This window comes from Pseudoalteromonas sp. 2CM39R, from assembly GCF_023161845.1.
Genome location: NZ_JALNTM010000012.1, coordinates 77,961 through 135,631 on the forward strand (window position 1 = coordinate 77,961; position 57,671 = coordinate 135,631).

60 protein-coding genes (2 of these 60 cut by a window edge) are annotated in these 57,671 nt (G+C 40.8%); 10 read left to right on the forward strand and 50 right to left on the reverse strand.

From position 1 onward, the window contains the following. Positions 1-2,378 carry the 3' portion of a TonB-dependent receptor gene (locus tag MTF66_RS24055; protein ID WP_010387964.1) on the forward strand. The gene continues 217 nt to the left of window position 1, outside the view, so the window shows 2,378 of its 2,595 coding nt (coding positions 218-2,595); the start codon falls outside the window, past its left edge; it ends in the stop codon at positions 2,376-2,378. 63 nt (positions 2,379-2,441) lie between these two features. On the opposite strand, the gene MTF66_RS24060 is transcribed toward MTF66_RS24055, so the two are convergent. Continuing rightward, positions 2,442-3,047, reverse strand: coding sequence for a peroxiredoxin (locus MTF66_RS24060; protein ID WP_008109095.1), 606 nt, complete (start codon positions 3,045-3,047; stop codon positions 2,442-2,444). A gap of 233 nt (positions 3,048-3,280) precedes the next feature. Continuing rightward, the gene (gene fadR / locus MTF66_RS24065; RefSeq protein WP_008109093.1) at positions 3,281-3,994 is read right to left on the reverse strand and encodes a fatty acid metabolism transcriptional regulator FadR; all 714 of its coding nucleotides are present in this window, start codon (positions 3,992-3,994) and stop codon (positions 3,281-3,283) included. 389 nt (positions 3,995-4,383) lie between these two features. On the opposite strand from fadR, the gene dsbB reads away from it, so the two are divergent. Both dsbB and MTF66_RS24075 read left to right on the forward strand, forming a co-directional pair. After that, entirely contained in the window at positions 4,384-4,902 is a 519-nt protein-coding gene (dsbB, locus tag MTF66_RS24070) for a disulfide bond formation protein DsbB (protein ID WP_010387961.1), read from the forward strand. Between the two features lies 1 nt (position 4,903). Beyond that, the gene (locus MTF66_RS24075) at positions 4,904-5,206 is read left to right on the forward strand and encodes a hypothetical protein (protein WP_010387958.1); all 303 of its coding nucleotides are present in this window, start codon (positions 4,904-4,906) and stop codon (positions 5,204-5,206) included. Positions 5,207-5,218: 12 nt separating this feature from the next. Here the strand turns inward: MTF66_RS24075 and MTF66_RS24080 are convergent, their stop codons facing one another. Further along, positions 5,219-5,512, reverse strand: a complete 294-nt coding sequence (locus MTF66_RS24080) for a ComEA family DNA-binding protein (RefSeq protein ID WP_055013029.1) — start codon at positions 5,510-5,512, stop codon at positions 5,219-5,221. A 296-nt stretch (positions 5,513-5,808) separates the two neighbouring features. Here MTF66_RS24080 and MTF66_RS24085 point away from each other — a divergent pair, with 296 nt between their 5' ends. Further along, complete coding sequence (locus MTF66_RS24085) at positions 5,809-6,108, forward strand: YebG family protein (RefSeq protein WP_010387955.1); 300 nt, start codon at positions 5,809-5,811, stop codon at positions 6,106-6,108. 215 nt (positions 6,109-6,323) lie between these two features. Here MTF66_RS24085 and putP read toward each other — a convergent pair whose 3' ends face one another. Then, a complete protein-coding gene (gene putP / locus MTF66_RS24090; RefSeq protein WP_054201697.1) occupies positions 6,324-7,835 on the reverse strand; it encodes a sodium/proline symporter PutP in 1,512 nt (503 codons plus the stop codon). Positions 7,836-8,180: 345 nt separating this feature from the next. On the opposite strand from putP, the gene MTF66_RS24095 reads away from it, so the two are divergent. Further along, a complete protein-coding gene (locus MTF66_RS24095) occupies positions 8,181-9,404 on the forward strand; it encodes an EAL and HDOD domain-containing protein (protein ID WP_010387954.1) in 1,224 nt (407 codons plus the stop codon). 56 nt (positions 9,405-9,460) lie between these two features. Here MTF66_RS24095 and MTF66_RS24100 read toward each other — a convergent pair whose 3' ends face one another. From MTF66_RS24100 to ccmA, 10 genes are read right to left on the reverse strand one after another with little or no spacing between them, the layout of a single operon-like run. Then, positions 9,461-10,192 carry a VacJ family lipoprotein gene (locus MTF66_RS24100; RefSeq protein ID WP_054201699.1) on the reverse strand — a complete coding sequence of 244 codons (732 nt, stop codon included), beginning with the start codon at positions 10,190-10,192 and terminating at the stop codon, positions 9,461-9,463. Between the two features lie 9 nt (positions 10,193-10,201). After that, the gene (ccmI, locus tag MTF66_RS24105) at positions 10,202-11,458 is read right to left on the reverse strand and encodes a c-type cytochrome biogenesis protein CcmI (RefSeq protein ID WP_010387952.1); all 1,257 of its coding nucleotides are present in this window, start codon (positions 11,456-11,458) and stop codon (positions 10,202-10,204) included. Then, positions 11,459-11,920: a cytochrome c-type biogenesis protein gene (locus MTF66_RS24110; RefSeq protein WP_055013033.1), complete on the reverse strand. Its 462-nt coding sequence runs from the start codon at positions 11,918-11,920 to the stop codon at positions 11,459-11,461. After that, on the reverse strand, positions 11,917-12,489 hold the full coding sequence (locus tag MTF66_RS24115; RefSeq protein WP_036933069.1) for a DsbE family thiol:disulfide interchange protein: 573 nt from the start codon (positions 12,487-12,489) through the stop codon (positions 11,917-11,919). Before MTF66_RS24115 ends, MTF66_RS24110 begins: the two co-directional genes overlap by 4 nt. After that, positions 12,486-14,447 carry a heme lyase CcmF/NrfE family subunit gene (locus MTF66_RS24120; protein WP_138570492.1) on the reverse strand — a complete coding sequence of 654 codons (1,962 nt, stop codon included), beginning with the start codon at positions 14,445-14,447 and terminating at the stop codon, positions 12,486-12,488. The genes MTF66_RS24115 and MTF66_RS24120 overlap by 4 nt, the downstream gene beginning before the upstream one ends. Position 14,448: 1 nt before the next feature. Continuing rightward, complete coding sequence (ccmE, locus tag MTF66_RS24125) at positions 14,449-14,928, reverse strand: cytochrome c maturation protein CcmE (RefSeq protein WP_075169670.1); 480 nt, start codon at positions 14,926-14,928, stop codon at positions 14,449-14,451. Further along, entirely contained in the window at positions 14,925-15,128 is a 204-nt protein-coding gene (gene ccmD / locus MTF66_RS24130) for a heme exporter protein CcmD (protein ID WP_055013035.1), read from the reverse strand. The genes ccmE and ccmD overlap by 4 nt, the downstream gene beginning before the upstream one ends. Before the next feature lie 2 nt (positions 15,129-15,130). Further along, the gene (locus MTF66_RS24135) at positions 15,131-15,868 is read right to left on the reverse strand and encodes a heme ABC transporter permease (RefSeq protein ID WP_036985043.1); all 738 of its coding nucleotides are present in this window, start codon (positions 15,866-15,868) and stop codon (positions 15,131-15,133) included. 1 nt (position 15,869) lies between these two features. After that, positions 15,870-16,556: a heme exporter protein CcmB gene (ccmB, locus tag MTF66_RS24140; RefSeq protein ID WP_054201703.1), complete on the reverse strand. Its 687-nt coding sequence runs from the start codon at positions 16,554-16,556 to the stop codon at positions 15,870-15,872. Then, positions 16,556-17,176: a cytochrome c biogenesis heme-transporting ATPase CcmA gene (gene ccmA / locus MTF66_RS24145; protein WP_075169671.1), complete on the reverse strand. Its 621-nt coding sequence runs from the start codon at positions 17,174-17,176 to the stop codon at positions 16,556-16,558. The genes ccmB and ccmA overlap by 1 nt, the downstream gene beginning before the upstream one ends. 113 nt (positions 17,177-17,289) lie before the next feature. On the opposite strand from ccmA, the gene MTF66_RS24150 reads away from it, so the two are divergent. Together MTF66_RS24150 and MTF66_RS24155 are read left to right on the forward strand one after the other, a co-directional pair. Next, the gene (locus MTF66_RS24150) at positions 17,290-19,455 is read left to right on the forward strand and encodes a flagellar hook-length control protein FliK (RefSeq protein ID WP_138622144.1); all 2,166 of its coding nucleotides are present in this window, start codon (positions 17,290-17,292) and stop codon (positions 19,453-19,455) included. A 2-nt stretch (positions 19,456-19,457) separates the two neighbouring features. Further along, on the forward strand, positions 19,458-19,766 hold the full coding sequence (locus tag MTF66_RS24155) for an EscU/YscU/HrcU family type III secretion system export apparatus switch protein (protein ID WP_054201705.1): 309 nt from the start codon (positions 19,458-19,460) through the stop codon (positions 19,764-19,766). A gap of 27 nt (positions 19,767-19,793) precedes the next feature. On the opposite strand, the gene MTF66_RS24160 is transcribed toward MTF66_RS24155, so the two are convergent. From MTF66_RS24160 to MTF66_RS24310, 31 genes are all read right to left on the reverse strand, one after another. Beyond that, positions 19,794-20,195 carry a DUF2802 domain-containing protein gene (locus MTF66_RS24160; protein WP_054201706.1) on the reverse strand — a complete coding sequence of 134 codons (402 nt, stop codon included), beginning with the start codon at positions 20,193-20,195 and terminating at the stop codon, positions 19,794-19,796. A gap of 18 nt (positions 20,196-20,213) precedes the next feature. Continuing rightward, a complete protein-coding gene (locus MTF66_RS24165) occupies positions 20,214-20,711 on the reverse strand; it encodes a chemotaxis protein CheW (RefSeq protein WP_008112225.1) in 498 nt (165 codons plus the stop codon). A 21-nt stretch (positions 20,712-20,732) separates the two neighbouring features. Further along, a complete protein-coding gene (locus MTF66_RS24170) occupies positions 20,733-21,467 on the reverse strand; it encodes a CheW domain-containing protein (RefSeq protein WP_109874284.1) in 735 nt (244 codons plus the stop codon). Positions 21,468-21,470: 3 nt separating this feature from the next. After that, on the reverse strand, positions 21,471-22,241 hold the full coding sequence (locus tag MTF66_RS24175; protein WP_055013038.1) for a ParA family protein: 771 nt from the start codon (positions 22,239-22,241) through the stop codon (positions 21,471-21,473). Positions 22,242-22,253: 12 nt separating this feature from the next. After that, complete coding sequence (locus tag MTF66_RS24180) at positions 22,254-23,213, reverse strand: flagellar motor protein MotB (protein WP_248528953.1); 960 nt, start codon at positions 23,211-23,213, stop codon at positions 22,254-22,256. A 5-nt stretch (positions 23,214-23,218) separates the two neighbouring features. Beyond that, positions 23,219-23,983, reverse strand: coding sequence for a flagellar motor protein (locus tag MTF66_RS24185; protein WP_248528955.1), 765 nt, complete (start codon positions 23,981-23,983; stop codon positions 23,219-23,221). Next, positions 23,976-25,112 (reverse strand): chemotaxis response regulator protein-glutamate methylesterase, encoded by a 1,137-nt coding sequence (locus MTF66_RS24190; RefSeq protein WP_138622148.1) that lies wholly within the window; start codon positions 25,110-25,112, stop codon positions 23,976-23,978. Before MTF66_RS24190 ends, MTF66_RS24185 begins: the two co-directional genes overlap by 8 nt. A 53-nt stretch (positions 25,113-25,165) precedes the next feature. Continuing rightward, positions 25,166-27,391, reverse strand: a complete 2,226-nt coding sequence (locus MTF66_RS24195; RefSeq protein WP_248528957.1) for a chemotaxis protein CheA — start codon at positions 27,389-27,391, stop codon at positions 25,166-25,168. 14 nt (positions 27,392-27,405) lie between these two features. After that, positions 27,406-28,179 (reverse strand): protein phosphatase CheZ, encoded by a 774-nt coding sequence (locus MTF66_RS24200; protein WP_054201713.1) that lies wholly within the window; start codon positions 28,177-28,179, stop codon positions 27,406-27,408. 16 nt (positions 28,180-28,195) lie between these two features. Further along, positions 28,196-28,579, reverse strand: coding sequence for a chemotaxis response regulator CheY (gene cheY, locus MTF66_RS24205; protein ID WP_008112210.1), 384 nt, complete (start codon positions 28,577-28,579; stop codon positions 28,196-28,198). A gap of 40 nt (positions 28,580-28,619) precedes the next feature. Continuing rightward, positions 28,620-29,330, reverse strand: a complete 711-nt coding sequence (locus MTF66_RS24210) for an RNA polymerase sigma factor FliA (RefSeq protein WP_054201714.1) — start codon at positions 29,328-29,330, stop codon at positions 28,620-28,622. A 26-nt stretch (positions 29,331-29,356) separates the two neighbouring features. Next, positions 29,357-30,217, reverse strand: coding sequence for a MinD/ParA family protein (locus MTF66_RS24215; protein ID WP_054201715.1), 861 nt, complete (start codon positions 30,215-30,217; stop codon positions 29,357-29,359). Further along, complete coding sequence (gene flhF / locus MTF66_RS24220; RefSeq protein WP_248528959.1) at positions 30,210-31,697, reverse strand: flagellar biosynthesis protein FlhF; 1,488 nt, start codon at positions 31,695-31,697, stop codon at positions 30,210-30,212. Before flhF ends, MTF66_RS24215 begins: the two co-directional genes overlap by 8 nt. Positions 31,698-31,718: 21 nt before the next feature. Beyond that, a complete protein-coding gene (gene flhA, locus MTF66_RS24225; RefSeq protein ID WP_010387925.1) occupies positions 31,719-33,827 on the reverse strand; it encodes a flagellar biosynthesis protein FlhA in 2,109 nt (702 codons plus the stop codon). A 71-nt stretch (positions 33,828-33,898) separates the two neighbouring features. Continuing rightward, on the reverse strand, positions 33,899-35,029 hold the full coding sequence (gene flhB / locus MTF66_RS24230) for a flagellar biosynthesis protein FlhB (RefSeq protein ID WP_010387924.1): 1,131 nt from the start codon (positions 35,027-35,029) through the stop codon (positions 33,899-33,901). A 9-nt stretch (positions 35,030-35,038) separates the two neighbouring features. Further along, positions 35,039-35,818 (reverse strand): flagellar biosynthetic protein FliR, encoded by a 780-nt coding sequence (gene fliR / locus MTF66_RS24235; protein WP_010387923.1) that lies wholly within the window; start codon positions 35,816-35,818, stop codon positions 35,039-35,041. Between the two features lie 2 nt (positions 35,819-35,820). Next, positions 35,821-36,090 carry a flagellar biosynthetic protein FliQ gene (locus MTF66_RS24240; RefSeq protein WP_010387922.1) on the reverse strand — a complete coding sequence of 90 codons (270 nt, stop codon included), beginning with the start codon at positions 36,088-36,090 and terminating at the stop codon, positions 35,821-35,823. A gap of 41 nt (positions 36,091-36,131) precedes the next feature. Continuing rightward, positions 36,132-36,872: a flagellar type III secretion system pore protein FliP gene (gene fliP / locus MTF66_RS24245; RefSeq protein WP_010387920.1), complete on the reverse strand. Its 741-nt coding sequence runs from the start codon at positions 36,870-36,872 to the stop codon at positions 36,132-36,134. 4 nt (positions 36,873-36,876) lie between these two features. Further along, a complete protein-coding gene (fliO, locus tag MTF66_RS24250; RefSeq protein ID WP_010387917.1) occupies positions 36,877-37,260 on the reverse strand; it encodes a flagellar biosynthetic protein FliO in 384 nt (127 codons plus the stop codon). Continuing rightward, positions 37,257-37,658: a flagellar motor switch protein FliN gene (fliN, locus tag MTF66_RS24255; RefSeq protein WP_010387913.1), complete on the reverse strand. Its 402-nt coding sequence runs from the start codon at positions 37,656-37,658 to the stop codon at positions 37,257-37,259. Before fliN ends, fliO begins: the two co-directional genes overlap by 4 nt. A 20-nt stretch (positions 37,659-37,678) precedes the next feature. Continuing rightward, a complete protein-coding gene (gene fliM / locus MTF66_RS24260; RefSeq protein WP_010387912.1) occupies positions 37,679-38,770 on the reverse strand; it encodes a flagellar motor switch protein FliM in 1,092 nt (363 codons plus the stop codon). Between the two features lie 9 nt (positions 38,771-38,779). After that, entirely contained in the window at positions 38,780-39,307 is a 528-nt protein-coding gene (fliL, locus tag MTF66_RS24265; RefSeq protein ID WP_010387911.1) for a flagellar basal body-associated protein FliL, read from the reverse strand. Between the two features lie 57 nt (positions 39,308-39,364). Then, entirely contained in the window at positions 39,365-41,176 is a 1,812-nt protein-coding gene (locus MTF66_RS24270; protein WP_138622152.1) for a flagellar hook-length control protein FliK, read from the reverse strand. Positions 41,177-41,263: 87 nt separating this feature from the next. Beyond that, a complete protein-coding gene (gene fliJ, locus MTF66_RS24275) occupies positions 41,264-41,710 on the reverse strand; it encodes a flagellar export protein FliJ (RefSeq protein WP_010387909.1) in 447 nt (148 codons plus the stop codon). Next, positions 41,710-43,044 carry a flagellar protein export ATPase FliI gene (gene fliI, locus MTF66_RS24280; protein ID WP_054201721.1) on the reverse strand — a complete coding sequence of 445 codons (1,335 nt, stop codon included), beginning with the start codon at positions 43,042-43,044 and terminating at the stop codon, positions 41,710-41,712. The genes fliJ and fliI overlap by 1 nt, the downstream gene beginning before the upstream one ends. A gap of 17 nt (positions 43,045-43,061) precedes the next feature. After that, positions 43,062-43,865: a flagellar assembly protein FliH gene (fliH, locus tag MTF66_RS24285; RefSeq protein WP_055013207.1), complete on the reverse strand. Its 804-nt coding sequence runs from the start codon at positions 43,863-43,865 to the stop codon at positions 43,062-43,064. 3 nt (positions 43,866-43,868) lie between these two features. Further along, positions 43,869-44,909, reverse strand: a complete 1,041-nt coding sequence (fliG, locus tag MTF66_RS24290) for a flagellar motor switch protein FliG (protein WP_010387902.1) — start codon at positions 44,907-44,909, stop codon at positions 43,869-43,871. After that, complete coding sequence (fliF, locus tag MTF66_RS24295) at positions 44,902-46,617, reverse strand: flagellar basal-body MS-ring/collar protein FliF (protein ID WP_248528961.1); 1,716 nt, start codon at positions 46,615-46,617, stop codon at positions 44,902-44,904. The genes fliG and fliF overlap by 8 nt, the downstream gene beginning before the upstream one ends. A gap of 20 nt (positions 46,618-46,637) precedes the next feature. Further along, the gene (gene fliE / locus MTF66_RS24300) at positions 46,638-46,970 is read right to left on the reverse strand and encodes a flagellar hook-basal body complex protein FliE (RefSeq protein WP_010387900.1); all 333 of its coding nucleotides are present in this window, start codon (positions 46,968-46,970) and stop codon (positions 46,638-46,640) included. Between the two features lie 156 nt (positions 46,971-47,126). Beyond that, positions 47,127-48,551 carry a sigma-54 dependent transcriptional regulator gene (locus MTF66_RS24305; protein ID WP_138622156.1) on the reverse strand — a complete coding sequence of 475 codons (1,425 nt, stop codon included), beginning with the start codon at positions 48,549-48,551 and terminating at the stop codon, positions 47,127-47,129. Then, positions 48,544-49,659 (reverse strand): PAS domain-containing sensor histidine kinase, encoded by a 1,116-nt coding sequence (locus MTF66_RS24310; protein ID WP_138622158.1) that lies wholly within the window; start codon positions 49,657-49,659, stop codon positions 48,544-48,546. The genes MTF66_RS24305 and MTF66_RS24310 overlap by 8 nt, the downstream gene beginning before the upstream one ends. 129 nt (positions 49,660-49,788) lie before the next feature. Between MTF66_RS24310 and MTF66_RS24315 the strand changes: the two genes are divergently transcribed. After that, positions 49,789-50,376, forward strand: a complete 588-nt coding sequence (locus tag MTF66_RS24315; protein ID WP_109874275.1) for a DNA-3-methyladenine glycosylase I — start codon at positions 49,789-49,791, stop codon at positions 50,374-50,376. Positions 50,377-50,490: 114 nt separating this feature from the next. Here MTF66_RS24315 and MTF66_RS24320 read toward each other — a convergent pair whose 3' ends face one another. Continuing rightward, complete coding sequence (locus tag MTF66_RS24320; protein WP_138622160.1) at positions 50,491-51,927, reverse strand: sigma-54-dependent Fis family transcriptional regulator; 1,437 nt, start codon at positions 51,925-51,927, stop codon at positions 50,491-50,493. A 365-nt stretch (positions 51,928-52,292) separates the two neighbouring features. On the opposite strand from MTF66_RS24320, the gene fliS reads away from it, so the two are divergent. Together fliS and MTF66_RS24330 are read left to right on the forward strand one after the other, a co-directional pair. Continuing rightward, the gene (gene fliS / locus MTF66_RS24325; protein WP_008112168.1) at positions 52,293-52,688 is read left to right on the forward strand and encodes a flagellar export chaperone FliS; all 396 of its coding nucleotides are present in this window, start codon (positions 52,293-52,295) and stop codon (positions 52,686-52,688) included. Then, positions 52,688-53,011, forward strand: a complete 324-nt coding sequence (locus MTF66_RS24330) for a hypothetical protein (protein ID WP_024602019.1) — start codon at positions 52,688-52,690, stop codon at positions 53,009-53,011. Before fliS ends, MTF66_RS24330 begins: the two co-directional genes overlap by 1 nt. A gap of 186 nt (positions 53,012-53,197) precedes the next feature. Here the strand turns inward: MTF66_RS24330 and fliD are convergent, their stop codons facing one another. The 4 genes from fliD to MTF66_RS24350 all read right to left on the reverse strand — a co-directional run. After that, a complete protein-coding gene (gene fliD / locus MTF66_RS24335) occupies positions 53,198-54,622 on the reverse strand; it encodes a flagellar filament capping protein FliD (protein WP_138622162.1) in 1,425 nt (474 codons plus the stop codon). Positions 54,623-54,649: 27 nt separating this feature from the next. Next, complete coding sequence (locus MTF66_RS24340; RefSeq protein ID WP_054201727.1) at positions 54,650-55,036, reverse strand: flagellar protein FlaG; 387 nt, start codon at positions 55,034-55,036, stop codon at positions 54,650-54,652. A gap of 99 nt (positions 55,037-55,135) precedes the next feature. Beyond that, positions 55,136-56,617 (reverse strand): flagellin, encoded by a 1,482-nt coding sequence (locus MTF66_RS24345; RefSeq protein ID WP_138622164.1) that lies wholly within the window; start codon positions 56,615-56,617, stop codon positions 55,136-55,138. 217 nt (positions 56,618-56,834) lie between these two features. Then, positions 56,835-57,671 carry the 3' portion of a flagellin gene (locus MTF66_RS24350; RefSeq protein ID WP_138622166.1) on the reverse strand. 615 nt of this gene lie beyond the right edge of the window, so 837 of the gene's 1,452 nt are visible here — the last part of the coding sequence; the start codon falls outside the window, past its right edge; its stop codon occupies positions 56,835-56,837.

Sequence of the window (57,671 nt, forward strand, 5' to 3'; positions counted from 1 at the left end):
ACCTACAACAGCTGCTTGAAAGAATGCCTGTTGCAGGTAATGGTACCTTTTCAACCCGTGGTAATAACCAAGACTCGACCGCTAATGGTTCAGCTGCCGTCAGTCTTCGTGGTTTAGGGGCTGATGCTACCTTGGTACTTATTAATGGTCGTCGTGTTGCTATAAGCGCATTTGCAGAAGGGATCACCAACTCATTTGTTGATATAAACAGTATTCCTGTTTCAGCAATCGAACGTATTGATATTTTAAAAGATGGCGCATCAGCAATCTATGGCTCTGATGCTGTAGCAGGTGTTGTAAACGTTATCTTGAAAAAAGACATCGACGGTATTGAAGTTAATTTAGGTTACGGCGGCACAGATGGTCCTAACTATGAAGAAACCACGGCTAGCATTGTTTGGGGTACAACAAGTGCAAAAAGTAGTGCATCCGTTATTATTGATTACTTTAAAAACACTTCTTTATCATCAGATGAAATGGGCCGCTTAGGTACCGCTAATCAGTCTCCATATGGCGGTGAAGATTTCCGTTCTTCACGTGGTTTCCCTGGCTACTTCTATGTTGATGGCGTTAAAACAATCGACCCTGCATGTCCTGCAGAAAACGCAACATCAAGCGGTAGTTGTTTATTTGACTATGGTCCATTCGGCTATATTGCCCCTGCATCAGAACGTGTGGGCGCAATCTCACAATTTGAATACCGTTTTGACAATGGCATCACCGGCTTTTTAGAAATGGCTGTACAGCATAACAGCTCAGTTGCAGCGGGTGCACCAACGCCACTCGATGAAGATGCAGGTTTAACTGTACCAGGGAATCATCCAAATAACCCGTTCGGTCAAGATATTGAAATTGGTCGTTACAGAACAGTGGATGCAGGTGCGCGTCAATGGGATATCGAATCAGATACATTACGTTTTGTTGCTGGTTTAAAAGGTGAAATTAACGACTGGAGTTGGGAAACAGCGGTACAAAAAGGTCGTAGCAAGTCATTACAAACAGGCGATCGCTCACAAGGTTGGGTTCGCACCGACTTCTTACAACAAGAAATTGACGCTGGCAACTACAACCCATTTGGCGGCACTTACAATGATCCGGCTGTAATTGACAGGATTACTACAAGCTTGGTTCGCCAAGGTGAGTCTCATATGACGTCGTTCGATGCTAACATCTCAGGTGAAGCATTTAACTTTGGTGATGATGTTGTCATGATGGCAGCCGGTATTGAATACCGCGAAGAAGACGTAACTGATACGCCAGATGATCAATTTCAACGTGGATTAATCTTTGGTACCGAGTCAGTTTCAGCTGCCGCAGAGCGTGACCAATACGCTGCCTATGTAGAGTTTTCAATTCCACTTGCTGAGAACTTAGAACTACAACTTGCAGGTCGTTACGATGATTACAGTGACTTTGGTACCACCACAAATCCTAAAGTCGCTTTACGCTGGGCACCTACTGATGAAATCACAGTTCGTGGTTCTTGGGCGCAAGGCTTTAGAGCACCTTCACTGGCACAAGTAGGTTTAGGGCCATCTCAGGAGAGTCAGTTTTTTATTGATAACTACCGCTGTGATGCAACAGGTAAAGATTGTGATGCGCTAGATTACAACATTGAATTTGCCGGTAACCCAGATTTAGAAGCTGAAGAGTCTGAATCTTGGAATGTCGGGTTTATTTGGGCACCCACAACTGACTTTGGTTTAAGTGTTGATGTGTGGAGTATCACCCAAGATAATAAGATTGATGAGCAAGAGTTTGGTCCAATTTACAACTCAGAGTGTAATAACCAAAATAGTACAGTATGTGTTCGCTTACCACCATCAGGTACAGACAGCCTAGGAACTATTCAAAAGATTTTCAGTACTTTTGAAAACGTTTCATCACAAGAAGTTTCTGGCGTAGATATTTCAGCAAACTACAACCATTCACTGGATGATTTAGGCTTACTGAAATTCAATTTAGAGTGGGCTTACCAAGATAAATTTGAAAAAGACGGCCGCGATTACACCGGTGAATATGGTTACCCAGAGCACCGTTGGATTTTCTCAACAAACTGGGAAATTGGCCAATTCAACACGAACATGAACATTAGTTATGTGGGTGAGTTTGAAGATACGCCAGATATCGATTTCGATGGCAACTTAGACTTCGATAGTAATACATCACGTACTGTTGATTCTCAAGTATTGGTTGATTTACAAACCTCATATCGTATTACTGAGTCAGCTAAAGTATCGTTAGGTGTTAATAACTTATTTGATGAAGAGCCACCATTTGCAATTGGTGATGGTGATTCAGATCTGTATGGTTACGCATCGGGTGTACATAACCCTCGAGGTCGTTACATTTATACTAAAGTGAGCTTTTCGTTTTAATTAAAAAGCAATAAAAAAACCGCCAATATGGCGGTTTTTTTTATCTTAAACTAAAGGGCTAAATTATAGCTCGCCTTCGTTTTCAGATAAGAATTTAGCTACGCCTTCAGGGCTTGCGTCCATTCCTTTTTTACCTTCAGTCCAACCAGCAGGACATACTTCGCCGTGCTCGCTGTGGAATGCTAGTGCATCAACCATACGGATCATTTCGTCGATGTTACGACCAAGTGGTAAATCGTTCACTACTTGGTGACGTACGTTACCTTCTTCGTCGATTAAGAAAGAACCACGAAATGCAACGCCGGCTTCTGGGTGCTCAACGTCGTATGCTTTACAGATTTCGTGCTTAACGTCTGCAACTAGTGCGTATTGAACTTTACCAATACCGCCGTCTGCTACAGCCGTGTTACGCCATGCGTTGTGTGAGAACTGTGAATCGATTGAAACACCAATTACTTCTACACCACGTTTTTGGAATTCTGCATAACGCTTATCAAAAGCAATAAGCTCAGAAGGACATACAAAAGTGAAATCTAGTGGGTAGAAAAAGATTACTGCTTTTTTACCTTTGATTTTTTCGTGAAGGTTATAGCTATCTACAATCTCACCGTTACCTAGAACAGCTGCAGCGGTAAAGTCTGGTGCTTGGCGGCCTACTAATACACCCATTTTATTCTCCAAATATTTTGAGTTTATTGTCAATTGCTTACGCAATACTGATAGTAATATGGGCACTAATTCTTAAATTACAATAGCACCATATCTAATTAATCATTATTCTATGGCTATCAAAAATAAATTAACAATCGTATTTATAGATAGCGCCGTTCTAAAATAGCGAACGCTTGATAAATGCACGAATTATTGTTCATAAAAAAGCCTGCTTAAAGCAGGCTTTTTTACTAATCCATAATGTCGCTAGGCATATCACCGCGAATATGTTGCCATATTTCACCGGTTTGATGACCATACTTGCGCATCATGAATATCGCACCATCGTGCTCTTTATTCTCAGCAAGCTTAGTTAAATCTTTATAGAATTGACGTGCAAGCTCACGGGTACGAGGATCTGAAAAGTAATGACAACCAATCTTAGAATAAAAGCCTTTAAAACCATTAAGGATCAGCACATATATGCGGTTGTTACCAGCAACAGCTAACTCATGGTGCACTTTATAGTCATAATCAGCAAATGCTTGTGCGCTGTCTTCTAGTTCATCACTTTGCGATAAAATTTCAATAACACGCTCTGGTGCAAGCTTTATTGCTGCACGAGTGTAAATTGCGCTGATGTTAGTGCGAGCTGAAAGTAACTGATCTGTTAGCTCTGGCATTTTATCTTCGTCTAAACGTGCCAGTGTTTCAAGGATATTTAGTCCTGACGTTTCCCAAAAATTATTTACGCGAGTGGGTTTACCATGTTGGATTGTTAACCAACCGTCTCTGGCTAATCGTTGTAATACTTCACGCAATGTGGTTCTAGTAACACCAATTAACTCTGAGAGTTCACGCTCAGCTGGCAGAATTGAACCTGGAGGGAAATCACCATTCCAGATTGACTCTACTATGTATTCCTCAGCAAATCCTGCTGGGCTTTTCGCTTTAAAAATTCTCATTCAATTCCTACTCGAATTAATTCACATTACATCGCTACATACGATTAACTGACTGATTGTACCAGACAAGTCACAACTAACAAGTAAAGTAAGTTAAATTACCTAGGTATGTGATTAAAAGGGTAACTTTACTGGTAGAAATTAAACACAATATGAATGCCCACCTATTATTCATACGAGACACTTTAACTATTATTCTATAGATCTTTCCTATTCATGAATCAGATTAACTTGATGGCTCTGAGTAGGTCTATTAGGGGAAGTCATGCAGCACAGGATCTCTAACTTTGAGGGACGACAAGCTTTCATAGCCCTCGTTTTTTCCTTTTACTTGCCCCGCTGTTTATCCTAAGTCATAATCTAAGCCCTTATTTAAATACGGATTTGTTATGAACTGGCTTGCTAATCTAAGTACTCAGCGTACACCTTGGTTATTATTCAGTGGGATTGTTTTTCTACTTGAAGTTACTGCACTTTTCTTTCAATACAACATGGGGTTAGCGCCATGTATTATGTGTATTTACCAACGCACCGCAGTATTAGGTCTACTTTTTGCGGGTATTATTGGAGCTAGTAAACCAAACAATCTCGCAGTACGTATTGTTGCCTATACAACATGGGGGATTTCAAGTGTATGGGGGCTACTAATAGCTCGTGAGCATATTGAAATGCAAACAACCACAGACCCATTTGCATTTAGCTGTGAATTTGAGCCAAATTTTCCAGAATTTATGCCGTTACATCACTGGATACCACAATTTTTTGAAGCGACAGGTGATTGCGGAAATATAGATTGGCAATTTGCCAGCCTAAGTATGCCAGCATGGATGGAAATTATTTTTGTACTCTTTACCGCCACACTGTTTATATTAGTGGCCAGTCGATTAATTACTAAAAAGTCACTTTAATATGTTTACTTTTTTTTCAAGCCAAGTTGATGAGCTTAAACATTTAAAAGTTCGTCAACGACAAACTGTTATAGCTATCTCTTTAAGCATGCTATCACCCAGTGACAGAGTCTTTATACGCATACTAAAGCTGATGCTATTAAGCCCATTCTTTTTAATATTTACTCTTTTCGAAGGTTGGTTACTGGTGCCCTTTTTGATTGTAGCTGGGTTGAGCTATCCGCTATTAACAGCACCAGTAGATATTAACTTTGCTAAAAAGCACCTTGGTGCTGCCTTAAAACAGTTTGATCAGGGCGCATAGCGCCCTTTTTAGTTAAAACGTCACCTTACCATCAAGTTTGGCTAGCATTTTTTTACCCACCCCTTTTACTTTGGCTAGATCTTCAAGTGATGCGAAATCACCATTAGCTTCTCTATAGTCGATAATTGCCTGTGCCTTTTTCTTACCGACACCTGGTAACTTAATTAACTGTTTTAAATCAGCAGTATTAATATTAACCATGGCTGATTGCATCTGCTCTGATAGCATATCGCTTTGCGCAAAGGTGGTACCCATAGGTAATAAACATAAAGCAGCTGCTAACGAGATTATTTTAATTAATTTCATACTATTTCCTTTTGTGTTCCTACATGAACATTCGTTGATTATTTACACCCAGCACTTTTAAGTAAGTTGTGGTTACTAAGTACTAACGGTAACAATCACTCCTTGCGACTCCTTTACTGCAACGCGTTATAAAGTGACTTAATAAATAAAGTAGAGTTGGCCTTTATTGTCAATTAAGCTGCAGATAAACTAAGGCTAAAGCTTGCAAAATAACGCGCAAGCTTGTACTGTACATAAAAACAGTAATCTAATGATTTAAAATAATCATATTGCCACGTAAGTAAGCAGGAGAAATCATGGCTGTTGTTGTTAAATATGTTGTAGAACGAAACGGAGTCGAGCGCATGACGTTTACTACTAAAAAAGAAGCTGATGCCTATGACAAAATGCTCGATATCGCCGAGTCACTAGAACTAATGCTTGAAAAAGTAGATGTGCCTCTAAGTGAACAACAAGTTGAGTCGCTTGCACTTGAGATTGCGAAAAGTAAAGACGACTTTATGGCGGTACTTAAGGGGACTAAAGAAGTACCTGCAAAAGCTAAAAAAACAAAGTCAGATAACGTTGCTGATATAAAAGATAAAGCAGCGAGCTAATCTAAAAAACAGTAATGCAGCTTATAAGCCGACTACTAATTTATGAAACTGAATTCGTGATTCGTATTCAGTTTTTTTATGTCTTTAAGTAATGATAACGAGAAGCGAGTAAGTCATCACAATTTGCTATTGTTAAAAGTCAGTCAATAAAAAATGCCAACCAGTTAAACTGGTTGGCATTTTTTTAAAACCAAAACTTTACGTTAGCTAATCAATTACAATGACGATTCAACTTCATCAAACAGATCAGTAATTTCCTTTTTCGGCTCAGCAGTTACAAGGCTTCCTACTACAATAGCAATACTTGCTAAAATAAAGCCAGGGACGATTTCATATATCACGCTGCTCAAGCTATCACCATTAATAGTAATAGGCGCATAAATCCATACAAGCACAGTTAGAGCACCAACAACCATACCGCTAATAGCCCCTTTTAGGTTCATACGCTTCCAGTAAAGACTAAACAATACCAATGGACCAAATGCAGCACCAAAACCTGCCCATGCATTACTTACTAAATCTAGTATTGAACTATTGCGGTCATACGCTAAGTAAATTGCAAATAACGCAACCAGTATCACGCTAATACGGCCTACTAATACCAGCTCAGTTTGCGAAGCATTACGATTTAAGTAAATCTTATAAAAGTCCTCTGTTAAAGAACTTGAACACACCAACAATTGCGATGAGATAGTACTCATAATCGCAGCTAAAATAGCCGCCAGTAGGAAACCTGCAATTAACGGGTGGAAAATTAATTCAGCCAATACTAAGAAAATTGTTTCTTTATCGGCAATCGGCATTTGATTTTCAATCATGAATGCAGCACCAAATAGGCCAGTAAATACCGCACCAATAGCAGATAACGTCATCCAAGACATACCAATACGACGCATGGTTGGCATTTCTTTTACTGAACGAATAGACATGAAACGAACAATAATATGCGGCTGACCAAAGTAACCTAAACCCCATGCCATTGCAGAAATAATAGCAATAGTGGAACCACCAGCAAACCAGTCAAGCATACTTAAAGAATGAATTTCGCTTGCTTTAGGCGAGCTTAGTAACTGCTGATAATTTGCATTTGCTAAGGTATCCATAAATGGTTGGTCAAGCATCATATAAGTGGCAATTGGCACTGCTAACAACGACACAAACATAATACAGCCTTGCACAAAGTCTGTAAGGCTAACCGCTAAAAACCCACCAAATAAGGTATATACCACTACCACACCAGTGGTGATGTATAGGCCCATTTCGTAACTCATTTGAAATGAGTTTTCAAATAACTTACCACCGGCAACAACACCCGATGAAGTGTATAAGGTAAAGAAAACTATAATTACTATTGCAGAGATAACACGTAGGATATTTTTGTTGTCATCAAAACGGTTTGCAAAGAAATCGGGGATAGTAATGGAGTCATTGGCTTTTTCAGTATAGACACGCAGTCTTGGGGCGACTAAAAAGTAGTTTGCCCACGCACCTAATACTAAACCAATTGCAATCCAAACCTTACTCAACCCAAATAAATACATTGCGCCGGGTAAGCCCATTAATAACCAACCACTCATATCTGATGCACCAGCCGATAAGGCAGCTACACTGGGGGCTAAATTACGACCACCTAGCATATACCCTGAAATATCACTGGTAGATTGCTTATATGCGTATAGTCCTATTCCTAGCATTACAATAAAGTACAATGCCAGTGAAATAATCATTCCTGTTTCCAAATTCGCCTCCACTTAAAAAAGTAATAACAGGCTTGTAATCCAAATAATGACTCTTGAAATCTTATAATTAAGACAGTATTGGAATAAAAGCTTTCTACCCAACTATAACACGGTAATTGCTAATAACTCCAACCCGCTAATTTAAGTAGATAAAAAACCATCTATTCGCTCGCTTTTAAAACAAATAGAATAAAAAACAATGAGTTTAGATTAATAAAAATCACCTAAGTCATGATATTTTATTAATAATAATTCATTTTACCGATGCTATTTTGAATGTTTTCCAATATATTATTACAATGTTAATCAATTTCTACTGTTTCGGAATCTTATATGTATTTTTACGCTGCTCGCCAACCTATTTTAGATCGCAATAAGGAACTAATTGGCTACGAGCTTTTATTTCGTGATGGAGTAGATAATGTATTTCCGAACATTGACGGCGACGAAGCAACGTCTCGCCTAATTGAAGGCAGCCAGTTTAATTTTGGTCTTGAAGATTTAACCGATAATAAACCCGCTTATATTAACTTTACTTTAGACACCTTATTAAAAGGCTACCCCACGCTATTAAACAAAAACGGGGTTGTGATTGAAATACTAGAGACCGTTCAGCCAGGAAAACGTCTGCTAGCAATAGTTAAAGACCTAAAAGAGAAAGGGTACACACTCGCCCTAGATGACTATGCGCATCAACCGGTATGGCGTCACTTTTATCCGTTTATTGATATCATTAAAGTTGACTTTTTAACGTGCGATATGGAAACCGTTAAAACGATCATTGAAGACTTAAAACCTTACCCACATATCAAGTTACTCGCAGAAAAAGTTGAAACTTACGAGCTTTACAACCAAGCTTTTGAGTTGGGCTTTGAGTACTTTCAAGGCTTTTTCTTTTCAAAACCCGAGATGGTGCAAAGTAAAGCCTTACCGCCATCTGGCATGGCACTGGCTGAACTGCTTTATGAAACATCCAGTGTAGAAATGGATCTTAAGAAGATCACCGATGTATTTGAGCGTGATGTTAACTTATCTTACAAGCTCTTGCGCTATTCCAACTCAGCGGCATTTACCCGCCGCTCTGAAATAAACACTATAAAACAAGCACTAATTGTACTAGGGGCTGCTGAAATAAAAAAACTGCTCTCTTTATTGTTTGCAGCACAAGTATCTGCAGATAAGCCATTGGAACTTATTAGACTGTCGTTAACACGGGCGCGTTTTTGTGAGTTGTTAGCTATTTCACATGGCAAACTTAAAGATACAGGTATGGCGTTCTTAACCGGCATGATGTCGCTTATGGATGCGATATTAGATGAAGAAATGGACAGCGTAATGCTTAAATTACCTTTGTCTAATGAGATAAAAACAGCGCTGTTAAAAAATGAAGGACTACTTGCTGAATACTTAAACTTAGTCACTCTGTATGAGCATGGTGATTGGCAAGCTGCGAACGATAAAGCCCAGCAATTAAACTTAGGCGATGAAGTGCCTGATGCATATCACGAAGCACTCAACTGGGTTAGCGAGCAAATGCGAGTGATGATTGATAGCTAAAATATCTTTAATACCCATAAACAAAACGCCAGCATCTGCTGGCGTTTTTATCTTTATTAAAGGCTTTCTAAGAAATCCTCATCAAAATCTTCAGGCTCTTCTTTTATTGGCGGGTTACCATCAAATAGCTCGTATAATTGACGCTGAAAATAAATGTCTTTAATAAACAAGTAGGGGTCTAACGAATCATTTAATAACCCTTCTTGAGCCATTAATGACGCACGCGCTTCAACTGCTTTTAGTGCAAACACTAAAATAGTTTGTGGTGTAGTCAGTGCTATTTCAGGCAGTACAACATTATCAACTACATCACCAGTTAAGTTGCGCGCGGTAGATGGCCCCATTGCTGGGATCATTAAATAAGCACCATCACCCACACCCCACACACCTAGCGTTTGGCCAAAGTCCTCGCTAGTTACTTCAAGCCCAAGTGAGCTGGCTACATCAAATATGCCAAATACACCCACCGTTGAATTCACTAAAAAACGTGCAAAATTAATTCCAGCACTACTTGGTTTTCCTTGCAGGCCGGCATTTATAATATCAACGGGTGCAGTAATATTATCGGTAAAGTGCACAATACTACGACGAACAGGCTGCGGTGTAACAGTGATATAACCCACTGCTGCTGGCCTTAAAATATAGGTATCGAGTACGTCCATATTAAAGTCATAAATGGGTCTATTTACACTTTGTAAGGGATCGCGCTCATCATATTTACTCTCGGGCACTTGAGCACAGCCCGATAAGGTGAGTAAACATAATAAAAGTAAGCCTTGTTTTAACATCTCAAATCCTTAAGGTATTAATGTATCAATGTTCAGTTGCACTTGTCGCACATCTTTACGAAGCAGTACTTCAGAGTGGCCTTCAAGCTCACCAGTACTTGGCATCACTGAATCATCATTAGAAATACGCGCAGAAATAACAATTTCATTAGCACTGGATAAATTTAGCCCTGCCATCATGGCGTTCTCGTCGCTCAGCTCAACGGTGATTGGAAAGCTATAGTCAGTCAGTTTAACAACGGCTAAAGGCATTGGTGAACCTTCAGAAGCTTTAGCAAACACAAACAAAATACCGTTACTGGGCTGTTTATCTTCGAGTTGCTCGTCAACCTTAACCGTGACCTGAATTCCTTGAACAACTTGCAGCTCGTGATTATTCAGCTCGCTTTTCTGAGCTATTTGACCATCGATTTCACTAATCCGCTCAGAAATCATAGCATAACGCGTATCTGACTCGTCCATACTGGCAAGAAGTACCTCAAATGCAGCTTTTGCCTGTACCCAATCTTTTCTCTCAAAGGCAATCAGCGCAAGTAGCGAAATCGCATCGAGATTATTTGGCTGCGCTTGTAGCACTTTAGAAAGCATACCCGCTGCGCGAGTCATATTCTCATCACTGCCCTCAAGTAGTAATACCTGCGAGTAACTCACCAAGGCTTGCATATTATCAGGGTTCATTGACAATGCTTTATCAAATGACTGTTTTGCCATGTCAAACTCATTAAGCATAATAGCGACACGCCCTAACAGCATCCAAGCTACTTCATCATCACCGCTTTGACTTAACTTTGTACGCAGTGCCAATGCAAACGCTTGAAGTTCATTTTTAGATAACGGCTCACCTTTTTGCATTACGGCACGTTGACCATAATCGGCTAAGTTGTCCATTGCATCATGCCACGCCGAAATTTGTTGTTGGCTGCCTGTCATCGCATAAAATATACCTGCTAATGCAATTAAAAACGCTGCCCCTGTTAAAGCAAATATACGGTTATCACCACGACTGTTTAGTGACTTTTCTGGCGATAATTCATTAAGCAAACGACGTTTCAGCTCAATAATAGCCTCGTTATGGTTTTGCGAGTCTATACGTTGATTGTCTAAATCAGCCTGCAGTTCAACTAAACGCTGCTCATAAATGCTGATAAGCTGTGCATTAGCGTTGTGAGTAATAGTTACTACGCGCTCTTTTTTTAAAAAAGGCACAATAATAAACAGCAATGCAATGAGTGTGAGTAAAGCAAAAGACGCCCACATTAAAATCATTTAACTTTGCTCCTGACGTTTATTTTGTTTAATCAACTTATTGAGCATCACTTCATCAGCGTCACTCCATGTTTGTTTTACCGACGCTTTACGTTGGCGAATAACAATAAAACCAAAGCCTATTATTACAATGAGTACTGGTAACACCCACAGAATTAACGTAGCCGGCGTTACTGGTGGATCGTAATGAACAAAGTAGCCATAGCGGTCAATCATATAGTCAATGACTTCATCTTTGCTTTTACCATCTTTTACTAACGCCAATACACGCTCACGCAAGTCTTTTGCAACTACGGCATCTGAATCAGCAATGTTTTGATTTTGACATTTAGGGCAGCGTAATTCTTTCGTTAGCTCTTCAAAACGAATCGCTTGTTCATTGCTATCAAACTGATAACGATCTTGCTGAGCAAACGCTGCTAAACTAATAAATAAGCTAAGGGTTAATAAAAACAATCTCATGGCTGCAGCTCCTGCATAAGAGGCGCAAACTTAGCGCGCCAAACTCGAGGGTTTATATCACCGGTGTGGTGTAACAAAATAGTGCCATTTTTATCAACTAAAAATGTTTCTGGTGCTCCAGACACACCCAAGTCTAACGCCAAAGAGCGCTCTAAATCTAAAATATTAAACTGATACGGATCACCGGCGCGCGCAAGCATATTACTCACATCGTCACGCAGTGCTTGCATATCAAACGGGCCATCAAAATCGGCATCGTAACTTTGAACATAATACAAGCCAATAATTTTAATGCCTTGTTCGCGAAGCTTAGTTAAATAATCAAGCTCAGCTAAACACGTTGGGCACCATGTGCCCCACACGTTTAATAAATACACGTCACCTTTTAACTGCTCATCAGTCCAACGTTTATTATCTTGCATTAAATCAGGCAAGTTAAATGTTGGTACGGTTTGACCAATGCGCCCTGTTTGTATTTCCCGAGGGTTAGCAAACAACCCTTGGTATAAAAACACACAAATAAAGATAAAAATTAATAAAGGGACTATTGCCATCAATTTGCGATTCATAACGCCCCCTCTAATTCATCTTTGCGAGGTGAAGCGCGATAACGCTTATCAAATAAAATCACAAACCCAGCAAGTGAAATCAAAACACCACCGATCCACATCCAACGCACAAACGGCTTGTGATAAATACGTAATGACCATGCCCCTTCACTTAATTGCTCTCCAAGGGCGAGGTATAAATCGCGAGTAAACCCAGCATCTATTGCGGCTTCAGTCATAAACTGCATACCAATGTCGTATCGGCGTTTTTCTGCATAAAGACGCGCAATTGTTGTGTCTTCTTTTAGTACTGTTACCACACCCGCATGACCGCTATAGTTTGCACCACGAATTGTCTTCACGCCTTCAAAACGGTATTGATACTGATTTAGCTGTACGCTATCACCAGGCTTCATTGATACATCACGCTCAACTGAATACGCCGAAGTAAGCGTAATACCGGCAATAACAAAGGCCAAACCAACATGGCCAAGCACCATAGCCCAATAACTTAAACCTAAGCGTTTGATGCCGAGCTTAAGTGAGCCATGAACAGCAGCCTTGGTGTAAAGGTCGATAAAGGTAGCAATAAATATCCATACACCTAACGTAGTTGCTAATAGAGTGAGCGGCGTAACTACTTCATAACTGCTAAACAGCCACGCACAGGTAATAACGACACTGGCTAGTGCGCCAACAAATATTTTGTTTTGTAAAAACGCCCATTTATTTTGCTTCCAGCGCAAAAATGGCCCTATGCCCATTAAAATCGCAAATGGCACCAGTAGAATGGCAAACATTTTATTAAAGAAAGGTTCGCCAATAGAAATACTGCCTAAGCCCATTTCTTTGTGCACCATAGGTAATAAAGTACCCAATAGTACAATTAAGGTAGCAACCACTAGGAAAATATTATTTAGCCAAAGTGCCACTTCACGAGAGACAAACTTATAACGCCCCTCACTTTTAACCTGTGAAACACGCAAGCCGTAAAGCGCTAGGCCGCCGCCAACAACAATAGCTAAGAAGGCAAGGATAAACAGCCCTCGATCCGGATCGGTTGCAAAGGCGTGCACCGAGACAATAATCCCTGAGCGAACAATAAAAGTCCCCAGTAAGCTTAATGAAAAAGCAGCAATTGCTAATAATACGGTCCATGATTTAAATACACCGCGCTTTTCAGTCACACTTAAAGAGTGTAATAAAGCAGTTGCCACTAACCATGGCATAAGTGATGCGTTTTCAACTGGATCCCAGAACCACCAGCCACCCCAGCCAAGCTCTGCATAAGCCCACCAACTGCCTATAGTAATACCTAATGTTAAGAAGCCCCATGCTGTCATTGTCCATGGGCGTGACCACTTAGCCCAGGTATTATCGAGTTTACCAGTTAACAGCGCGGCAATAGCAAAAGAAAAAGCCACAGAAAGACCTACATAACCCATGTAAAGTAATGGTGGATGAATGATCATCCCTGGGTCTTGTAATAATGGGTTTAAATCTCGCCCTTCAACAGGAAAATAGGGCAATAAACGCTCAAACGGACTTGAGAGCAGTAAGGTGTACATCATAAAGCCGACACCTAAAAAGCCAAGCACACCCAAAACGCGAGCACGAAGTATCCAAGGTAGTGACTTAGAACGCATAGCGACAACGGCTGTCCACCCTGCTTGCATTAATAACCACAGTAAAATAGCACCTTCATGTCCGCCCCACGTAGAGGTGATTTTATAATACCAAGGCAAAGTGCTACTTGAATGATAAGCAACGTAAGATACGGTAAAGTCGTCGGTTAAGCTGGCATAGATAAGTGCAGCGAACGACAACGCAACAAATGCAAATTGACCAATCGCTAATGATGGCGCCGCACGCATCAAACGAAGGTTTCCTGTGTGTGCTCCCCAAAGTGGAAAAATACACAACAGCACACTGAGCACCATGGCCAATGTTAAAGAAAAATAACCAAGTTCAGGGATCATATTAACTCCCACTATCTAAGTTATATTTTGGCTTTTCGTGCTTAATGCCTTTTACAGCTTCAGCAACTTCCGCCGGCATATATTCTTCATCATGCTTGGCCAACACTTCAAATGCTTCAATCACGTTAGGCTCTACTAACACACCTTGCGCAACAATCCCTTGTCCTTCACGAAACAAATCAGGCAAAATACCTTGGTAACGTACCGTTACCAATGGCCCCGTATCAATCAGCTTAAAGCTTACTTTTAAGCTTTGTTCATTTCTGATCACAGTGCCTGGCACAACCATGCCGCCAATTCTCAGCTTTTGGCCTACAAACGGCTTTTCTTTATTAGGACCTTTACCATCAATTAATTCGCTGGGGGTGTAAAACAAATTAATATTTTCTTGTAAGGCGTACAACACTAAACCAATTGATCCGCCAATACCAAAGAGTACGGCGATAATAACCAAAAGGCGCTTTTTACGTCTTGGGTTCACGAGGTTTGCTCCTGCTTAGAATTTTTAATTCGAGTTTCACGCGCTATTTGCTGCTCAATCGACGCTAAAATTTGTTTTTTATCGCGTAGTGAGCTGAATAGAATACCTAATAAAATCAATGCGCATGTTCCAAAAGAAAGCCATACATAAAAGCCATAGCCTCCCATTGCAATAAAATCTGAAAACGAGTCAAACTGCATAATTACCCCTTAGTTAACAACTGTCGCACCCATGGGCGGTGCTTTTCACGGTGTAAAATTTCATTTTTAAGACGAATTAAAGTCACAGTACCAACAAACGCGGCAAAGGCTAAAATATTAATCATTAACGGCCAAAACATACTTGGGTCAACCGCATCGCGGTTAAACTTAGTGATGCTCGCCCCTTGATGCAGGGTATTCCACCATTCCACCGAAAAGTGGATGATAGGCAAGTTGATCACTCCAACAATAGCTAAAATAGACGCGGCGCGACCGGCTGACTTTTTATCTTCAAAGGCATGGTACAAAGACAACACCCCTAAGTATAAAAATAATAAAATAAGTTCAGAAGTCAGCCGAGCATCCCATACCCACCACGCGCCCCACATTGGTTTACCCCATGCAGCACCAGTAATTAAAGCAATTGCTGTCATACACGCACCAACAGGCGCGATTGCAATCACCGCAAGCTCGGCATTACGTAACTGCCATACCAAGGCAACAATGGCAGCAATCGCCATTGATGAATATGCTCCCATAGATAAAATAGCGGAGGGCACGTGAATAAAAATAATACGGTAACTGTCTTTTTGTTGGTAATCAGCAGGGGCAAAACCTAATCCCCAAACCCAACCAACAATCATACTAACGACCGTAACTACTGCAAAATATGGCAGTAGAGTATTGCATAATTGATATGCTCGCTCTGCTTTCGCATACGGATGTAACCACTTCCACATATTAACTTACACTCACTTTTAATGCTGATGATATGGCAATTGGCGCACTAATAATCGCAACGACTAACATGGCACCTAGGATTGCAAGCTGACCACTGTAATCCAGCGACATAGTACTGGTATCAATAGCGGAAGTTGCAAAAATTAAAACCGGGATATACAAAGGCAAAACGAGTAAACTCATTAAAATACCGCCTTTTTGTAATCCCACCGTTAGGCCTGCTCCTATCGCGCCAATAAAGCTCAATAAAGGAGTTCCTAATAATAGCGTTAATAACGTGGCCATTAAGGCCGTTGTTTCTAAATTTAGTAGTAAAGCAAATAAAGGCGTCATTAGCACTAGCGGTAAACCGGTGATCACCCAATGAGCCGCAACTTTACCTAATACGGTTAATGATAAAGGGTAAGAGGAAGCAATGAGTTGTTCTAAAGAGCCATCGTTATAGTCATCTCTAAATAGCTTATCGAGCCCAAGCATGGTTGATAATAAAGCCGCAACCCAAATAATGCCCGGTGCCATTCTTGATAACAACCCAGGTTCTGGCCCTATCGCTAGTGGAAATAACGAGATAACAATTAAAAAAAACAAGATGGGATTGACTATTTCAGCTCGCTGACGAAAAGCGAGCTTAACGTCTTTGCTAAATACCGCGACAAATAACTGCCAATATGAATGCTGTCTTGTCATTAGTGGCGGTACTCCAAAGTCAAGGTCTGTAAGTCACTAAAGTGGGTGGTTAGGTCTTGGTGTGTTGTTAACAAAATAGCGCCCCCCTTTGATAAGTGCTCGGTAAAGCGTTGCTGCAAAAAGGCAACCCCACTTTTATCGAGCGCTGTAAAAGGTTCATCTAAAATCCATAACTTGGCTTCAGATAACCACAAACGAACTAAAGCTACCCGCCTTTGCTGGCCTGCCGATAATGTTCTTACGGGCACATCTTCCAGCCCTACCAAACCTAACTTACTTAACAAAGGATATAAATCAGGTGTATTTACATAACCATTAATAGCCAACCAATGTGCTACATTTTCAAGTGCACTAAGTTGTACATTAACTCCGGTTTTATGGCCTATAAATAATAAGTCTCTGGCGTATTCGTCATAATATTTTTTGATAGATTGATTACGGTATAAAATATCACCTTCGTCAGGCAGCGAAAAACCGGCAATAATGCGCAATAATGATGTTTTACCAGCCCCATTAGGACCAGCTAACTGCATGATTTGACCGCTTTTAAGGCTAAAATTAAGTTCATCAAACAAACAACGCTCTTGCTTGATACAAGTAACGGACTTAATGTGTAACAAGATGACGATTCTCTCTGCCAAAAATTAGCGGTAAGTCTACCATAATGATAGGGTAATACGAATATTGCTTTAGAATCGATTTACTTAAAATACAGAAAACTTGATATAAAATAATGAATACACCAACGCACATTACAGTGACTAACCCACAGGTTAGTAATCAAACAACCGATTCGGGTAAAACTGCGTTACCAATACTGCCGCCTGAAGTACTAGCAGCAAAAAACATTCAGTTTTCTAAAGATTCAGTGACGCTTGATGTATTTATGAATAAGCATTGGCAAACAATTCGGCTCACTGTTAATGATGCACCGACAAATATTGAAAAAATAGCAAGTGCTAACATACAGCTAAGTGCAGATGGTAAAAGCTTAACTATTATTCCTAACAACAGTACCTTATCAATTAAACAACCAGAACAGTTACAGCGGTTTTTAAACTTTATAAACACTCAAAGTGATATTCAAAATAACCCGCTATCGATACAAGTTACTTTAAAGCCAACGCCAAAACTGGTGATTGAAAAATTTAATGCCAGCATCGCCATTAATAAACAAGTAGCGCAATTACTGGCCGAAGAACCCTTATTAAAAGGCATAATTGAGACAGATGGCAAAGGTACACGGCTAAATATCATTAATCGTTTTGCTGACATTGTACATTCTCAACCTTTAAGCCAGGCAAAACTAACACAATTAGTTGCTAACAATTTAGGTCATGCTCAGCTTCATGCAATGCCCAAGTTTGCGGTGCTAACTCCAAATACCGCAAAAAGCTCGTTAAATATTAGCTTAAGCCATCAACAGTTATCTGAACTACCCACAGCTCCGACTAAGGTAACTATTAGCAGTCAAGCAGATAAACTATTAATTAAAACCGCTTATCAAAATATAACCGTGGAGCTTAAAAACTCATTTAGCAAACCATTTAATGAGATGCTGTCACAGCAACCGCAAGTTGCTATCGATTCGCAAAAAATTAAGCCTCATCCACTTAGTACCGTTAATAGTCCAATTCAATCATGGCTAAAAAGCAGTTTTGCTGATTTTAAAACGCGTATTTTAGATGCAGTAAAACATTTTGAAAGCAAGCCATTTACCACTGTATTAAACGCATCTCAAAAACCAAATATTGTTGTTAATGAACAGCAACAATTGCTCGCGCCAACGCAAAAAATAGACATTACGCAATTAAAAAGCCCTTTAGGAACTGCCCCCCCTTTAGTGCAACTAACCCAGCAGCTAAAAACCAGTATCTCTTTATGGCAACAGCGGACGTTATCAACATCCGTAGACTTGCACCCTGTTGTTACCCAATCAGCACAAACAGCTAATCGATCCTTAGCAGCCGTTAATCATTTACAACCGCTGGAAAAGCTATTATTAGCAACCGTTTTAAAGCAAACCGCAACCGCTCCAATAGAGCAAAAAGAAGCAAGCAAACACGTTCTAAGCAGCCAACTAAACACTATCGTAACTAAGGCGGCAGATCAGGGTACTGACTTAAACCGCTTGGTTAATCAAGCTTTTAACCGTATGTTGTCAGAAAGTAATTTACACCCGACCACCATACAACGTGAAATACTCAGCACTATAAAGCCGACGCAACTAACCAGTGACACTTTGCAGAGCTCGTTTAATCGAGGTGTAGAACAACTTTCATTAAGCATTTTAGCTGCACCGATTATTAACCAAAACCCAACTGCCGTTAGCATTAATAATCAAAGCGGTTTAGAGGCCCTACTTCAGGTTTTATTACCAAGCTTCAAGACCGGTAATAATACCAATAAGTTATTAGAACAGTTACAGCAACCACAAGTGCAAGCATTAGCAGGTGAATTAACACAAATTAAAAACACCTTAAGCCAAGTGCAAGCTCCCGTTTTGAGCCAGCAGCCTGACACTAACTCCTTAGTGCAGTTTTTATTGCCTATGAAACTGCCACCAGAGGCGGCACAAACAGAAATATCGTTAGGACAATATAAAAAGCCAAACAATGACAAATTAGCGGATAAAAACGTGTGGTTTGTAAGATTAAATTTTGATTATGCTGAACTAGGTAAGCTGCAAATAACCGCAGAGTTGATGGACAAAGCATTAGATTGTCAGTTATTAGCGTCCACTCAAGCTGTGAGCGCGTTGGCTCATCCACACCTTGATAATTTACGCTCAAAACTAGCAAAACAGGGCTTACAAGTCGGCGATCTTAATTTGAAACGCGCAGATGACAACCATCAAGCATTTTACCAATCCCATGCCATTATAAATATTAAGGTTTAGCCATGACGGATTCATTTAAAAACAATTCAGCAATTGGACTGCTCTACGAAACGGGTAATTCACCCACCGTAAGCGCTAAAGGGTTTGGAGAATTGGCGGATGAAATTATTGCCCTAGCTAAAGATAAAGGTATTTTAATCCATCAGGATGAAGCACTTGCAAATACACTTTCGAAATTAGAGCTTGGCGAAGAGATCCCTAAAGAGCTTTACTTTGTTATTGCTGAACTGATTGCTTTTTCATATGTGGTAAGAGGGAAATTCCCGCCCGGATGGCAGGACTTTCAAGGAAAGCTCAATATAAAAGCATGAGCCAATATGATAAAAACAAAAAAGGCGCTAAGCGCCTTTTTGTTTGTGTAAAGAAAATAACAGTTCTGCTTCGGCGCGGGGTAATTCACACTCGCGAATAACCTCATCTAAATCAGCACCTAGCTCAACCATTTTTACTGCTCGAGAGTATATTTTAGCATCAGGGTCATCGTATTTTTGAGCTGCTTGTTGCTGTATCAGCTCTTGGTTTTGTTGTTCTACCTCAAGCACTCGTTTACCAATACTCATTAACCCAGTTCGTAACTCAGAGACTTCGCTACGTAAAATATTAATCTGCTCTGATGAATCTTTAAATTGCTGTAATTGTGCGCCAAGCTCATTCGCATAACGCTTTTTAAACATCACAATTAACAGCAGCGAGAATAGCCCAAATGCCAAACCCGCAATTGCAATACCAAGTAATAACATAATTTTATGTAGAGAAGCTTATATATCGCTTAACTCATCCCATTCGTCATCACTAAGTAGCTTGTTTAAATCAACTAGAATAAGCAGCTCATTATCGCGGTTGCATACACCTTGAATAAATTTGGCACTTTCTTCAGTACCTACGTTTGGCGCACTGTCAATTTCAGAGCTACGTAAGTACACAACCTCAGAAACGCTATCGGCTAAAATACCAATCACTTGCTCTTCAGCTTCAATAATCAAAATACGTGAATTGTCGGTCGCTTCAATATCAGGTAAACCAAAGCGAGAGCGAGTATCAATAACGGTAACAACATTACCACGTAAGTTAATAATACCAATTACATAAGAAGGCGCACCTGGAACAGGAGCAATTTCGGTGTAACGCAGTATTTCTTGCACTTGCATTACATTCACGCCATAGGTTTCATCTTCTAACTTAAATGTAACCCACTGCAAAATTTCATCATTATTATCTGCATTTTTTTTAGCTGACAGTAATTTATCTTCACTCATGCTCTTACCTCGTAATGGTCATTACTTGTGACGGCTATCTAAGCCTTTCTCTAATAGTGCATTTAAATTATTAACATCTATTAAAGCACACATTTTTTCTTTAATTACTCCAGCAAGCCATGGGCGCTTACTGTTATTTGTACGCCATTTTACATCTTCTTTACTCAATGTAATGTTATTTATTAGTTTTTCTGCTAATAAACCCCACTTGCTATCACCTAAAGTGATTAGATATTGATAATTTAAAGATGCCTCTAACTGCTCATCATACTTTTCAGGCATAACCCAGCGCGCGGTATCAACAACATTGAGCTTTTCTTCTCGATTGATCATGACACCTTTAAACCACTTAGGTTTACCAAATAAATGATTCACTTCTCCAAGCTCATGTATACCGCCTAACGCTTTTAATGGCACGGCTAAAGTGAGCCCAGCCACTTCAAAAAATAATGCCTGAAATTCACCATCAAAGTATTCAGCTTCATTACCGAGTGCTATATCATTTTCAGTTTCAAGCTGCTGCGCTTGGTGAGATTCTATTTCTACATTTGTTACCTGCTCATTGAGCTTTTCAACTTCAACAACCGGCTCAACTACAGGCTCAACCTGCAGTGATTGCTCTTTTTGCTCTTCATAAGCTACCTGCTCAAGCAATTTAGCAACAGGCTCAAGGTCTTTCGCTGGTGCGTCATCAGATAATAACGCCCCTAAATACTGAGTGACTACTTTTTCATTAGCAAATAATTGCTTACTCATTTATTAACCTTGTTTTATTAAATATTCAAGCAATGCTTTATAAGCATAGACTCCACGCGCATTAGGGCAAAAATCAATAGGCACTTTTTGCGCTAAACTCGCATCTCTAAATTTAGTATCAACAGGAATAACACCTGGCCATACTTTTTCTTTATACGTATCTTGTAATGTTTTATAGGCCTCAAGTGACGCTTTGGTACGCTTATCATACATAGTTGGAATTATAGTATATTCATAGCTTTTCGCTTGCGAGGTTTGCATTAACTCCATAGTCCGCATCATTCTATCAAGCCCCTTGAGCGCTAAGAACTCAGTTTGTACTGGCACCAACACTCTTTCACAAGCAGCTAGGGCATTGACCATAAGCACCCCTAGAACGGGCGGACAATCTAGAATTGCGTAATCGTAATACTCGCTAATTTTAGCCAATGTTTTTTTTAAAATCAGGCCCATCCCCGTTTTATTACCCATGCTACGGTCAAGTGTAGCAATCGCCATGGTGGCAGGTAAAATGTCAAGGTTTTCTATGGTTGAGGGACATAATGCTTGCAATATTTCTTCGCTTTTCATGCTCGATCCGCGAGTGAAAATATCGTAAACACTAACCTCTAAATCTTCTGAATCAATACCAAAGTAATAAGTTAATGATGCATGAGGATCGGTGTCAATCAGTAAAACTCGCTTACCTTGAAGCGCAAGGATCCCAGCAAGGCTAACCGCTGTAGTGGTTTTGCCTACCCCTCCTTTTTGATTGGCTACTGTCCAGATTTTCACATTACATCCTAATTACTGTTCATTACGCGTGGTAACACGAATGCCACCATGCTCTAAGCGAATTATTTTTATTGTATCGTCTTGAGTAGGCAGCTCAACTTCAGTTGGTTTAGCTGCTTCAGAAACTTGCTGCTCAGTAGCCTCATTCGATGACTCTGAAACCAAGCCGTATTTAGAAAGCGCAATCACCACTTTGCGGTTTTCAGCGCGCCCAGCTTCGGTATCATTATCTGCAAAAGGTGAATATTGGCCATATCCCTCAATTGCCATGCGCGCAGATTGAATACCTAAGCGCTCTAATTCAACTAATATTGATGTTGCACGTGCCACCGACAACTCCCAATTAGAGCGAAATATTTCATTGCGAATGGTTTCGTTATCTGTGTATCCTCGCACTCTTATATAGTTATCGACAGGTGCAATTATTGCTTCAATCTTTTTTACGACTTCTTTGGCTTGATTATGCGCAACGGCACTACCACTGGCAAACAACAGCCCTGAATTAAGCTCAATAACCAACCAATCTTGACTGAGCTCTAAACTTGCCTCGCCACTTCGTATTTCATCAATAAGTGACGATTGTAGCTTAATTAATAACCTATCGAGTGGCTTGCCTAAGTGACGTTGGCTGATATTACTATTGTCACTTTGACCATCGAGCAATATCGGTCCTTGTTCTTGTTTTTGAATACTTTCGCCATATAAAACCTCAGCCTCTGGAGTCACACTTTCAAGCAACAAAGCGTCGCCGTTAACCCCTTTACCTTGCTGAGAAAATTGTTTCGCTGACTTATCAAAAACATGCTCCAGGGAATCAGATAGTACTTGTATATTGTCTTCTTTGTTTATTGCAATGGCATACAATACAACAAAAAATGCGAACATAATGGTCATGTAATCTGCATAAGAAACTAGCCAACGCTCAGTGTGTTGGCTTTTAGTGTTTTGATGACGTAAGCGACGGCGCAACATAACCGCTAATGGGCCTGTAAAATAGGACGTTCGACGCGGTAAGCTTCAAGCTTTAATTCTATATTAATAGGGCTTTCACCTTGGCTAATGGCAATAACCCCTTCAGCTAGCATTTCATGGTAAAGCATTTTTTTCTCAACACGTTGCTTTAATTTGTTGGCCATGGGCAAAAATAGTAAATTAGCTAAACCTACACCATATATAGTAGCAATAAATGCCGTGGCAATGCCCGTTCCTAATTGCTCAGGATCATTAATAAACGACATAGCTTGAATCAATCCAAGCACAGCACCTAGGATACCGATAGTCGGGCTGTAGCCTCCCATCGCTTCATATACACGGCTAGCTTCAAGCAATCGTTCTCGTTCGAGTAATAAATCTATTTCAAGGGTATCGCGAAGCTTTTGATCTGAGCAACCATCGACTAATAAACTCAGTCCTTTAGTGGCATAGGGATCAGAGTGAGTAAGCGCTTCGTTTTCTAGCGCTAAGTAGCCTTCTTGGCGAGCTTTGTGCGACCAGCGCTTGACTTGCTCAATGGCATCTTCAATATTGTGGTCATCAGTAACAAAAACCCAATGAGTAATACTAAGCATTTTCTTAAAAGTATTGGCTGATGTTTGCAGCATCACCGCCCCCAATGTGCCACCTAATACAATAATTAGTGCTGGACCATTAAACAGCGCAGATACCACACCTCCCTCTAAAGAATAACCGATTGCAATAGCACCTAATGCAACCAATAACCCTAAAATAGAAAGCTTATCCAAAGCCAACCTCTCTTTTTAAGCGCACCGCCACATCATGAAGGCCTATGCTTTCATTTGCTAACCCAGCACTAGCTACTGCTTGCGGCATACCATATACAACACAACTTTTCTCATCTTGAGCCCAAATTGTAGCGCCAGTTTGTTTAAGCATGCGAGCACCGTCACGACCATCTGCGCCCATACCAGTCAAAATAATGGCAAGTACATCGCCTTGATACGCTTTTGCTACACTAGCAAAGGTAATATCCACACTAGGCTTATAGCTAACTCGTTCATTTTTATCTTCAAATACGCGTAATGTTCTGTTTGAACCTCGCCCTTCTACCATCATTTGCTGACCGCCTGGCGCTAAATAAGCACAGCCTGGTTGCAGTCTATCGCCTTGCTGTGCTTCTTTTACTTTAATTTTACACAAGCTATCTAATCGGGTTGCAAACGCAGGTGTAAATGCTGCTGGCATGTGTTGTATGAGTAGTATTGGGTGTGGGAAATTAGCAGGTAACTGAGTCAATATAGTTTGTAGTGCAACCGGGCCACCTGTTGATGTGCCAATAGCAATTAATTGATATTGCTTACCACTAGCACGTGTTGATGCGCTACTAGAAGGCGTTGGGCTTGCGCTTTTAAAGCTACGATCAGGTTGCACTATAGGCTTATTAGCAAAGCGCTCAGAAGTGCTTGGCGCTGGTTTAATACTTGGAGCAGCAGCCGCTCTGGTAACTCTACCAATTCGCTGGCGGCCTATTTCTTTAACTTTATTTTGTAATAGCTTTATTGCGTCGTCGTTATTACGAGCAATATCTTCAAACTTTTTCGGTAAAAAGTCCATCGCGCCGGCATCAAGTGCATCTAAGGTGGCAGATGCGCCTGCGCGTGTTAACGAGGAGAACATTAAAATAGGAGTTGGGTTACTCGCCATGATCTCTTTAACCGCGCTAATACCATCAAGCACCGGCATTTCAACATCCATGGTGATCACGTCAGGTCGTAATTGAGCTGTTTTATCGACAGCTTCTCGACCATTTACAGCGAAACCTATAACTTCAATTCCGCTGTCTTGTTCAAGAATTTCACTCACTCTGCGGCGAAAAAAGCTTGAATCATCAACTACTAAAACTTTAACAGCCATTTCGCTCTCTTATTCAATGAATGGGTAGGCATAAAATATATGCCTACTTTTAATTATCCAGCGTAATGCTTTAACATACTTGGCACATCTAATATCAGTGCAATGCCACCATCAGAGGTGATTGTTGCACCTGCCATACCAGGCGTACCTTGAAGTAATGCGTCTAAAGGCTTAATTACCACTTCCTCTTGACCAATAAGCGAGTCAACAACGAAACCCACTTTTTGAGTTCCTATTTGTACAATAACCACATGACCTTGTGCTTTTCGCTGACCTCTATCGGCCCCTTTGATGAGCCAATGTTCAAGGTAGAATAACGGAATCGATTTTTTACGAACAATTATAGTAAGCTGACCATCAACCACATTGGTTTTTGTTAAATCTAAATGGAATATTTCACTTACACCCGCCAGCGGCAACGCAAAGGTTTGTTCGCCTACCACTACCATTAAGGTAGGCAGTATTGCCAGTGTCAGCGGTACTTTAATCTCTAAAGTAGTACCTACGCCCATCTCTGATTTAATATTTACTGAGCCATTGAGTTGAGTGATTTTTGTTTTAACCACATCCATACCAACGCCACGGCCAGAAATATCTGAGATCTCTTCTTTAGTTGAAAAACCAGGTGCAAAAATAAGGTTATACGCTTCAGTATCAGAAAGGCGACTCGCTTGATCGTGATCAAGCACCCCTTTACTAATCGCAATCTTTTTAAGCTTTTCAGCATCCATACCGGCACCATCATCTTGGATGGTAAGCAGGATATGGTCGCCTTGCTGAGACGCTGATAAAGTAACAGTACCGGTTCTAGGTTTACCCGATGCTTCACGAACATCTGGCATTTCTATACCATGATCCACTGAGTTGCGCACTAAATGCACGAGTGGATCTGCCAATGCTTCCACTAAATTTTTATCTAAATCGGTGTCTTCACCAACAAGTAATAAATTAATATCTTTTTGCAGCGTTCGTGCTAAATCTCGTACTACACGGGGGAAACGGCCAAACACTTTTTTAATTGGCTGCATTCGTGTTTGCATTACCGCACCTTGGATATCAGCAGTCACTACATCTAAATTAGAAATAGCTTTACCCATAGCCTCGCTGTCAGAGTTTGTTGCCAAGCTTACCAAACGATTTCGCACAAGTACCAATTCACCAACCATATTCATTATTTGGTCTAAACGTTTGGTATCAACACGTACTGTTGTCTCCGCCGGTGGAGGCGCTGCTTTTTTAGGCGGCGCTGTCTTAGCTGGCTGTGGAGAAGGTGCCGGCTTTGCAGGCTCTGCTTTTGGTACCGGTTTAGGCTCAGGTTTTGGCGCAGCAGGCGCAGGCTTATTTGCGGCTACTGGCTCAGGTTTACTTTCTGGAGCCGATGTTTCTAACGATTTAGGTGCACCTTTGCCATGTAATTCATCTAGCAAAGCTTCAAATTCATCGTCACTTATTTCATCATCGCTCGCGCTTGAGTCGTTATTTTGTGAAGCCACAGGAGCCGGTGGTGCTTGCTGTGGTGTACTTGGGGCGCTTTGAGTAACTTCGCCAAAACTACCAACACCATGAAGCTCATCTAATAAGCTATCAAATTCATCGTCAGTTATATCGCCACTGACATCATTATCACTTGATGAGGACTGTTCTTCTTGTGGAGCTTGACCTTTACCATGTAACTCATCAAGTAAGCTTTCGAATTCATCTTCAGTTATTTCATCAATCTGAGAGTCTGAGCTACTGCTATCTGGGCCGCTAAATAATTCATCAAAAGCAAACGGATCTTCTTCCGCATCATTGCTTGGCTGCTCAGCTACAGGTTCAGGTTCTACCGAGGGAGTTTCAACAGGGGCTGTGTCTTCAACTACAGAATCGCCAGCAAGCTCTTCTGCCGTCGGTGGTTGTCCAAGTTTATGAAGGACTGCAAGTAACTCTGGATCAGCAGGCTCTGGTTGGTCACGATTTTTAATTGTGGCAAACATTTCATTAATGGTGTCGAGTGCTTGTAAAATTACATCCATTAATTCAGAGTTAACTGTTCTTACACCTTGGCGCAATAAATCAAACACGTTTTCAGCACCATGACATGCATCAACAAGCTCTGTCATTGCCAAAAAGCCGGCGCCACCTTTTACAGTGTGGAAACCACGAAATATTGCGTTTAGTAGTTCAGTATCATCTGGGTTGTTTTCCAGTTCTACTAACTGTTCAGATAAAAGCTCAAGGATTTCTCCGGCCTCTACTAAAAAGTCTTGTAAAATATCTTCATCGACTTCAAAGCTCATGCAGTACTCTCCTATTAGAAGCCCAAACTTGATAATAGATCATCAACTTCATCTTGATCAGATACAACATCATTACGCGATTCTTTATCAATAATAGGCCCTTCTGGGCCTGCTAGTGTTTGTGCAACAATGGAATCTTCTGTTTCTTCTGGTTGTTCGGTCAGTTGTGCTGGCTCAACTTCACCTTGTGCTGCAAATGCAGTTAACAAGTGGATTAAGCTTTCTTCAACTTCACGCACAAGTTCAATAACACGACGAATAACCTGACCAGTTAAATCTTGATAGTCTTGAGCCATCAATACATTGGTCATCAACATTTGCAACTCATCAGTTTTATGGTGAGAGCTGTTCATAAACTTATCAATACTATGGCAAAGTGACTTAAACTCACCAAGCTCTATTTCGCGGTTCATTAAGCGATCCCACGTTGGCTTGATGTCAGCTATTTCGTCAGCAATTTCTTGTGCTAATGGTAAGCTTGCTTCAACCGCATCCATTGTTTTATTGGCTGCGTTTTCTGTCATTTCCATGACGTAGTTAAGGCGTTTTTTAGCGTCAGGGATGGCATCAGTGGTAATATCTGTTAAACGCGTGTCTAACTCGAAACTCTTTAAAGCTTCGTGCAGTTGACGCGTTAACTTACCCACCTCAGCAAATAGCTGTGATTGCTCTTGTGAAGCTGTTTCTAAAATTAACTGATTCGCTTTATCTTGCTCACCATTTTCTAAAAAAACCACTAACTGGCGAGCTTGTTCTAAAGTAATCTGAGGCGCAGCAGGTGCTGACATAAGCCTCTCCCTCTCATTAACCTAAGCGTTCGAACACTTTTTCTAATTTAGTTTTCAATGTACCTGCAGTAAATGGTTTAACAATGTAACCATTAACGCCAGCTTGGGCAGCAGCAATTATTTGTTCTTTTTTAGCTTCTGCTGTCACCATTAAAACAGGAATATGCTTTAATTTTTCATCAGCTCGAATTGCCCTCAAAAGATCAATACCTTGCATGCCTGGCATATTCCAATCTGTTACAACAAAATCAAACGCTTGATTTTGTAACATAGGTAAAGCAGTTGACCCGTCATCTGCTTCTTGAACATTGGTAAAACCTAAATCGCGCAACAGGTTTTTAATAATACGTCTCATCGTCGAAAAATCATCAACAACAAGAATTTTAATGTTTTTATCCAAAACATCCTCCAGTGAGGCCTGAACCTTTATTTACTTACTTCTAGTTTATCCAGTCATTGATTTTTGCTTTAAGCTTAATCATCGCCTGACCATGTATCTGACTTACACGCGACTCACTTACATCGAGTATATGCCCAATTTCTTTTAAATTCATTTCATCGTTATAGTACAAAGAAAGCACCATTGCATCTTTTTCCGGTAACGACTTTATCGCATTGAGTAAAGACTCATTAAACCGTTCATTTTTAACATTATTGAAAGGTTTGTCTAGTGCTAAATCTTGACCATGCGGTGTAATCACATCATCGTCAATACCAAGGTCTTCAATACCTAAAACTTTGCTTACATTCACATCGTTTAAAATATGATGGTACTCATTTAACGAAATTTCAAGTTTTTCAGCAACTTCACTATCTTTGGGTTCACGGTTTAAACTACTTTCAAGAGCAACAATAGTCTCTGCTACTAAGCGGCTTTTTCTGTGAACCGAGCGTGGAACCCAATCACCTCGACGCATTTCATCTATCATTGCACCACGAATACGAATTCCAGCAAAGGTTTCAAAACTCGCACCTTTGCTTGCATCAAAATTTTTTGAAGCTTCTATTAATCCGATCATACCTGATTGGATTAAATCATCTAGTTGCACACTGGCCGGTAAACGAGCAATTAAATGGCATGCCACTTTTTTGACTAATGAGGCATGCTTTTCAACAATCATATTTAAACTCTGTGTTGACTGATATCCCATAGCTCTATTCACCGGTATTGTCATTATTAGTTACTAACTAGCTTCTCAATAAAAAACTCTAAATGACCCGAGGCTTGACTAGGTGTTGGCCACTTAGTAATTTTTGTCGCCAGTGTTTTAAAAGCAATCGCTGCAGGAGATCCTGGAAAAACTTCAACTATCACTTTTTGGCGACGCGTTGATTTGCGCATATTCTCATCATAAGGAACTGTTGCAACAAGCTCCATTGATATATCTAAAAATCGGTCGGTTACTTTTGAAAGTTTAGCAAATAATTCCTGCCCTTCACGTAAGCTACGCACCATGTTGGCAACAATTTTAAATTTGTATACGCCGTGCTCACGGCTCAGTACTTTAATGAGCGCATAGGCATCGGTAATTGATGTTGGCTCATCACATACCACCACAACCACATCCTGTGCGGCACGAGAAAAGCTCAATACCATGTCAGAAATACCCGCAGCGGTATCAACAATTAAAATATCAAAATCAGTGTTAAGCTCGCTAAATGCACGAATAAGTCCGGCGTGCTCTGAAGGAGATAACTCAACCATACTTTGCGAACCCGATGTTGCAGGTACTATTTTTATACCTGCAGGGCCTTCAACTAAAATATCTTCAAGTTCACACTCACCTGATAAAACATGAGATAAATTGCGCTCTACACGCAGTCCAAGCATAACGTCACAATTAGCTAACCCTAAATCAGCATCTAAAACCAGCACACGTTTGCCTTGTTGGCCTAGCGCGATTGCCGTATTAAGGGATACGTTTGTTTTACCTACTCCACCTTTGCCGCCGGTGACAGCGATAACTTTTACGCCGTTATTATTATTGTTGCTCATTTTGCGAAGGCCGCTTGCTTGATCTAAAACTGTGTTAATCATACATCTCTACTGTGCTCGACGCCACTGATTGGTGTCGTGATTGTTGTGCTTTTATTCTTTTCAAATACAATTGCTCAGCTTTTTTTACTAGTTTTTCGGCATTTGCCACTCTAATATCTTCTGGTACTCGCTGACCGTTAGTAAGATACCCTATTGGGAGACGATTTTGAATCGCAATACTAATAATCTCACCTAAACTCAATGACTCATCTAACTTAGTAAAAATACATCCACTAAGCTGTACTTTTTTAAAATGCCTTACTGTTTCTTGTAATACATTAATTTGTGCTGTAGCACTTAATACTAAATAACTACGTATATCTACACGCTGATTACGCATCAAGGTATTAAGCTGCTCAGTTAAACGTAAATCTCGCTGACTCATTCCTGCTGTATCAATTAAGACTAGACGTTTATTTCGTAAATGGTATAAAACTTCTGCTAATTCATTTGCATCTTTAACTTGTTTAACGCCACAGCCAATAATTCGACCATAGGTTGCTAGCTGCTCATACGCACCAATACGGTAGGTATCAGTAGTAATAAGTGCGACTTTATCAGCACCATATTTTTGCGCACCTAATGCAGCTAATTTTGCAACTGTGGTGGTTTTACCTACCCCTGTTGGGCCTACTAGTGCATAAATACCACCTTGGCGAAGAATTTCGTTGTTAGTGGTTTGCATTTGATCTTCAACCATATTCAATAAGGCTTTCCAACCTTGTTGGCGAGATACATCATCGGGTACAAAGCATGCCATTTGCTCAGCAACCTCTTTATCTATCCCCATACCCACTAAACGGTCAATCATGCATGCACGGGTTGGATCGCGACGTGCCATATCTTGTTGCATTAAACCTGATACTTGATGTTCTAGTAATTGACGAATTGCGTTCATTTCTTCGCGCATGGTGCTTATATCACTCGACTCGTTCGGCATCGTTTGCTGGCGTGGTGCACTCGGTGAGTCTAAATCGTCAAAGCCACTGTCTAAATCATTAAAACCTAAGCTATCAGCTTGAGTACGAGGACGTGCAGGTGCGCTTGGTTCACGCTCAAACATATTTTTAGGTCGAGATTGCACAGCTTCTTGTTCTTGATAATGACCAGAGGTATCAATGCCTGATTGTGAAAACATTGACGCAAGCTCTGCTGAACGAGGACGGGGAGATTGACGTTCTAATAAAGCTTGTAAACTATCAGCTACCTTTGCTTGTGGCTTAGGTTGAGCACGTTGTGGCTCTGGTTTTACAAAATTATGTGAGCTCTGGGTATGTGCAAATGAAGCGCTTGCAGCTGGCTGGCTTTGAGGCTGCTCTGGCGCTTTTGCTGCGGCTTTGTCGTAATCAACAGCAGCAACAATTTCAACGCCATTAGCTAGTTTCTTATTTGACATAATAACCGCATCAACACCGAGCTCTTCTTTTACTTCTTTTAGTGCGGTGCGCATGTCTTTAGCAAAAAAACGTTTAATTTTCATAATTCAAACCCCTTTAAAATCTTATTGTTGGCCTACAGAGCTGACAATCTTGATCTGTCTTTCATCTGGTATCTCTTGATAAGACATCACTCGCAATCCTGGAATGGTGTATTTAACAAATCGAGATAGCACAGTGCGTAACATTCCTGACGTTAGCAATATTGAAGGTTCACCGGCCATTTCTTGATTTTGATGCGCTTCATTCAATGATGTTTGAAGTCTATCAGCAAGTCCTGGTTCTATTCCGGCACCTTCATCACCTGCATTTTGAAGTGACTGATGCAACATCTGTTCCAACTCAGGCGCCAAGGTTATGACAGGGATTTCAGAAGACATACCAACAGCATCTTGAACGATTAATCTACGCAACGATATTCTCACTGCAGCCGTTAATACATCAGGGTCTTGGCTACGAGGGCCATACTCAACAAGGGTTTGAACAATTGAGCGCATATCTCGTATTGCTACCCCTTCATTTAATAAGTTTTGTAGCACTTTAACGATGGTGGTCAGCGGTAATACCTCAGGTACTAGCCCTTCAACTAAGCGAGGGTGACTTTTACCTAACATATCTAATAAGTTTTGTACTTCTTCGTGGCCAAGCAATAATGCGGCGCTATTGGTGAGTAACTGGCTAATATGAGTGGCCACAACGGTTGCTGAATCAACTACGGTATAACCTAAAGATTGCGCTTCATCTTTTTGATCGGGTTTTATCCATACCGCATCTAAACCAAATGCAGGGTCTGTAGTTTCAATGCCTTTTAGCGGGCCAAACACTTGGCCTGGGTTAATTGCTAATTCATCGCCGTGTTTAAGCTCTCCCTCACCACTTGATACACCCATCATAGTGATGCGATACGCATTTGGATCAAGTTCAAGGTTGTCGCGAATATGTACAGGCGGTACTAAAAAGCCCAGCTCTTGAGATAGTTTTTTACGCACCCCTTTAATGCGGTTTAACAGCTCACCACCTTGTGATTGGTCAACCAAAGGAATTAATCGATAACCTACTTCTAAGCCAATAACATCAACTTGCTGTACATCATCCCAACCCAGTTCTTTTTGTTCTTGTTTAGCCGCAATCCCGGTACCTGAGGCTGCATTTTCAGCTTCTTCGGCCTCAGCAGCCGCCAATTTAAGTTTGTTTTGCTGGGTGTAGTATGCAAGGTAACCTAAAAGCGCCCCTAAGCTTAAAAATGCAATATGCGGCATACCTGGGACTAAACCCATAGTAATGAGGATACCAGAGGCAATAAATAATGATTTTTCGTTTCCTAGCTGCTGCTTAAACTGATCGCCCATATTGTGCGACTCATTTTGACGCGTTACAACAATCGCAGTACCAATTGAAAGTAGTAATGAAGGTAATTGCGCGACTAAGCCATCACCAATGGTCAATAGTGTGTACACTTCCATAGCGCGTGAAAAGCTCAAGTCATGCTGGATCATGCCAACAAATAAACCACCTACAATATTGATCACTAAAATGACGATACCCGCGATAGCATCGCCTTTTACAAATTTACTGGCACCATCCATAGAACCATAAAAGTCGGCTTCACGGGTTACTTCATCACGACGCTCTCTGGCTTGCTCTGCACTAATAAAGCCAGCATTCATATCTGCATCAATCGCCATTTGCTTACCCGGCATGGCATCAAGGGTAAAGCGTGCTGACACTTCAGAAATACGCCCTGCACCTTTGGTAATTACCACAAAGTTTATGATAATTAGAATCAAAAATACCACTAAACCCACGGCGTAGTTACCACCAATCACCACCGAGCCAAATGCTTCAATTACCTTACCAGCGGCATCACCACCATTATGACCCTCAAGAAGTACCACCCGAGTACTGGCTACGTTAAGTGCTAAACGCATGATCGTAGCGATTAACAACACCGCTGGAAACATGCCAAACTCAAGCGGCTTCATGGTATATACGGTGACCAGTAATACAACTAATGCGAGCGCGATATTAAACGAAAATAATATATCAAGCAGAAATGGAGGCAGTGGTAATATAACCATGCCAAGCGCAGCTAAGACTAAAAGCGGTGTACCAACGCCTTTTGCATATTCTTTTTTATCTTTATTAAGTTGTTGTAATACCGCTTTAAATTCCATAACTCTACAATTTCAAAAAATTGACACTACGCTGAAATAGCAATAACTATTCCAAGTTAGTTGGTTAGCGGTTAATACTTAAATTCATCAGGGATTGGCAGCTTTTTATTAAGCGCGACAGGGCGTTTTCCACGGCCTTTTTTAAACCGTTTAAGCTGAAATACATAGGCAAGCACTTGAGCAACTGCAGTAAAGAGCTGATCGGGAATTTGATCCCCTACTTCAGCGGTATGATAAAGCGCTCGCGTTAAGGTAGGCGACTCAACAATGGGCACTTCATTACCCAAAGCAATTTTACGAATTTGCATAGCGAGTTCGTCAACGCCTTTTGCTAGTACAATAGGCGCTCCAGCTCGCTCTGTGTCGTATTTTAAAGCCACTGAGTAATGAGTAGGGTTGGTAACAATAACATCGGCATCAGGAACATCCTGCATCATTCTCTTTTGCGACATTTGACGTTGGGTTTGCCTGATACGCGCTTTGATTTGCGGATCACCCTCAGAGTTTTTATATTCATCTTTTACTTCTTGCATCGTCATTTTAAGCTGTTTGTTATGGCTATAACTTTGAAATGGCGCATCAATAGCTGCAATAATAATTAAGGTGCAAGATAACCCTAAAAACATCCAGGCTAATATTTCCAAAGCATGCACGATATTGCCCGGCGCACTTTCTATACTCAAATGTAATATTTCATCAAAATAAACATTAATTAAAAAGATAGCGAAGGTTGCCACTAGGCCAAACTTTAATAATGACTTAAGTAGCTCAATAGCCGCTTGCGGGCCAAACATCCGAGTAAAACCTTTCATTGGCGACATTTTACTGGCTTTGGGCGCTGCTGCCTGCCAGCTAAAATTAAAGCCGCCAAGCATGGTGTTACCAATAAACGCAGCCAGTACAATAATAAGTACAAACATCGACATAGGAAATAACAGTACGTCAGCAACCTCCCCCCACACCGCAAACATTTTTGTGGTGTCGTAAGTTTCATTGCGATTAAGACTAAGCATTCTGCCCATAATTCGATACAAGCCTTTACCAATTTCAGGGCCGTACATTAATAAAGAAATAGCAGAAAAAATGAGTACAAACATAGTACCTAGCTCTTTAGAGCGCGCTATTTGGCCTTTCTTTTTGGCATCATCAACTTTTTTGGGCGTGGGTTCTTCGGTTTTTTCTTGTCCTGAATCTTCAGCCATTACGCTCTCCTAAGGGGAACAACCAACTAGAGTACACATTAGCTCAACCATTTTTAGCCATTGGAACTCAAACTGAGTGATAAAGTTACCGAGGGTAGCCCAAATAATAACGAGCCCTGCCACTAAGGTAAACGGAAAGCCTATAGAGAAGATATTTAACTGTGGGGCAGCACGGGTCATGATGCCAAATGACATATTAATTACAAGCATGGCCGTTAATGGCGCTAACGAAAGCACTAGTGCAGTGGTAAACATCCAACCACCCCATGTCACTATATCCCAATAATGATCAACCGCCCACCAATTACCATCAATTGGCAATACCTGAAAACTATGTACCACCATTTGAATCATCATTAAATGGCCATTAAATACAAAAAATAACAAGGTAGCTAAAATGAGGTAGAACTGCCCTACAGCAGGTACACTCATTCCATTTGAGGGGTCAACAACAGACGCAAAACCTAAACCAGTTTGCATAGCAAGGATTTGCCCGGCTAACACAAATGTATTGAGCAGCAGTGTGGATGCAAAACCAATCGCAACGCCAATCAGCATTTGTTGTAGCACCACTAAAACCATTTCAAAAGAAAATAAATTAGTAAATGTAGCTGGAGGTAGAACAGGCACAACTAAAAATGTGACTACAACAGCCAAGCCCATTTTAATTCGAGAAGGGACGTTTTTGGCGCCAATACCCGCCATTATCATGATCATTGAGCTAATACGCACCAAGGGCAGTAAAAAATCACTTAACCATTGAATAACAACGGAAAATGGGAACTCCATCGTTAACCTGCTATTTCGGGTATAAGAAGCACTAAGCGATTAAAAAAATCCATCAGCTCTTGAGTAAACCAATGTCCACCCACTATTAACGCACTAATAGTAATTAATAGACGCGGTAAAAAGCTCAGTGTTTGTTCATTAATTGAGGTTGCCGCCTGAAATACTGCCACTACTAAACCAATAATTAAACCAGGTACCACAATAGCAGACACCAGCTTAATCACTAAAAACAGGGCTCCACTTAAAATATCAACAAATACTTCAGGTTCCATGGGCGACTCCTAGAGTGATTGGTTCAAAGTAGAAAGCACCACTATGTGCCCAACCCAAAGCTTTTAGCGAGCGTACCCATCACCAAGCTCCAACCATCAACCAATACAAACAACATAATCTTAAACGGTAGCGATACAATCATGGGAGATAGCATCATCATGCCCATGGCCATCAACACCGATGCAACCACCAAATCGACAATCAAAAAGGGGATGAAGAACATAAAACCGATAATAAAGGCTGTTTGTAGCTCACTGGTCACAAACGCCGGAATAAGGACTATCAATGGCGTTGCTTCAGGTGAATCAAGCTGATCGTACCCAGCTATTTTTGCAAAGGTTTCTAAGTCTTTTAATCGTACTTGAGAAAGCATAAAAGCTTTCATTGGCTCTTTAGCTAAATCGAGTGCTTCTAGTGATGTTACCTGTTCACTTAAGTACGGTTCGATTGCACGTTCGTTTATTTGCTCATAAATAGGCGCCATAATAAAAATACTTAAAAACAGCGACATTCCTAGTAATACTTGATTAGAAGGCGTTTGTTGTAAACCAATCGCTTGGCGCAAAATAGCTAAAACAACAATAATTCGAGTGAACGAGGTCATCATGATAATGGCTGCTGGAATAAAGCTCATAGCCGTCATGATCGCTAACACTTGTAGCGTCACTGAATAGTCTTGCGTGCCATCTGCATTACTTGTGATCGTAAGCGCGTCTATACCTTCAGCACTGACTCCTGGTACGAATACCATAGCAAATATGAAAAGCAGCCATTTAGTCATGATATTAGTTCTTTTTATTTTGATTAAGTTGCGGATTCAACATTTTGCCAAAACGCTTAGCTAATTCTGGTAACTCTTTTTCTGTCAGGGGAGTTTCTAGCTTGTGTAAATAATTAATGCTATGTGGAGTTACACCTAATAGGTGCTGTGCATTATCTATCTCGACTACCATTAATCGCTCGCGTGAGCCTAAAGGAAGACTGCGGATCACTTTGAATTCATCGTTATTGGTTAAATTTGGATTAAGCTTTTTAACAAAAAAAGCCAACACTAAAATTAACACGACCACCACACCTAACGACATAACCATTGAAATAATGTCTGTGGTGGGTGTTGCAGCATCGGTAGCTGCAAACACAGAATTGCTTAAACCAAGTAATGCTATCATCGTAATTTTTTGATCCGTTCAACCTGACTAATTACATCCGTTAAGCGAATACCAAACTTATCGTTCACCACAACCACTTCACCATGTGCTATCAATGTACCATTAACTAATACATCTAGCGGTTCACCAGCAACCCTATCAAGTTCAACAACTGAACCTTGGTTAAGTTGTAATAAGTTACGAATATTAATTTTAGAACGCCCTACTTCCATCGAAATAGTAACGGGAATATCTAAAATAGTGTCGAGTTTACGTTTTTCTTCACCGCTGAGCTCATGCTTTGAATCATCCAGCTCATCAAGCTCGGTTACTTTAACCTCTGCACTATCATCGTCAGTTCCCTCAGCCTCAGCAAGTGCTGCTGCCCATTCGTCCATCGTATCTTGATCATCGCTCATACTTTTAACCTTTTAATCAATTACCAGTCTAAGTCTACACCGTTTGAAAGGTGTAAATCATCTTCTAGTTCTGCTAATTCTGCATCTGAATCAATTTTTTTGCCGCCTTTAGTAAAGACATGCAGCTCAGATTTAACTGAATCAGGGCGTTTAATTTTTTCACTAATTTGTAGCGCAACGTTATCGCGTGAGCGACCCATTTTAGCTCTAAATGTTGGTAACTCTTCAACAAACACAGTAATATGCTCTGGCATTTCAACAGGAATGATATCCCCCGCCTTAAGCTCCATAATTTGTTTTAAGCTTAAATCAACTTCAAGTAGCTGAGTCGACAAATCGACTTCTACATCCATTATTTCGTCGCGAAGTGCCTTGCTCCAACGTAAATCGGTATCTTCAGTATCAGACTGAACACCTGCATCCAGTAGCTCTCGTATAGGTTCGAGCATTGAGTAAGGCAGCGCAATATGAAAGTCACCACCGCCGCCATCAAGCTCAATATGAAAAGAGCTAATAACCACCACTTCGGTTGGGCTAACAATGTTAGCCATAGCGGGATTCACCTCAGAATCGAGATACTCAAACGACACATCCATAACCGGCGCCCATGCTTCTTTGTAATCTTCAAAGATTATTTTTAGCAGCATTTGCACGATACGGCGCTCTGTTGGGGTAAATTCACGCCCTTCAATTTTGGCATGATAACGACCATCGCCACCAAAGAAATTATCTACCAGTATAAAGACTAATCGCGCCTCCATGGTAATTAGGCCAGTGCCTTTTAGTGGGCGAAAACGCACCATATTCAAACTGGTTGGTACAAATAAGGTATGAATATACTCACCAAATTTGATCATTTGCACGCCGTTAATTGACACCTCAGCGGTGCGGCGCATCATGTTAAAAAGGCTAATTCGCATATGGCGCGCAAATCGCTCATTAACAATTTCAAGTGTCGGCATGCGACCACGCACGATGCGATCTTGCGAAGAGAAGTCATACTGTAGCGTACTTCCCTCACCGTCTTCACCGTCGTGTATATCTTCCTCTTCGACCTCATCAACACCGTGTAATAGCGCATCAATTTCATCTTGGGATAATAAATCGCTCACACTGACCCCTTATTGCATCACAAAGCCGGTAAACAGTACCCGCTCAATTACTTTACTTCCTTCCACATCCATCATTGCAGCTTGTACTTTATCTAGCGCAGTAAAGCGCAGTGTTTCTTTGCCTACACTGGTGCTTAGTTCATCTGCGGTAGTCATTGAAAATACACTCAATAGCGTACCTTCAATCAGTGGAATATGCTTTTTAGCAGTTTCTTCATTGCCATCTCCGCGCACCAGCAATTGCACTTTAATTTGTACAATTCTATCGCGACTCGCCCCTGGAACATTAAATATAAAAGGTCTTGGCATAGCAACATATAGCGCACTGCCGACCGTTGCCGAGGAGCTTGATGATTCTGCGGCTACTTCACCACTGGCGGCATCATCTGTTAAAGTTTCTACGGGCTCATCATCACCCGATAGTAAAAAGTAACCAGCTACACCGCCAACAATAACTAATACAGCGGCTATAATTATAATGAGTTTGCTTTTATTTTTACTGACTTCTTCTATTTCTAAATTAGTATCTTCAGCCATTGTATTTCCTTTATTCGCAAAGGTATTTGCTTGTTTTAACTATTATAATAGCAGGACTTAGGCATAGTAATCTATTGATGATGACGTTTGTTGTCCAGAACTGTGTGTTTGCTTATCTGGTTGCTCACTATTTGTCTCATCTGAAGAGCTATTATTAGCCATTTGACCTTGTGGCTGACCTTCTTGTTGCTCGTTTTGTTCTGGAGATGAATCACCATAAGAAATACTGCTTTCACCTAGCTCTAAACCCTGTTGCATTAATAATTCTCTAAGTCTAGGTAAAGACTGCTCTAGCGCTTCTTTGGCTTGCTGATTTTGCACTACAAAGTTTATTTGTGCTTGCTCTGCATCACTTCGAATGCGAATTTGCATACTGCCCATTTCAGGTGGATCTAAACGAATTTCAGCTTCTTTATTATTAATGCTTAACATTGAGGTAACGCGCTCTTGTAGCATTTTTGCAGCATCACTTTTAATAATATTTAACGCCTGTAAGGTAGCAGGATCAATGCTTACCTGTTTAGCTTGTGCAGTACTTTGCAACTGCCCGGCCTGTAAACTTTGCGCTTCAATAATAGCTTGCTCGTAGCCTAAAGTATCGTATTTAGCGATAGTATTAAGCGACGATTTATCGAATATATTAATGATTTGAGAAAAAATCTGTGCAGCACGCGGTGGCATTTGCTCTGCGTTAGTGGCGCGCATACTCTCTTTTTGTAGTACATCAAGCTGTTTAGCAAGCTCCTCAGGCGTTTCGGCTATCGATTTAGAGCTTTCTAATTTTAGCTCAGGTTTTACATTAGCCGACTCTGTACCTTGGTGTGTTTTAGGTGGAACACCTGCTATCAACGTATTATTAGCAAACAGCGGTTTATCTTTGGCACTAGACAAAGTGTCTGCGTTGATAGCTGTTTCTAAATCACTGATAACCCCTTTTAATAAAGTAAGTTCTTTAGTAGATAGAGGCTCACTTTTAATGTATGCCTGCATCTGATTAAGCAATGCCTGTTTTTCTGGGGTAGTTAACGTACTTATTTGTGTATTAATGGCTTGTTGAGGAGTTTGCGGTTTCTCGCTTTCGCTAACATACTTACTGAGTAATTGCTTTAAATCCGCTACATTGTCTTTATCAATAGGTTTGCTCATCACATCAAGCTCAGTAGCAAGTTCATCTTGTTGTGAAGGCGTTAAATTTGCTAAGAGTTTATCTGCTTTAATTGCATTATCATCTTTTGATAACAGCGCTAAAACAGAGGCGTCTATCGATGCTTTAGTACTCGTAGGAACAGTCGGCTTATCTGATGGTTTAGCAACCGCTTGCTCATTTTTAACAGTCTCAGATTCTCCGGCTATGGCAGCTGTCGCTATCGATTTAGTTCCAAGCTGTGAAGACTCAGCTGCAGTTTTGCTCGCTGACTCAGCACCTACAGCATTTTGTGCTTGTAAAATAGCTGCATCATCAACAATTTCATCACTTGGCAAATTAATAACAATAGGTGCAAGCTTATCTTCAGGCTTGATGTTTATTTTGACACCGTCTTTATCTATTAACTCTGCGCCGCTATGAGAATTATTTTTTACTGAGGTGTCGATTACTTGTGCCGCATTAATTTGCGCCAACATATCTTCACCGCTCAAAGGCTTTTCTTCGCTATCTTGCTCTTTTAGGTCGGGTTGTTCATCTGAGGGCTGTTTGTGTGGCGCTTTGACCTCTGAATCTTGTGTTTCAGAAGCTTGGTTCGCAAGAGCTAGTTGGTCGAAAAAACCAGCATCATTACTACTATCTAGTTTTGCTTTATCACTGTCTTTTTTAACTAAGTATGAGTCTTGCTCAGATACCGCCAACATTGAAATATCATTCATCGCCATAAATCACCTAATAAAAGCGGCAACAGCCCACCGCACAATCCTAAAAAACATTGCTCTAATAGAACATAAGCAATTAGTATGCCTACCTTATAGTGCTTTATTCCTTTGATAAAATTGATTAGAAGAAAACTCATCTAACATTTTTTGTTCATTCTTAGCCACCAGCATATCCGCTTTTAACTGTTGCTTTTCAATTAGCTTAGCAACCGCTTTCGCTTTAACTTGTTGTTTTAACCATAACGTTTTGCGCTGGCTCACGACTTGTTTTGCAGTATTAACGGTACTCGCTTGTTGGCGAGTCGCCTCTTCAATCTTAGCTATGAATGCGTGATACTGGCTAAACCCGGCACTTGATAAGCCCGATTGCCCTTTAATATGAAGTTGCTGCGTATATTCAAGTCGAAAGTCATTTAAGCCTTGAAGCTTTTGCTGATTTAGCTGCAAGTTTTGATTTGCTTGCAAGTAGCTCATGCGTAATGTTTCTTCTTTTTCATTTTCAAGCTTAAGCAGCAAATGTAGTTTATTTTTTGCCATTATGCTTGTCCTAATAATTGTGCGAGCCCTTGTAGGCCATCATCATAACTAATCACGTCACGCATGCCTTGCTGTAAAAATGCGTTCACTCTTGGCATCATGTTTATTGCCTGATCAAGCATTTGGTCACTGCCTTTTTGATAAGCACCCAAGGTGATCATGTCTTTGTTCTGTTGATACATAGAATATACTTGTTTAAGTACCCGAGCTTGCTGCATATGTGGCTCTGAAACTACTTGTGGCATCACTCGAGAAATAGACTTTTCTATATCAATAGCAGGGTAATGACCGCTGTCGGCTAAATCACGCGATAAAACAATATGCCCATCAAGTATGGCACGTGCGGCATCGGCTATCGGGTCTTGCATGTCATCACCTTCACTTAGTACAGTAAAAAAGGCGGTAATAGAGCCTTGTCCTTCTCCGCCATTACCAGCACGTTCCACTAATGCGGGTAATTTAGCAAATACTGAAGGCGGATAACCTTTGGTTGCAGGAGGCTCACCAACAGCCAGTGCTATTTCACGCTGTGCCATGGCATAACGCGTTACCGAGTCAAGCAGTAACAATACGTTTAGCCCTTGATCTCGAAAGTATTCTGCAATGGTGACTGCACTCTCACAGCCCTTTAATCGCATTAATGGCGAAGCATCAGCAGGCGCTGCCACAACAACTGAGCGTTTACGTCCTTCAACACCCAGTATTTCTTCAATAAATTCTTTTACTTCTCGGCCACGCTCACCGACTAAACCCACTACAATTACATCGGCTTCACTGCCTCGAGTCATCATGCCCAATAGTACAGATTTACCCACACCGGAGCCTGCAAATAAGCCCATACGCTGACCTTGGCCTACCGTAATTACTGAGTTAATAGCGCGTACTCCCACATCCATGGGTTTACTAATGGGGCGTCTTGCCAGTGGGTTTATTGCGTTTTGAGCGAATTTAAGTGTGTGTTCTGCGTTTATTTTCCCTAGCCCATCTAAAGGTCGCCCTAAACCGTCGACAACTCGGCCAAGTAAACTCATACCAACAGGTAAACCAGTGTCATTAACTTGAGGAATAACTCGGGCACCAGGAAGTACACCTGAGATATGATCATTGGGCATTAAATATAAGGTTTGATCATTAAAACCAACAATCTCGGCATCAACAAAGCCGCTCATGGTTTCAATTTTACATTGGCTGCCTACTGGAGCTCGCAGGCCTTTTGCTTCAAGTGTTAAACCAACCACACGGGTTAAAACACCCGCAACCGCAGGGGCAGGGGTTTTAATATGTTGTTGGTATTGAGATAAGCGTTCGCTTAATGAAGTATCGCTCACAGACATTGCACGCCAATAAAAAGTTAGATACCACTATTATGCAAAAAACTATCCAATGTTTCTTTGACACGAGTTTTCAAGGTCATATCTAAAGACGATAGTGTTGTCTTAACTTCACAACCGCCGCGCTCCAATGTAGGCTCTGGAATTAACTGCCAATGATTATCTTCAATAGCTTGCTCGCCATAACTGGTTTTTATAAGTGTTAGGTCTTCTGGGTGAAGATGAATTTTAACTTTCTGTTGCTCTGCATTTAGTGCATCAATGCTTTTTTTCAAGGTATGTAAGATAATATCAGGCGAAGTTTTTATCTCTTGATAAATGATTGCTTCACTAAGCATAGTTGCTAACTGTACCAACTGCTTTTCTGCTTGCTCATCCACTTTTTTAAGTGGATCAGATAAACTATCTAACAAGCTGCGTAAGTGAGTTAACTGCTCATCCATCAAAGGTTTAACCTCTTCTTGGCCTTGGGTTTTACCCAGCTCAACACCTTCTTTGTAACCAGCTTCTTTTCCCTCAGTTACGCCTTTATCAAAACCATCTATATAGCCTTGCTCGTGTCCTTGCTTAAGACCTTCCTCATACGCATCTTGGCGAATGCGCTCAAGCTCCACCATAGTAAGAGAAGGTAATTCTTGTTCTTCGGGCTCTTCATCTTGCTCTTTGGCCATTTCTTTATGGTATAGCTCTGCCAATGGCGTACCAAAAGCGGTCGAACGATTGCCAAAACTTCGCTCATCTGGCGCAACATCTGGAATTGGCCAATTTTTTAATAGCTCATCAGCTTCATCAGCGTGTAACGGGCGACCTTTTGAGTTACTCATAAATTATAAGAACTCCTCACCACCGCCACCACCAAGCATAATTTCACCTGAATCTGATAGACGACGAGCTGTTGACAGTATTTCTTTTTGTGCTGCTTCTACTTCACTAATACGCACTGGTGCCATAGCTTCTAAGTCATCAGCAAGCATTTCTGCTGCACGTTTTGACATGTTACCCAAAATCTTCTCTTTAAGCGCTTCGTCAGTGCCTTTAATCGCCTTCATCAGTACATCTTGAGGCACTTCACGTAAAATTGCTTGAATACCTCGATCCTCTACATCCATTAAGTTTTCGAAGACAAACATTAAGTCTTGAATTTGTTGCGACATTTCTTCGTCATGCTCACGGATAGAATCCATTAACTGCCCTTCAACATTGGTATCGAGGTAGTTCATAATATCTGCAGCCGCTTTTAAGCCACCCATTTTCGCAGCTTGTGCGCCCGCTTGACCAGCGAATTGTTTTTCCATAATTTCGTTTAATTCTTGTAAAGCCGCTGGTTGAACTTCTTCTAAATTAGCAATACGCATGGTTAAATCTAAGCGCACTTTTTCAGGAAATTGCGCTAAAATCTCAGCAGATTGTTCCGGCTCTAAATAAGAAAGCACAATTGTTTGAATTTGCGGATGCTCATTACGAATAATATTCGCTACCTGCTTTGAGTCCATCCATTTTAATGAATCAAGCCCTTTAGCGCCTGAGCCCATGACAATTTGGTCTATTAAGCTGGCGGCTTTATCTTCACCTAGTGCAGCCGTAAGTGCTTTTTTGATAAAATCTTCAGACTGAAAACCTATCGTACTAAAGCTTTGAATTTGTTCGATAAACAAGTTGTGCACTGCGCTAATTTTAGCTTGCGACAAATCATCGATTGCCGCCATGGCCATACCTACCTTTTGCACTTGCTTTGGCTCTAAGTGCTTTAGGATTTGCGCTGCATCTTCTTCAGATAAACTTAGCAATAATATCGCCGCTTTATCTACACCATCGAGCTTATCAACATCAAACGCCGGTGGTAGTTGTTTTTGTTCTTGATCAGTCATCTTCTGTTAACCACGCTTTCACTACTTGTGATGATAGTTCTGGTTCATTGGCTACAAGGGCACGAACCGCTTTCAATAAGTCTTCGTCGCCATGTAGGTCTGGTAACTGTAGTGTACCATCGCTTGAGAAGCCAACTGAAGCAGAATCAAAGTCATTATTTAGCATATCTAATGTGCTGTCACCAAGGTCAACACCTGAACTAAGAGAGTCTTCATCATATTCTTCAAGTGTATTATCTGGGTAAATTAATCGCTTAAGCATAGGCTTAACTACAGCTAAAATCAGTACAATAATAACCAGCGCACCTAATACTAAGCGCATCATTTTCATAAACCAGTCTTGTTCCCATAAAGGCAATTCGAAATCAAGCGCTGAGTCTTCACGAACAAATGGCACGGTCACTACTTCAAGTGCATCGCCACGTTGCATATCAAAGCCTACGCCACCTTGTAACAAGCGACGAATATTTGACAAAGCTTCTACCGAGCGTGGTGTCATGGTTGTTTCACCATTTTCACCAACCGTGGGTAAGTAATCGACCGCTACAGACACACTTATTCTGCGGATCACACCCGTTTGCTGACGTTTATGAGAAATAGTGGTATCAAGTTCATAGTTACGGGTAGCTTCTTTGTGAGTTCGACTTGGTGAGGTTGCAGTGCCTGCACCGCCAGCCATTGCATCTTCAGGTATCGTTGAGTTAACCGGAGGCTGATTAGTAAGTGCACCAGGAATACCTACCGCTAAACCACCGATATTATTTTCTTCGAAAGTGGTTTCACTTCTTACTGCCGGTAAATCTGGGTTGTAACGTTTTTGTGTTTCTTCTACTGCACTAAAGTCCATGCTTAAATCTACTTGGGCGGTGTAATTACCTAAGCCAACGACGGGAATTAAAATGCTGTCAATTTTTTCTAGGTATTCTTGCTCACGTTTACGCTCTAGGTCGTATTCTTTACGAGAGCGTGCAGCCAAAGAGGTTTGCGAACCTGAATTTAATAAGCGACCGTTTTGATCGGTCACCGTTACGCGAGAAGGCTCTAGCCCTTGCACCGCTGAAGCAATCATATCAACTACTGAGTCAACTTCTTCGCTATCTAGTGAGCGACCACGCTTAAGCGTTAGTACAACAGTTGCTGAGGGTTTTTTCTCTCGACGAGCAAATACATTTTCTTTTGGAATAGCTAATAGTACTTTGGCGCGAGTAACGTTGTTTAGCTCTTCAATAGTACGGGCAAGCTGTTGCTCGCGACCATGTTTAAGGCGCTCACGCTCTAAACGTTGGCTTACCCCAAACCCCATGTCTTGCATAATAATATCGCTACCTGATCTCGGCCCTTGATCTAAGCCTTCACGGGTCATCAGTAACTTAATATTTTGATACTCAGTTTCATCAACCGACACCACATTACCATCAAGTTCATAGTCAATTTTTTGCGCATCTAAAAAGTCGAGTGTTTCAATTAACTCTTGAGTTTGCATTTTACCTAATGGGCGCATATCTGGCTGACGAGCCCAGATAATCACGAAGATAGCAATAGCCAAACAAATGGCCAATGCAACAATCAGGGTAATTTGACGTAAAACATCAACACCGCCTAGGGCGCTGAAATAGCCTGATTTTTGCTCTTGTTGATCTTCGTTTTCACTTTGCTCCATCATGCCATCAGCAAGTGCCAGATCTGTAGATTGATTAGATTGCGCCACAATAATTCTCCACTACCTAGTTAAACAGGCATGTTCATAATTTCTTTGTAAGATTCAACAAGCTTATTACGAACCTGTACCGTAGCTTCAAATGCCACAGAAGACTTTTGCGAAGCAATCATCGCCTCAGCAAGCGATACGCTTCTGTCGCCCATCTCAACTGCTTTTCTTTTTTGTCCTGTGTCTTGCTGAAGCTCATGCACTGTATTAAGTGCATTACTCAACATATCACCAAATTGTGCTGTAGACGTTGATTGCACTTGCGTTGGCAAGTTATTAACTTGGTTACTACGCGTGGCTTCTGAAGCCATAGATTGCATTTCTTGAAATAAAGCACTGTTTTGAATTTTCATAATTGTCTCTGATAATGCAGTAAACTCTTAAAGAGAATAAAGCACAAAACATGCCAAAAATAAAACCCAATTAAAACAATGTGTTGAACTATAAATTTACGTAGTCAGAGTTTTGACAGCCCTAAAATGTGTTACTTAGTTTTAGGGCTGTTGAGGTTATGCAGGGAGGGAAATACCTAAATCGCGCATTTGCGCTAATTTGTAACGCAAAGTACGTGGACTTATACCTAAGGTTTCGGCTACTTCTTTACGTTTCCCTTGGCAACGCGCCAAGGTTTCTAAAATTATGCGATGTTCTTTATCTTTAAGCTCATCTTTATAACTCCCCGTGTCTAGGGCGAGTAAATCATTTTTTTGCTCATCTTCGGGCATTGTTTTTTCATCATAATAAGCATTACTGAGACTATTGTTTATAGGCTCAGGCACTGTTGTTGTTTCAACCACAAACTGGGTTGGGGTTAAATTTTCGATAAAAATTGCATGCTCATCAATAGTACTACCACTGCGTAAAATTAAAGCACGTTGAATAACGTTATCCAGCTCTCGAACGTTACCGGGCCAGCTATGGCTAAGCAGTTTTTGTTCAGCACTTGTATCTAGATACGCCATTGGCTCTTTGCTTTTACTTAAGTGACGTTCAATTAAGTGCTTAGCCAGTACAATAATGTCGCCAGAACGCTCACACAGAGGTCGCCACAGCAAAGGGAAAACATTGAGTCGATAATATAAATCTTCGCGGAACTGATTATCAGCAACCGCCTCTTTTAATTCGCGGTTACTAGTAGCAAGCACACGTACATCTAGCGAAATAGTTTTTCGACCACCTAAACGCTCAACTTCGCGTTCTTGTAATACCCGCAGTAGTTTGGCTTGTAAGCCTAAATCCATTTCGGTGATTTCATCAAGTAAAATGGTCCCACCCTGTGCTTGTTCAAACTTACCCGGGCAGGCCTGAATCGCACCAGTAAACGCGCCTTTTTCATAGCCAAATAGAGTAGCTTCGAGCATGTTTTCTGGAATAGCAGCACAGTTAATTGCTACAAACGGTTCATTACAGCGCTTTGACTTGTCATGAATATACCTTGCCAGTACTTCTTTACCTGAGCCACTTGGCCCAAGTACCATTACACTGGCATCTGAACGAGCAACTTTACCTGCAAGTTCGAGTAATTGAATACTGCTAGGGTCGGCAACGATAGGACCGTCTGTTTCTTTTTCCTTTTCAGGTAAGTAACGGCTCACCATGTTCAATAGCACTTCTGGGGCAAATGGCTTAGCCATATAATCAATCGCGCCTAGGCGCATGGCTTCAACTGCATCATCAATTGTGGCATAGGCCGTCATCATAAGTACGGGTAAATCAGGGTGATTTAATTTAATACTGCGTAATAAATCTAAGCCACTCATTTCGCCCATTTGTACATCACTGACCACCAGTGAAAATACGTCTTTTTTTAATAACAACATCGCTTGCTCTGCACTATTGGCTGCCGTGCAAGCGATGCCCGACATTTCTAAAGTATCAATTAATGCTTCACGAAGTCCGGCGTCGTCTTCTACAACTAAAATAGTGTTACTCATGTGACTCCCCTAATTTAGATGTGACACTAATAGGCAGCAACATGCTAAAAATTGCTCCCCCGTGTGGGTTGTTGTTTGCCTCCACCCTTCCCTGATGCGCACTTGCTACCGAACTAACAACGGCAAGCCCTAAGCCTGTACCTTGGCTTTTAGTGGTATAAAAAGGTTCAAATATTTTCTCGCTCTGGACTAAGTCAATGCCTGGACCATTGTCACTCACGCTAATGCGTACAAAGTCAGAGTCTTGTTTGTCACGTAGGGCGCTAAGGTGAACTTGCGCGCCACTGCCAATCACTTGAATACTGTTGTGAATAAGGTTTTGAATAGCGCTTGCTAATGCGGTTTTATTACCCATGATTTCTATATCGGGTTCAGGTAAGCTCACATTTAATTCGCTATCATTGAGCGCTACCATGGCATCAGCACCGGCTTTTACTTCACTGAGTAACTGTTGCATCGACACTTGCTCAACTACCTGTTGATCACCACTTTTAGCAAATAGCAGCATGTCGTTTACTTGGGTTTCTAAATCTTTCAAGCGAGACATTAATTTTGTGTGAAAACTGCCGCGTGATGCTTCCGGTAAGCGCTTTGAGCCTAAGTTGGCAGCATACAACATAGCTGCTGATAACGGTGTGCGTACTTGATGGGCCAAAGATGCCACCATTTTACCTAACGCACTTAAACGCTGCATATGCGCGACTCGCTTTTGTAAACGTCGGGTTTCGGTCAAATCGGTCATTAATATAAGTTGCCCAGGCTCTGGCGCAAGTGCGGTAATATCGAGTTTTATTAAGCGTCCATCTTTTAACGACACTTCATGACCATCATCTTGATGAGGACGAAATGAGCGCTGAATAACACTAAACCACTTCTCACCTTCTAGTGGTTCACCGAGCATATCGATAGCAATTTGATTCGCTTTAGCGATCATTCCTTTACCATCGAGTACAATTACGCCCGCAGGCATAGTATCAACTAAATGAGAAAGCCAACTTGCCTGTTGACGCAAATCACTCAACTCACCAACATACTCCTCTTGCAGTAAACATGGGTTATACTGGTTAGCAGAAATAAACTGGGGTTTTAGCACACTTGCAAGGGCCATAATTAACTCTCTAAAATAATGTAGATACAGTAGCTAATGCACAATGTGTACCAAAATTATTTCACAGTAAATTCAATAGATTAAACCGTAAAAACACGTGCCGTAAAAATGACGCGCAAAGGAAAATGTATGAATAAAGAGACTCAGTGCCGCTGCCCATGGTTAGATACAACAAAACCTGACTATGTGGATTATCATGATCATGAATGGGGCGTCCCTGTGTATGACGATCAACTACTTTTTGAGTTTTTGACATTAGAATCGGCACAAGCAGGACTCAGCTGGTATACCATATTAAAAAAGCGTGAGAATTATAAAAACGCCTTCGCCAATTTTGACGTACGCAAAGTAGCGGCCTTTACTGAACACGACATAGAAAAATTAATGCAAAATGCGGGCATAGTTCGCAACCGCTTAAAAATTGTCGCAACAATTAATAACGCAAAATGCTTTATTACTATTCAAGAAGAGTTTGGCAGTTTTAGTGATTATCAGTGGCGATTTGTTGGTAATAAACCTCAGGTAAACGATCTAGAAACACTGGCCGACTACCCTGCAGTTACTGAGGCATCGACGTTATTTGCGAAGGATTTAAAAAAGCGTGGCTTTAAATTTTTAGGCCCAACCACAGTGTATGCTTACATGCAGGCCTGTGGAATGGTTAACGATCATAGTAATGATTGTTTTAGGAAGGAAGAAGTTAAAAAATTAGGCTAAGGGCGGGTTTCGGGTTACGAGACGCGAGGTAAACCCGCTCTAAAAGTTAAGCGCAGTGTTTATTTTTTCTAACCTAACACCTTACACCTAGTACCTAATATCTGCACTTAACCCTCAATCTCTAGAAAGGTTATATTTTTTCATTTTTTCAACCAGTGTGGTTCGCCTTACGCCAAGTACTTCAGCAGCACGGGCGACAACGTAATCAAAGCGCTCTAATGCCTGGGTGATTAAGTTAATTTCAAGCTCAGCTAAGTACTCCTTAAGCTCAATACCTTCATCGGGCAATAAACCCGGTGCTGCTTGAGCAAAATCATCTTCGAGGTCTATTTCGTCTTCGCTGAATCCGCCACTAAAAATATCATTAAATGCATCACGCTCCATCAGTTCTTCTGGGTACTGTGGCTCATAGGCTTCAACTTCAATGTAGCGGTATTTGTTAGGTAAGTCAGGAACATCCACCACCTTGTCTGGGAACATAATAACCATACGCTCAACTAAGTTAGCGAGCTCACGAATATTACCCGGCCAAGAATGCTCTTTTAAACTATCAATAGCACGCTCTGTAAACTTAGCCGTAGTACCGCTTTGCTCATTTACGCGGCGCATAAGCTCTTTAAGTAGCAAAGGGATGTCTTCTGCACGTTGAGCAAGTGATGGGCTCTCAATAGGAAAAACATTTAAGCGATAGTATAAATCTTCTCGGAATGAGCCTTTTTCAATCATGCTTTCAAGATCACGGTGGGTTGCAGCAATAACACGTACATCGGCTTGAATCGCTTTGGTACCGCCAACGCGCTCATAGCTACGCTCTTGTAGTACTCGCAGTAACTTAACCTGCATTTGCAGCGGCATATCCCCTATTTCATCTAAAAATAGCGTGCCACCTTGCGCCAATTCAAACCGGCCTTTACGTGCTGAAATAGCCCCGGTAAATGCACCTTTTTCATGGCCAAATAGTTCACTTTCTAGTAACTCTGCAGGAATTGCCCCACAGTTTACTGGTACAAATGGACCTTTGTTACGCTTAGAAAGCAGATGCACATTACGAGCAACCACTTCTTTACCCGTGCCCGACTCACCTAAAATAAGTACGTTGGCGTCGGTTTTAGCAACCTGCGTAATTAAAAAGCGTAAGTCTTTTACGGCTTTGGTTTCACCTACAAGGCCATCAAAGGTGCTTTTTTCTTTATTATATTGATGCTCATGAGGCAGCATACGCTGATATTGCTGACAATCATGTAGTAACTGAGTGGTAACTTCATGAGTAAATGGCTCACAAATTAGTCCAACAACATTGGCGAGACTCAGTAGCGGTTTGAGCGTTTCACCAATAAGTAAAAAAGGAAATGTTGGATAGCGTTTAATTAAACTTTCATGATCTAAAGATTGCAGCGCCCCTAACACCACAATACATTCTTTATTTTGATAGTGAATACATGCCTGCTCAAAGTCAGCTTCTGTTTGCAACTGTACCGCCTCACCAATAAAAGTAAGCGATGCATATAATCCAATAGAGCGATTATTATTATTATCTAAAATTAAGATCATTTTTAGCGAGCCATTTATTTCACTAATTTGTTTTATTAATCAAATTGTAAGCCAGTTGGATTTGGATGCAAGTAATAGCGGCGATTTTTTGACATTAACGCCAAAAAACAGACACCCAGCCTAAAAAGCCAATACTTTATAACTAATAACTCTTTAACTATTTATAACAGCATACCTACTTAGGATGAATTATCTAACACGTTTTGCCACTGATGATGATGCGACTCTACACAGAAGAAACTCATAAAAAGTGCTATTATTACTTAAAGGTGTGACTGTTTTTGCCGATAAGTAATAGTCAAACTTATGTTGGAACTAAACTTGCTTAAGGTTCTACACAGTAATTAAAATTTGAGGAATTACCCATGGCTCATGCATCAATCAATAAATACCGTCAAATAACAGTTAGCAGCGTTAAAGAGATGACTCCCTACGACCAAGTTAAACTCGTGTTTGTAAATATTGTTGGCAAGCTCTCTGCTGCAAAAGGATTTATTGAACGTAAAGAGTTAGAAAAAAAAGGCAACGCAATCTCTGATTGTATTGTGCTACTTGGTGCGTTGCAGCAAGTGTTAAATTTTGAAGACAATAATGAAGTATCAACTAACTTAGACTCTTTGTACGATTACTGTCAGCGTTGCTTATTAACTGCAAACCTTGAAAACAACATTGATAAAATTGATGAAGTAATTACCTTAATTAAAGAGATTAAGTCAGGCTGGGAAGCAATTCCATTCGAACAAAGAGAACCACAACTGTAATGTCTTTAAATCGGGTTACAAGCTCACAAGTTAAAGATAGTGAGACTCGAGCATATTGCAATGAGCTAGTAAGTTTGATTGCTGACTCAGAAGATTGGGATATTGAGCAAGCGCTGAATATTCATAATAAACTTGATATTCACATAAGTAGCTCACTTTCTAGAGAAAAAACTCATTATTCAGCTACTGAACTTGAGTTTTTAATTAACCTAATAGAACAGCTATCTGTTAAAATAGATAATCAAAAGCAACTATTAGCGGTTAAAATAGTTGGTAATCAAAAAAATAAAAAAGCTGTAAATAAGTATAAATCTAATATTTAAAAACACTTCTTGCCTTAGCTAACCCCCTATTTTATTCCCCTTTACAGAGTGATTAATTGATTTATCACTCTGTATTTTTATAGCCTGAAAGTTCACTATAAACCAAGCGTTGTTAATTACCAATAAGCGAACAGGTATAAAAAAACCTGACTAACAAGCCAGGCTTTATTTACTAAACAATGCTATTTAGCTAGACTTTTTAGCCACACCCGGTAGGTTAGCTAATTGTTGCTGCAAGTAACTTCCTGTCGAGTTTAGGTTAGCAACTAATATATCCATGGCATTGTATTGGCTATATAGTCGCTCTTCATACTTTTTCATTCGGCTATTAAATGCATCAACTTCATCTTGTAGCTTATCGAGTTGTGTTTCACGCCCTTCAATACGTGAACTAATAATACCATCAGAGGCCGTATAACCTTTAATAACAGTATCTAACTGGCCAACAAAACCATCACCGTCATTTTCGCCAACAAAAAACGTTTGGATAGCTTGTGGATCACTTTCTACGGCAGCTTTAAGAGCGTCAGAATCAATACTTAACTTACCTGAGCGCTCAGTTCTAATACCAAAGTTAGCTAAAAAGTCGGTATTACCATTACCCGTGCTAAATTCAGATGTTAACATCGAGCGTACTTGGTTTACAGAGCCTCTAAGTAATGAATCACCCGCAAGTGCACCAACGCCCTCTTCAGCGCTAGAGCGACCGAGCTGATTTGATAAATCAATAAATGCATTAAACTTCTCTACAAACGACTTTAATCCAGCAGCAACATTATTATTATTTTCAGTGATAGTTGCTTTACTTAAATCATCGTCTGCATTGTGAGTTTTTTTAGCATTAATGGTAACGCCTTCAATAACATCTTTAAACTCATTGGTACTGCTTGAGGCCACAAGCGTTCCGTCAATCGTAATTGAAGCATCCGTCGCTGCAGTTACTTCGTTTAAGTTTTCAGCATACGTTGTTGATGTTGTATCACTATCATACGCAAGACGAGACAAGCCAGACAAGTCTGTATTACCACCATCACCGACATCATCAACTACAATTTTTATTGCGTTTTCTGCGCCGGTTTCTTTACTTGATAACACTAATCGCTGCCCCGTATCATCGGTAATAATAGTAGCATTAACTGAATCATTGTCAGCAGAGTCATTAATCGCGTCACGTATATCAGTCAGCTTTGCTGTGTCTGACACATTTATGTCAAAACTGTTAGAGCCTGAACTAATCGTGAGCTTACCCTCTCCCACCGCTTCATCGCCAGCTATAGCATTTGATGTTAGCTTATGGTTCTCAGCCAAACTATTAACTTTAATCGAGTAATTATTGGTTTGCGCGTTTTTTTCAGAGCTTAAAGAAACAAAGTCGTCACTGCCACTGATAGTGCGCTTTTGAAAGTTTTCGATGTCACCCAATGATTCTAGTGAACCATTAAGCTCTTCCAAAGAGGCTTTTAGGGTACCTACTGCAGATATATCGGTAGTAAAGTTTGCTTGCTGTTTAGTTACTCGAGCTTGGTAAGGGCTTTTTTCAGCATTCACTAAAGCAGTTACAATTTCATTAACTTGAAGCCCTGAACCTATACCTGTAAATGAAATAGCCATAATACTTACCCTCTTAAATTGCTCAAACTAAACTTTAAAATCAACTAACACGCCAGTGGCTTCCGCTAATTTAGCAACAATTCCTAACACTTCTTCAGAAGGATACTGCTTAACTAAATCACCACTTTCTTTATCAATCACCTTAATAACATTACGGCCAGAATCCTCATCCACTTTAAACTGTAGACTACGGTTCATTTCGCCCATGAAGTCCTGCAATTGCTGTACCACCTTCTCTAGTTTTTCAGGTGATAACTCTGTTTCAGAAACTTCACTATTACTTGCAGTGGTGGTGATGGGTGTATTCTTTTGTTCATCAGCATTTTGCTTAACTTGTGATGGGGTTTGGTAACTTGAGGTAACCTCACCTTTTTGCGCTGAGCTGATATTTAGATTTAAACTTTGCGTTTCCATAATTCGCTCCTACTATAAAGCGATATAAAGCTTTATACCTATACAAGAAAGGAAGGGTTGCCCCTTCCTTAGTAGTTAAGTATAGAGCTTATTGTTAAATTAACCTAATAAGCTAAGTGCTGCCTGTGGTAACTGGTTAGACTGAGCTAAGATTGTTGTACCAGCCTGTTGCATAATCTGGTTCTTAGTTAGTTTAGCTGTTTCTGCAGCATAATCTGTATCTTCGATACGACTTTTAGAAGCCGACACGTTTTCTGATACGTTTGCAAGATTCGCAATAGTGAAGCCAAAACGGTTTTGCACCGCACCTAAGTCTGCTCGTTGTGCATCAATTTGCGCCAGTGCCGCATCAATTGTTTCGATTGCATTTTGTGCACCAGCACTGGTCGTACCTGAAATGTCAACAGTTTCCACTGAAACTAATTTACTTGTACCACCTGTTGCTCCGATAGCTGCAGAGCCAGTACCTAAAATTTCGTTTGCAGTAGTACCTGATACACCGATTTTATCAGGTGAGCTTAGGCTTAACGAAGATGTAACGCTCATTGCAGCATTTGCACTTGCAAGCTGAGCACCAGCAGTTAAGTTATTTTCTAAGCTTACGGTTGCATTAGCAGTGGTAGAGCCTGTAATCTGAATACCATCTACACCTTCAGTTTTAAGCGTTAGCTTACCGTCATTTACAACTGCATCGTAACCATCAGCCTGCAAGTCAGCTGCTAAGCGGTCAATATCACCACCGTAGTTAGCTAAATCGTAAGAATCAGCACCTACACCATCATCAGCACCATCAACCACACCTGAAGCGCCTGTTGCGGTGTTACCAATTTCTAAGATACCATCATCGCCTGCACCTAGTGCAGTAATTGTTACATCTAATTTTGCTGTAGCAGTAACACCTGCAGCTGCATCATTGATAGTTTTTGCAATTGTTGAAGCGCCATCAGCAGCACCAACCGCTGTAGCTTTACCATTTATAACTAAATCAGGATCTGCAGTAGTTGCTGTGGCTAACGCTGCTGTAGCAGTAGCGATACCTAACACACTACCTGCACCTTCAATTTTGTTTGCGCCGATTGCATCAGCAGAAACATCACGCAGACTTACGTTGATTGTTTCGTTAGCGTTAGAACCTACTTGGAACTGTTTGGTGCCGAATGAACCATCTAGTAAGCTTGTACCACCAAATTTAGTCGTTTCAGCGATACGAGTAAGCTCTTGCTGTAATGCGCCAACTTCTTTTTGTAGTGCTGCACGAGCGTTAGCATCGTTTGAACCATTTGCTGATTGCAGCGCTAGGTCACGCATACGTTGTAAGATGTTTGATGACTCTTGCATCGCACCCTCAGCAGTTTGCGACATTGAGATACCATCGTTAGCGTTACGCTGAGCAACACCTAAACCATTAATTTGTGAAGAAAGGCGGTTAGCAATTTGTAGGCCTGCCGCATCATCTTTCGCGCTGTTGATTTTCATACCAGATGAAAGGCGTTGCATTGATGTACCTAACGCATCGCTAGATTTTGATAAGTTTCTTTGTGCATTTAGTGATGCAACGTTAGTATTTACTGATAAAGCCATGTTATAACTCCTGATTACTTTCGTAATGTAACTAATTGATTTTAACCAAGAGCCATCACAATAAAAATCTGTTCAAGCTCCGTTCTAATTAAGTTAACGGCCGTTATAAAATTACCTTTAGCTTTTTTTTAAAAAAAATAATAAAAACTTTTAGTTGATTGAAATACAAACAAAAAAGCCAAGCTATATCGCTTGGCTCTTTTATAGTTAGCGGGTATTAGCCACCTAAAAGACTTAATGCAGCCTGAGGTAACTGGTTTGCCTGAGACAAAATGGTGGTACCTGCTTGTTGCATAATTTGGTTTTTAGTTAGCGTTGCAGTTTCAAGCGCGTAATCGGTATCTTGAATACGACTACGCGAAGCTGAGACGTTTTCAGATACGTTTGCAAGGTTAGCAATGGTAAAGCCAAAACGGTTTTGCACCGCACCTAAATCGGCACGCTGAGCATCAATTTGCGCAAGCGCCGCATCTATGGTGTTAATGGCAGACTGTGCACCTGCACTAGTCGTACCTGATATATCAACACTTTCAACAGATGTTAATTCACCTGAACCACCGGTAGCTGAAATATTTGCCCCGCCTAGAATATCATCTACGTCAGTACCAGATATACCAATTTTCTCTGACGAAGATAAAGTAAGTGATGATGAAACACTAATATCGTTATTAGTAGCACCACCAGCAACTGGCGCGCCACCTGTAGCGTTATTTGCGATGGTAGCTGTGCCGGCTGTACCTGTCATTTGAATACCGTCAACACCTTCAGCTCTTAGTATTAACGAACCATTATCGACAATTGCATCATAACCATCGGCTTGCAGTTTTTCAGCAAGTCGGTCAAGACCGCCACCAAATTCTGATAATTTATAAGTATCAACCGCAGCACCCGCTTTACGAAGAGTTAAGTCGCTGTTATCTGCTGATGTTAGCCCTGCAATTGTAACATCTAATTTTGCAGTGGCAGTAACCCCTGTTGCTTCTTTATTTATGGTATCCGCTATTTCAGCAGCGCCTTTACCCGTAACACCTGCATCAGGGATTGCAACACCATT

Bases quoted from the DNA above. Each gene is read 5' to 3' on its own strand.
- MTF66_RS24085 (WP_010387955.1), top strand. From the start codon at position 5,809: ATGGCTGTTGTTGTTAAATATGTTGTAGAACGAAACGGAGTCGAGCGC.
- putP (WP_054201697.1), bottom strand. From the start codon at position 7,835: ATGATTATTTCACTGGCATTGTACTTTATTGTAATGCTAGGAATAGGA.
- MTF66_RS24095 (WP_010387954.1), top strand. From the start codon at position 8,181: ATGTATTTTTACGCTGCTCGCCAACCTATTTTAGATCGCAATAAGGAA.
- MTF66_RS24155 (WP_054201705.1), top strand. From the start codon at position 19,458: ATGACGGATTCATTTAAAAACAATTCAGCAATTGGACTGCTCTACGAA.
- MTF66_RS24320 (WP_138622160.1), bottom strand. From the start codon at position 51,927: ATGATCTTAATTTTAGATAATAATAATAATCGCTCTATTGGATTATAT.
- fliL (WP_010387911.1), bottom strand. From the start codon at position 39,307: ATGGCTGAAGATACTAATTTAGAAATAGAAGAAGTCAGTAAAAATAAA.
- MTF66_RS24195 (WP_248528957.1), bottom strand. From the start codon at position 27,391: ATGAGCTTTGAAGTCGATGAAGATATTTTACAAGACTTTTTAGTAGAG.
- fliS (WP_008112168.1), top strand. From the start codon at position 52,293: ATGGCTCATGCATCAATCAATAAATACCGTCAAATAACAGTTAGCAGC.
- MTF66_RS24150 (WP_138622144.1), top strand. From the start codon at position 17,290: ATGAATACACCAACGCACATTACAGTGACTAACCCACAGGTTAGTAAT.
- MTF66_RS24345 (WP_138622164.1), bottom strand. From the start codon at position 56,617: ATGGCTTTATCAGTAAATACTAACGTTGCATCACTAAATGCACAAAGA.
- MTF66_RS24270 (WP_138622152.1), bottom strand. From the start codon at position 41,176: ATGGCGATGAATGATATTTCAATGTTGGCGGTATCTGAGCAAGACTCA.
- fliD (WP_138622162.1), bottom strand. From the start codon at position 54,622: ATGGCTATTTCATTTACAGGTATAGGTTCAGGGCTTCAAGTTAATGAA.
- fliH (WP_055013207.1), bottom strand. From the start codon at position 43,865: ATGAGTAACTCAAAAGGTCGCCCGTTACACGCTGATGAAGCTGATGAG.
- fliN (WP_010387913.1), bottom strand. From the start codon at position 37,658: ATGAGCGATGATCAAGATACGATGGACGAATGGGCAGCAGCACTTGCT.
- fliI (WP_054201721.1), bottom strand. From the start codon at position 43,044: ATGTCTGTGAGCGATACTTCATTAAGCGAACGCTTATCTCAATACCAA.
- MTF66_RS24060 (WP_008109095.1), bottom strand. From the start codon at position 3,047: ATGGGTGTATTAGTAGGCCGCCAAGCACCAGACTTTACCGCTGCAGCT.
- MTF66_RS24340 (WP_054201727.1), bottom strand. From the start codon at position 55,036: ATGGAAACGCAAAGTTTAAATCTAAATATCAGCTCAGCGCAAAAAGGT.
- dsbB (WP_010387961.1), top strand. From the start codon at position 4,384: ATGAACTGGCTTGCTAATCTAAGTACTCAGCGTACACCTTGGTTATTA.
- MTF66_RS24310 (WP_138622158.1), bottom strand. From the start codon at position 49,659: ATGGCCCTTGCAAGTGTGCTAAAACCCCAGTTTATTTCTGCTAACCAG.
- ccmI (WP_010387952.1), bottom strand. From the start codon at position 11,458: ATGATTTTAATGTGGGCGTCTTTTGCTTTACTCACACTCATTGCATTG.
- MTF66_RS24180 (WP_248528953.1), bottom strand. From the start codon at position 23,213: ATGTTGCGCCGTCGCTTACGTCATCAAAACACTAAAAGCCAACACACT.
- fliR (WP_010387923.1), bottom strand. From the start codon at position 35,818: ATGGAGTTCCCATTTTCCGTTGTTATTCAATGGTTAAGTGATTTTTTA.
- fliG (WP_010387902.1), bottom strand. From the start codon at position 44,909: ATGACTGATCAAGAACAAAAACAACTACCACCGGCGTTTGATGTTGAT.
- fliJ (WP_010387909.1), bottom strand. From the start codon at position 41,710: ATGGCAAAAAATAAACTACATTTGCTGCTTAAGCTTGAAAATGAAAAA.
- MTF66_RS24315 (WP_109874275.1), top strand. From the start codon at position 49,789: ATGAATAAAGAGACTCAGTGCCGCTGCCCATGGTTAGATACAACAAAA.
- MTF66_RS24075 (WP_010387958.1), top strand. From the start codon at position 4,904: ATGTTTACTTTTTTTTCAAGCCAAGTTGATGAGCTTAAACATTTAAAA.
- MTF66_RS24240 (WP_010387922.1), bottom strand. From the start codon at position 36,090: ATGGAACCTGAAGTATTTGTTGATATTTTAAGTGGAGCCCTGTTTTTA.
- MTF66_RS24215 (WP_054201715.1), bottom strand. From the start codon at position 30,217: ATGATTAACACAGTTTTAGATCAAGCAAGCGGCCTTCGCAAAATGAGC.
- MTF66_RS24160 (WP_054201706.1), bottom strand. From the start codon at position 20,195: ATGTTATTACTTGGTATTGCAATTGCGGGTTTGGCATTTGGGCTATTC.
- MTF66_RS24170 (WP_109874284.1), bottom strand. From the start codon at position 21,467: ATGAGTAAGCAATTATTTGCTAATGAAAAAGTAGTCACTCAGTATTTA.
- MTF66_RS24190 (WP_138622148.1), bottom strand. From the start codon at position 25,112: ATGGCTGTTAAAGTTTTAGTAGTTGATGATTCAAGCTTTTTTCGCCGC.
- MTF66_RS24210 (WP_054201714.1), bottom strand. From the start codon at position 29,330: ATGGGATATCAGTCAACACAGAGTTTAAATATGATTGTTGAAAAGCAT.
- fliE (WP_010387900.1), bottom strand. From the start codon at position 46,970: ATGAAAATTCAAAACAGTGCTTTATTTCAAGAAATGCAATCTATGGCT.
- MTF66_RS24115 (WP_036933069.1), bottom strand. From the start codon at position 12,489: ATGAATCGCAAATTGATGGCAATAGTCCCTTTATTAATTTTTATCTTT.
- fadR (WP_008109093.1), bottom strand. From the start codon at position 3,994: ATGAGAATTTTTAAAGCGAAAAGCCCAGCAGGATTTGCTGAGGAATAC.
- ccmB (WP_054201703.1), bottom strand. From the start codon at position 16,556: ATGACAAGACAGCATTCATATTGGCAGTTATTTGTCGCGGTATTTAGC.
- MTF66_RS24100 (WP_054201699.1), bottom strand. From the start codon at position 10,192: ATGTTAAAACAAGGCTTACTTTTATTATGTTTACTCACCTTATCGGGC.
- MTF66_RS24200 (WP_054201713.1), bottom strand. From the start codon at position 28,179: ATGTCAGCACCTGCTGCGCCTCAGATTACTTTAGAACAAGCTCGCCAG.
- MTF66_RS24110 (WP_055013033.1), bottom strand. From the start codon at position 11,920: ATGAGATTGTTTTTATTAACCCTTAGCTTATTTATTAGTTTAGCAGCG.
- fliP (WP_010387920.1), bottom strand. From the start codon at position 36,872: ATGACTAAATGGCTGCTTTTCATATTTGCTATGGTATTCGTACCAGGA.
- fliO (WP_010387917.1), bottom strand. From the start codon at position 37,260: ATGATAGCATTACTTGGTTTAAGCAATTCTGTGTTTGCAGCTACCGAT.
- flhB (WP_010387924.1), bottom strand. From the start codon at position 35,029: ATGGCTGAAGATTCAGGACAAGAAAAAACCGAAGAACCCACGCCCAAA.
- flhA (WP_010387925.1), bottom strand. From the start codon at position 33,827: ATGGAATTTAAAGCGGTATTACAACAACTTAATAAAGATAAAAAAGAA.
- MTF66_RS24135 (WP_036985043.1), bottom strand. From the start codon at position 15,868: ATGTGGAAGTGGTTACATCCGTATGCGAAAGCAGAGCGAGCATATCAA.
- ccmD (WP_055013035.1), bottom strand. From the start codon at position 15,128: ATGCAGTTTGACTCGTTTTCAGATTTTATTGCAATGGGAGGCTATGGC.
- MTF66_RS24080 (WP_055013029.1), bottom strand. From the start codon at position 5,512: ATGAAATTAATTAAAATAATCTCGTTAGCAGCTGCTTTATGTTTATTA.
- MTF66_RS24305 (WP_138622156.1), bottom strand. From the start codon at position 48,551: ATGAGTAACACTATTTTAGTTGTAGAAGACGACGCCGGACTTCGTGAA.
- MTF66_RS24165 (WP_008112225.1), bottom strand. From the start codon at position 20,711: ATGAGTGAAGATAAATTACTGTCAGCTAAAAAAAATGCAGATAATAAT.
- MTF66_RS24330 (WP_024602019.1), top strand. From the start codon at position 52,688: ATGTCTTTAAATCGGGTTACAAGCTCACAAGTTAAAGATAGTGAGACT.
- MTF66_RS24120 (WP_138570492.1), bottom strand. From the start codon at position 14,447: ATGATCCCTGAACTTGGTTATTTTTCTTTAACATTGGCCATGGTGCTC.
- flhF (WP_248528959.1), bottom strand. From the start codon at position 31,697: ATGAAAATTAAACGTTTTTTTGCTAAAGACATGCGCACCGCACTAAAA.